Annotated in this window: 58 protein-coding genes and 2 tRNA genes (1 of these 60 cut by a window edge); 31 read left to right on the top strand and 29 right to left on the bottom strand. The window is 71.9% G+C overall.

All coding sequences use genetic code 11. The features are described from left to right. A protein-coding gene (locus DRV84_RS05735; protein ID WP_115978918.1) for an outer membrane protein assembly factor BamE crosses the window boundary here: on the bottom strand, nt 1–24 show its 5' end (the start). 429 nt of this gene lie to the left of the window's left edge; 24 of the gene's 453 nt are visible here — the first part of the coding sequence; the start codon lies at nt 22–24; the stop codon falls past the left edge of the window. 85 nt (nt 25–109) lie between these two features. On the opposite strand from DRV84_RS05735, the gene DRV84_RS05730 reads away from it, so the two are divergent. From DRV84_RS05730 to DRV84_RS05695, 8 genes are all read left to right on the top strand, one after another. Further along, a complete protein-coding gene (locus DRV84_RS05730) occupies nt 110–673 on the top strand; it encodes a YceD family protein (RefSeq protein ID WP_115978917.1) in 564 nt (187 codons plus the stop codon). Between the two features lie 160 nt (nt 674–833). Then, nucleotides 834–1,040: a 50S ribosomal protein L32 gene (gene rpmF / locus DRV84_RS05725; protein WP_115978916.1), complete on the top strand. Its 207-nt coding sequence runs from the start codon at nt 834–836 to the stop codon at nt 1,038–1,040. 25 nt (nt 1,041–1,065) lie between these two features. After that, on the top strand, nt 1,066–2,181 hold the full coding sequence (plsX, locus tag DRV84_RS05720; protein ID WP_115978915.1) for a phosphate acyltransferase PlsX: 1,116 nt from the start codon (nt 1,066–1,068) through the stop codon (nt 2,179–2,181). After that, entirely contained in the window at nt 2,178–3,149 is a 972-nt protein-coding gene (locus DRV84_RS05715) for a beta-ketoacyl-ACP synthase III (protein ID WP_115978914.1), read from the top strand. The genes plsX and DRV84_RS05715 overlap by 4 nt, the downstream gene beginning before the upstream one ends. A 101-nt stretch (nt 3,150–3,250) precedes the next feature. Then, nucleotides 3,251–3,550 carry an integration host factor subunit alpha gene (ihfA, locus tag DRV84_RS05710; protein ID WP_115978913.1) on the top strand — a complete coding sequence of 100 codons (300 nt, stop codon included), beginning with the start codon at nt 3,251–3,253 and terminating at the stop codon, nt 3,548–3,550. 14 nt (nt 3,551–3,564) lie between these two features. Beyond that, entirely contained in the window at nt 3,565–4,470 is a 906-nt protein-coding gene (locus DRV84_RS05705; RefSeq protein ID WP_115978912.1) for a MerR family transcriptional regulator, read from the top strand. Between the two features lie 67 nt (nt 4,471–4,537). After that, a tRNA-Pro gene (locus DRV84_RS05700) sits at nt 4,538–4,614 on the top strand. A 46-nt stretch (nt 4,615–4,660) separates the two neighbouring features. After that, nucleotides 4,661–5,737, top strand: a complete 1,077-nt coding sequence (locus DRV84_RS05695) for a 2'-deoxycytidine 5'-triphosphate deaminase (protein ID WP_115978911.1) — start codon at nt 4,661–4,663, stop codon at nt 5,735–5,737. Nucleotides 5,738–5,753: 16 nt separating this feature from the next. Here the strand turns inward: DRV84_RS05695 and DRV84_RS05690 are convergent, their stop codons facing one another. The 6 genes from DRV84_RS05690 to argS form a co-directional block, all read right to left on the bottom strand. Then, the gene (locus DRV84_RS05690; protein WP_115978910.1) at nt 5,754–5,957 is read right to left on the bottom strand and encodes a hypothetical protein; all 204 of its coding nucleotides are present in this window, start codon (nt 5,955–5,957) and stop codon (nt 5,754–5,756) included. Nucleotides 5,958–6,023: 66 nt separating this feature from the next. Beyond that, nucleotides 6,024–6,644, bottom strand: coding sequence for an SMC-Scp complex subunit ScpB (gene scpB / locus DRV84_RS05685; RefSeq protein ID WP_239994994.1), 621 nt, complete (start codon nt 6,642–6,644; stop codon nt 6,024–6,026). Nucleotides 6,645–6,762: 118 nt separating this feature from the next. Further along, nucleotides 6,763–7,560: a segregation and condensation protein A gene (locus tag DRV84_RS05680; RefSeq protein WP_115978908.1), complete on the bottom strand. Its 798-nt coding sequence runs from the start codon at nt 7,558–7,560 to the stop codon at nt 6,763–6,765. Then, nucleotides 7,553–8,560 carry a beta-N-acetylhexosaminidase gene (gene nagZ / locus DRV84_RS05675; protein WP_115978907.1) on the bottom strand — a complete coding sequence of 336 codons (1,008 nt, stop codon included), beginning with the start codon at nt 8,558–8,560 and terminating at the stop codon, nt 7,553–7,555. The genes DRV84_RS05680 and nagZ overlap by 8 nt, the downstream gene beginning before the upstream one ends. Then, nucleotides 8,557–9,558, bottom strand: coding sequence for an SPOR domain-containing protein (locus DRV84_RS05670; protein ID WP_115978906.1), 1,002 nt, complete (start codon nt 9,556–9,558; stop codon nt 8,557–8,559). The genes nagZ and DRV84_RS05670 overlap by 4 nt, the downstream gene beginning before the upstream one ends. A gap of 79 nt (nt 9,559–9,637) precedes the next feature. Continuing rightward, a complete protein-coding gene (gene argS / locus DRV84_RS05665) occupies nt 9,638–11,383 on the bottom strand; it encodes an arginine--tRNA ligase (RefSeq protein WP_115978905.1) in 1,746 nt (581 codons plus the stop codon). Between the two features lie 191 nt (nt 11,384–11,574). On the opposite strand from argS, the gene DRV84_RS05660 reads away from it, so the two are divergent. Then, nucleotides 11,575–12,273, top strand: a complete 699-nt coding sequence (locus DRV84_RS05660; protein ID WP_115978904.1) for an outer membrane protein — start codon at nt 11,575–11,577, stop codon at nt 12,271–12,273. A 69-nt stretch (nt 12,274–12,342) separates the two neighbouring features. On the opposite strand, the gene DRV84_RS05655 is transcribed toward DRV84_RS05660, so the two are convergent. The 3 genes from DRV84_RS05655 to DRV84_RS05645 form a co-directional block, all read right to left on the bottom strand. Further along, nucleotides 12,343–12,573: a hypothetical protein gene (locus DRV84_RS05655; RefSeq protein ID WP_158547752.1), complete on the bottom strand. Its 231-nt coding sequence runs from the start codon at nt 12,571–12,573 to the stop codon at nt 12,343–12,345. A gap of 42 nt (nt 12,574–12,615) precedes the next feature. Beyond that, nucleotides 12,616–13,902 carry a crotonyl-CoA carboxylase/reductase gene (ccrA, locus tag DRV84_RS05650; RefSeq protein WP_115978902.1) on the bottom strand — a complete coding sequence of 429 codons (1,287 nt, stop codon included), beginning with the start codon at nt 13,900–13,902 and terminating at the stop codon, nt 12,616–12,618. A gap of 135 nt (nt 13,903–14,037) precedes the next feature. Then, nucleotides 14,038–15,384 (bottom strand): 1-acyl-sn-glycerol-3-phosphate acyltransferase, encoded by a 1,347-nt coding sequence (locus tag DRV84_RS05645; RefSeq protein ID WP_115978901.1) that lies wholly within the window; start codon nt 15,382–15,384, stop codon nt 14,038–14,040. Between the two features lie 149 nt (nt 15,385–15,533). Here DRV84_RS05645 and DRV84_RS05640 point away from each other — a divergent pair, with 149 nt between their 5' ends. The 3 genes from DRV84_RS05640 to DRV84_RS05630 all read left to right on the top strand — a co-directional run bounded on the left by DRV84_RS05640 (nt 15,534) and on the right by DRV84_RS05630 (nt 18,265). Further along, nucleotides 15,534–17,501 (top strand): methylmalonyl-CoA mutase family protein, encoded by a 1,968-nt coding sequence (locus DRV84_RS05640; RefSeq protein ID WP_115978900.1) that lies wholly within the window; start codon nt 15,534–15,536, stop codon nt 17,499–17,501. Between the two features lie 166 nt (nt 17,502–17,667). Then, nucleotides 17,668–17,976: an H-NS histone family protein gene (locus DRV84_RS05635; RefSeq protein WP_115978899.1), complete on the top strand. Its 309-nt coding sequence runs from the start codon at nt 17,668–17,670 to the stop codon at nt 17,974–17,976. 10 nt (nt 17,977–17,986) lie between these two features. Beyond that, nucleotides 17,987–18,265, top strand: coding sequence for an acylphosphatase (locus DRV84_RS05630; RefSeq protein ID WP_115978898.1), 279 nt, complete (start codon nt 17,987–17,989; stop codon nt 18,263–18,265). A 104-nt stretch (nt 18,266–18,369) separates the two neighbouring features. Here DRV84_RS05630 and DRV84_RS05625 read toward each other — a convergent pair whose 3' ends face one another. The 12 genes from DRV84_RS05625 to DRV84_RS05575 form a co-directional block, all read right to left on the bottom strand. After that, nucleotides 18,370–19,221 (bottom strand): urea carboxylase-associated family protein, encoded by an 852-nt coding sequence (locus DRV84_RS05625; RefSeq protein WP_115978897.1) that lies wholly within the window; start codon nt 19,219–19,221, stop codon nt 18,370–18,372. A gap of 64 nt (nt 19,222–19,285) precedes the next feature. Beyond that, nucleotides 19,286–19,429, bottom strand: coding sequence for a hypothetical protein (locus tag DRV84_RS15570; RefSeq protein ID WP_158547750.1), 144 nt, complete (start codon nt 19,427–19,429; stop codon nt 19,286–19,288). A gap of 131 nt (nt 19,430–19,560) precedes the next feature. Next, nucleotides 19,561–20,283 (bottom strand): ZIP family metal transporter, encoded by a 723-nt coding sequence (locus DRV84_RS05620; RefSeq protein ID WP_115978896.1) that lies wholly within the window; start codon nt 20,281–20,283, stop codon nt 19,561–19,563. 1 nt (nt 20,284) lies between these two features. Continuing rightward, entirely contained in the window at nt 20,285–21,064 is a 780-nt protein-coding gene (locus DRV84_RS05615) for a succinate dehydrogenase iron-sulfur subunit (RefSeq protein WP_115978895.1), read from the bottom strand. Between the two features lie 13 nt (nt 21,065–21,077). Next, nucleotides 21,078–22,880, bottom strand: a complete 1,803-nt coding sequence (gene sdhA / locus DRV84_RS05610) for a succinate dehydrogenase flavoprotein subunit (protein WP_115978894.1) — start codon at nt 22,878–22,880, stop codon at nt 21,078–21,080. 16 nt (nt 22,881–22,896) lie between these two features. Next, a complete protein-coding gene (sdhD, locus tag DRV84_RS05605; RefSeq protein WP_115978893.1) occupies nt 22,897–23,268 on the bottom strand; it encodes a succinate dehydrogenase, hydrophobic membrane anchor protein in 372 nt (123 codons plus the stop codon). 11 nt (nt 23,269–23,279) lie between these two features. Continuing rightward, a complete protein-coding gene (gene sdhC / locus DRV84_RS05600; RefSeq protein ID WP_115978892.1) occupies nt 23,280–23,663 on the bottom strand; it encodes a succinate dehydrogenase, cytochrome b556 subunit in 384 nt (127 codons plus the stop codon). Between the two features lie 282 nt (nt 23,664–23,945). Further along, the gene (locus tag DRV84_RS05595) at nt 23,946–24,992 is read right to left on the bottom strand and encodes a MaoC family dehydratase (RefSeq protein WP_115978891.1); all 1,047 of its coding nucleotides are present in this window, start codon (nt 24,990–24,992) and stop codon (nt 23,946–23,948) included. 2 nt (nt 24,993–24,994) lie between these two features. Next, nucleotides 24,995–25,198 carry a DUF1737 domain-containing protein gene (locus DRV84_RS05590; RefSeq protein WP_115978890.1) on the bottom strand — a complete coding sequence of 68 codons (204 nt, stop codon included), beginning with the start codon at nt 25,196–25,198 and terminating at the stop codon, nt 24,995–24,997. Between the two features lie 4 nt (nt 25,199–25,202). Beyond that, nucleotides 25,203–25,754, bottom strand: coding sequence for an NnrU family protein (locus tag DRV84_RS05585; protein ID WP_115978889.1), 552 nt, complete (start codon nt 25,752–25,754; stop codon nt 25,203–25,205). Between the two features lie 38 nt (nt 25,755–25,792). Then, entirely contained in the window at nt 25,793–26,650 is an 858-nt protein-coding gene (locus DRV84_RS05580) for an HpcH/HpaI aldolase/citrate lyase family protein (protein WP_115978888.1), read from the bottom strand. Nucleotides 26,651–27,045: 395 nt separating this feature from the next. Then, on the bottom strand, nt 27,046–27,792 hold the full coding sequence (locus DRV84_RS05575; RefSeq protein ID WP_115978941.1) for a sulfite exporter TauE/SafE family protein: 747 nt from the start codon (nt 27,790–27,792) through the stop codon (nt 27,046–27,048). Between the two features lie 159 nt (nt 27,793–27,951). On the opposite strand from DRV84_RS05575, the gene mdh reads away from it, so the two are divergent. From mdh to lpdA, 8 genes are all read left to right on the top strand, one after another. Further along, nucleotides 27,952–28,914: a malate dehydrogenase gene (mdh, locus tag DRV84_RS05570; protein WP_115978887.1), complete on the top strand. Its 963-nt coding sequence runs from the start codon at nt 27,952–27,954 to the stop codon at nt 28,912–28,914. A gap of 243 nt (nt 28,915–29,157) precedes the next feature. After that, nucleotides 29,158–30,351 (top strand): ADP-forming succinate--CoA ligase subunit beta, encoded by a 1,194-nt coding sequence (gene sucC, locus DRV84_RS05565; RefSeq protein ID WP_115978886.1) that lies wholly within the window; start codon nt 29,158–29,160, stop codon nt 30,349–30,351. A 115-nt stretch (nt 30,352–30,466) separates the two neighbouring features. Further along, nucleotides 30,467–31,348 (top strand): succinate--CoA ligase subunit alpha, encoded by an 882-nt coding sequence (gene sucD, locus DRV84_RS05560; protein WP_115978885.1) that lies wholly within the window; start codon nt 30,467–30,469, stop codon nt 31,346–31,348. Between the two features lie 181 nt (nt 31,349–31,529). Further along, on the top strand, nt 31,530–32,051 hold the full coding sequence (locus DRV84_RS05555) for a DUF805 domain-containing protein (RefSeq protein WP_115978884.1): 522 nt from the start codon (nt 31,530–31,532) through the stop codon (nt 32,049–32,051). Between the two features lie 40 nt (nt 32,052–32,091). After that, nucleotides 32,092–35,052, top strand: a complete 2,961-nt coding sequence (locus tag DRV84_RS05550; protein WP_115978883.1) for a 2-oxoglutarate dehydrogenase E1 component — start codon at nt 32,092–32,094, stop codon at nt 35,050–35,052. Between the two features lie 4 nt (nt 35,053–35,056). Continuing rightward, nucleotides 35,057–36,616: a 2-oxoglutarate dehydrogenase complex dihydrolipoyllysine-residue succinyltransferase gene (odhB, locus tag DRV84_RS05545; RefSeq protein WP_115978882.1), complete on the top strand. Its 1,560-nt coding sequence runs from the start codon at nt 35,057–35,059 to the stop codon at nt 36,614–36,616. A gap of 95 nt (nt 36,617–36,711) precedes the next feature. Beyond that, nucleotides 36,712–37,101 carry an MAPEG family protein gene (locus tag DRV84_RS05540; protein ID WP_115978881.1) on the top strand — a complete coding sequence of 130 codons (390 nt, stop codon included), beginning with the start codon at nt 36,712–36,714 and terminating at the stop codon, nt 37,099–37,101. 94 nt (nt 37,102–37,195) lie between these two features. After that, a complete protein-coding gene (lpdA, locus tag DRV84_RS05535) occupies nt 37,196–38,584 on the top strand; it encodes a dihydrolipoyl dehydrogenase (protein WP_115978880.1) in 1,389 nt (462 codons plus the stop codon). A 94-nt stretch (nt 38,585–38,678) separates the two neighbouring features. Here the strand turns inward: lpdA and DRV84_RS05530 are convergent, their stop codons facing one another. The 3 genes from DRV84_RS05530 to DRV84_RS05520 are packed head-to-tail and all read right to left on the bottom strand — an operon-like array spanning nt 38,679 to nt 40,968. Beyond that, nucleotides 38,679–39,404, bottom strand: a complete 726-nt coding sequence (locus DRV84_RS05530; RefSeq protein ID WP_115978879.1) for a lysophospholipid acyltransferase family protein — start codon at nt 39,402–39,404, stop codon at nt 38,679–38,681. Beyond that, nucleotides 39,404–40,294: a cell division protein FtsX gene (locus DRV84_RS05525; protein ID WP_115978878.1), complete on the bottom strand. Its 891-nt coding sequence runs from the start codon at nt 40,292–40,294 to the stop codon at nt 39,404–39,406. The genes DRV84_RS05530 and DRV84_RS05525 overlap by 1 nt, the downstream gene beginning before the upstream one ends. Beyond that, on the bottom strand, nt 40,291–40,968 hold the full coding sequence (locus DRV84_RS05520; protein ID WP_115978877.1) for a cell division ATP-binding protein FtsE: 678 nt from the start codon (nt 40,966–40,968) through the stop codon (nt 40,291–40,293). The genes DRV84_RS05525 and DRV84_RS05520 overlap by 4 nt, the downstream gene beginning before the upstream one ends. A 149-nt stretch (nt 40,969–41,117) precedes the next feature. On the opposite strand from DRV84_RS05520, the gene DRV84_RS05515 reads away from it, so the two are divergent. Next, on the top strand, nt 41,118–42,041 hold the full coding sequence (locus tag DRV84_RS05515) for a zinc-ribbon domain-containing protein (RefSeq protein WP_115978876.1): 924 nt from the start codon (nt 41,118–41,120) through the stop codon (nt 42,039–42,041). 237 nt (nt 42,042–42,278) lie between these two features. Here DRV84_RS05515 and DRV84_RS05510 read toward each other — a convergent pair. Further along, nucleotides 42,279–42,368: transfer RNA gene (locus DRV84_RS05510), tRNA-Ser, on the bottom strand. A gap of 186 nt (nt 42,369–42,554) precedes the next feature. On the opposite strand from DRV84_RS05510, the gene DRV84_RS05505 reads away from it, so the two are divergent. The 7 genes from DRV84_RS05505 (at nt 42,555) to DRV84_RS05475 (ending at nt 48,637) form a co-directional block, all read left to right on the top strand. After that, nucleotides 42,555–43,382 carry a hypothetical protein gene (locus DRV84_RS05505; RefSeq protein WP_115978875.1) on the top strand — a complete coding sequence of 276 codons (828 nt, stop codon included), beginning with the start codon at nt 42,555–42,557 and terminating at the stop codon, nt 43,380–43,382. Between the two features lie 188 nt (nt 43,383–43,570). Continuing rightward, nucleotides 43,571–44,215, top strand: a complete 645-nt coding sequence (locus DRV84_RS05500; RefSeq protein ID WP_115978874.1) for a 50S ribosomal protein L21 — start codon at nt 43,571–43,573, stop codon at nt 44,213–44,215. A 6-nt stretch (nt 44,216–44,221) separates the two neighbouring features. Beyond that, nucleotides 44,222–44,491, top strand: coding sequence for a 50S ribosomal protein L27 (gene rpmA, locus DRV84_RS05495; RefSeq protein WP_115978873.1), 270 nt, complete (start codon nt 44,222–44,224; stop codon nt 44,489–44,491). A 117-nt stretch (nt 44,492–44,608) separates the two neighbouring features. Beyond that, entirely contained in the window at nt 44,609–45,148 is a 540-nt protein-coding gene (locus tag DRV84_RS05490) for a GNAT family N-acetyltransferase (RefSeq protein ID WP_115978872.1), read from the top strand. Between the two features lie 55 nt (nt 45,149–45,203). Then, nucleotides 45,204–46,241 (top strand): GTPase ObgE, encoded by a 1,038-nt coding sequence (gene obgE / locus DRV84_RS05485; RefSeq protein ID WP_115978871.1) that lies wholly within the window; start codon nt 45,204–45,206, stop codon nt 46,239–46,241. Beyond that, the gene (proB, locus tag DRV84_RS05480) at nt 46,229–47,335 is read left to right on the top strand and encodes a glutamate 5-kinase (protein WP_115978870.1); all 1,107 of its coding nucleotides are present in this window, start codon (nt 46,229–46,231) and stop codon (nt 47,333–47,335) included. Before obgE ends, proB begins: the two co-directional genes overlap by 13 nt. Nucleotides 47,336–47,371: 36 nt before the next feature. Further along, nucleotides 47,372–48,637 carry a glutamate-5-semialdehyde dehydrogenase gene (locus DRV84_RS05475; protein ID WP_115978869.1) on the top strand — a complete coding sequence of 422 codons (1,266 nt, stop codon included), beginning with the start codon at nt 47,372–47,374 and terminating at the stop codon, nt 48,635–48,637. Nucleotides 48,638–48,642: 5 nt separating this feature from the next. Here DRV84_RS05475 and DRV84_RS05470 read toward each other — a convergent pair whose 3' ends face one another. Further along, nucleotides 48,643–49,269 (bottom strand): histidine phosphotransferase family protein, encoded by a 627-nt coding sequence (locus DRV84_RS05470; protein ID WP_115978868.1) that lies wholly within the window; start codon nt 49,267–49,269, stop codon nt 48,643–48,645. Between DRV84_RS05470 and DRV84_RS05465 the strand changes: the two genes are divergently transcribed. The 3 genes from DRV84_RS05465 to olsA all read left to right on the top strand — a co-directional run bounded on the left by DRV84_RS05465 (nt 49,268) and on the right by olsA (nt 51,166). Then, entirely contained in the window at nt 49,268–49,450 is a 183-nt protein-coding gene (locus DRV84_RS05465) for a DUF3553 domain-containing protein (RefSeq protein ID WP_115978867.1), read from the top strand. The genes DRV84_RS05470 and DRV84_RS05465 overlap by 2 nt on opposite strands. Nucleotides 49,451–49,550: 100 nt before the next feature. Next, complete coding sequence (gene olsB / locus DRV84_RS05460) at nt 49,551–50,333, top strand: L-ornithine N(alpha)-acyltransferase (protein ID WP_239994992.1); 783 nt, start codon at nt 49,551–49,553, stop codon at nt 50,331–50,333. Beyond that, nucleotides 50,330–51,166, top strand: coding sequence for a lyso-ornithine lipid O-acyltransferase (gene olsA / locus DRV84_RS05455; protein ID WP_239994991.1), 837 nt, complete (start codon nt 50,330–50,332; stop codon nt 51,164–51,166). Before olsB ends, olsA begins: the two co-directional genes overlap by 4 nt. Here the strand turns inward: olsA and DRV84_RS05450 are convergent. Further along, nucleotides 51,147–51,767 (bottom strand): thiamine phosphate synthase, encoded by a 621-nt coding sequence (locus DRV84_RS05450; protein WP_115978865.1) that lies wholly within the window; start codon nt 51,765–51,767, stop codon nt 51,147–51,149. The two genes, olsA and DRV84_RS05450, sit on opposite strands and share 20 nt — an antisense overlap. A gap of 212 nt (nt 51,768–51,979) precedes the next feature. Beyond that, entirely contained in the window at nt 51,980–53,668 is a 1,689-nt protein-coding gene (locus DRV84_RS05445; protein WP_115978864.1) for an acyl-CoA dehydrogenase family protein, read from the bottom strand. Nucleotides 53,669–53,805 lie beyond the last annotated feature (137 nt).

Raw genomic sequence — 53,805 nt, 5'->3', positions numbered from 1 at the left:
CCGACCGCCTGTCGTCTTCCGCATCGCGATCCCCGCGCTCTGGTTTTCAAACCGGTGCGTCCCGCTTACATGGAGGCAACGCGCCGTTCAAGAAAGGACCCCGGCCCGCATGGCCCGCCAGAGCGACAGCCCCAACGCCCGGAGCGACCGGCTCCGGCTTTCCGTCCTGCCCGGCAGCGCGCCCACGGCCTTCGCGCTCCAGCCCGACGCGGAGACGCGGCACGCGCTCGCCGAGGAGCTCGGCCTCGCCAAGCTGCCCAAGCTGCGCTTCGAGGGGCGGCTGCACCCGGAGGGCCGGGGCGACTGGCGCCTCGAGGGCGAGCTCGGCGCGACCGTCGTGCAGCCCTGCGCGGTCACGCTCGAGCCGGTGACGACCCGCATCGACGTGCCGGTGATACGCCGCTACCTCGCCGACTGGCAGGAGCCCGCCCCCGGCACGGAAATCGAGATGCCCGAGGACGACACCGCCGAGCCCGCGCCCGAGGTGGTGGACCTCGCCGCGGTGATGGCCGAGGCGCTCTCGCTCGCGATCCCGGACTTCCCCCGCGCCGAGGGCGCCGCCCTCGGCGAACAGGCCGCGACGCCGCCGGGCGCTGCGCCGATCGCGGAGGAAGAGACCAAGCCCTTCGCCGGCCTCGCCGCGCTGCGCGCCCGGCTGGAGGACGACGACTGAGCCGAAAAGCGGTTGCGTCGCGACGGAATGGCTGTATTTTCCGCCGCTCATCCCAATTCGGGCTTGCCCTCGCGGGATCATCCCGCCTATGTGCCGCGCAACGCCGCACGCCCGCGCCGCGGCGCGGCGGGCCGCCCCCGAAACGAACCGAGGTCCGATCATGGCCGTTCAACAGAACAAAGTGTCCAAGGCGCGCCGCAACAAGCGGCGGGCGCATGACGCCCTCTCCGGCGCCAATGCCAACGAGTGCCCCAACTGCGGCGAACTCAAGCGCCCGCACCACGTCTGCGCGTCCTGCGGCCACTACGCCGAGCGCGATGTGGTGGAGATGGTCGAAGAGGTCGATCTGGACGAGGACGCCGCCTGAGGCACGCACGGCACGGGCCCCACGCATGACCATCCCTGAGGATCGCGATGCTGGGTCCGCCGTCCCTGCCCGTGCGGGCACGGTCATAAGCGTCGACGCGATGGGCGGCGACCTTGGCCCGGCCGCCGTCGTCGCCGGCCTCGACCGCTCGGCGCGCAAGAACCCCGATATCCGCTTCCTCCTGCACGGCCCGCAGGACGAGCTCGCGCGGCTCGTCGCCAAGAAGCGCGCACTCCGCGACCGGGTGGAGCTGCGCGACGCGAGCGGCGTCGTGCAGATGACCGACAAGCCGAGCCAGGTGATGCGCCACGGGCAGGGCACCTCCATGTGGTCGGCCCTCGAATCGGTGCGCGACGGCGAGGCGACGGTCTGCGTGAGCTGCGGCAACACGGGCGCGCTCATGGCGCTCTCGATGGTGCGGCTGCGCAAGCTGCCCGGCGTCAGCCGCCCCGCCATCGCCGTGCTCTGGCCCTCGCGCAACCCGCAGGGCTTCAACGTGATGCTGGACGTGGGCGCCGACATCCGCGCCGACGCGCAGGATCTCCTGCAATACGCGCTGATGGGCGCCTCCTACGCGCGCAACGGGCTCGACCTCGCCCGCCCGCGGATCGGCCTGCTGAACGTCGGCACCGAGGAGCACAAGGGCCGCGCCGAGCTTCACGCCGCGCACACGCTCATCGCCGCGCATGCCGGGGACGCGCACTACGATTTCGTCGGCTTCGTCGAGGGCGGCGACATCCCCGGCGACCGGGCCGACGTGATCGTGACCGACGGCTTCACCGGCAACATCGCGATCAAGACCGGCGAGGGCACCGCGAAGCTCGTGGGCGATCTCTTGCGGGAGGCCTTCGCCTACACGCCGCTGTCGCGGCTGGCCTCGCTCCTCGCCTACACCTCGCTCCGGCGCCTGCAGAAGCGGATCGATCCCCGGCGCGTCAACGGCGGCGTCTTTCTCGGGCTGAACGGCACGGTGGTGAAATCCCACGGCGCGGCGGATGCGACCGGCGTCTCGGCGGCGGTGAAGCTCGCCTTCCAGCTCGCGCAGTCGGGCTTTTCCGAGCGCCTCGCGCAGCGCATCGCGGGGGCGACGGAGACCGCGCCCGCGCCGCCGGCCGGGCCGAAGAACGGGACACACGCATGACACGCCGCGCCATCGTCACGGGCGTCGGGCACTACCTGCCCGACCGGGTCGTCGAGAACAGCCACTTCGAATCGTTCCTCGACACCTCGGACGAATGGATCCGCGCGCGCTCCGGCATCGAGCGGCGCCATTTCGCCACCGAGGGCGAGACGACCTCGACCATGGGCACGCAGGCCGCCCGCGCCGCGCTCGCCGCCGCCGGCCGCGCGCCCGACGAGGTGGACGCGATCATTCTCGCCACCTCCACCGCGGACCTGACCTTTCCCTCCGCGGCGACCATGGTGCAGGCCGAGCTCGGCATGACGCGCGGCTTCGCCTTCGACATTCAGGCGGTCTGCGCGGGCTTCGTCTTCGCGCTCGCCAACGCGTCGGCGCTGATCGCCTCGGGTCAGGCGGAGCGCATCCTCGTGATCGGCTCCGAGACCTTCTCGAAGCTGATGGACTGGTCGGACCGCGGGACCTGCGTCCTCTTCGGCGACGGGGCGGGCGCGCTCCTTCTCGAGGCGGGCGAGGGCGCCGGCACCGCAGCGGATCGCGGCATCCTCGCCACCGATCTGCACTCCGACGGGCGGCACAAGGACATCCTCTACGTCGACGGCGGCGTCTCGACGGAGCGGGTGGGCCACCTGCGCATGGAGGGGCGCGAGGTCTTCCGCCACGCCATCGACAAGCTCGCCGCCACCGCGCAGAGCGCGATGGACAAGGCCGGCATCACCAGCGCCGACGTGAACTGGATCGTCCCGCATCAGGCCAACATCCGCATCATTCAGGGCACCGCGAAGAAGATGCAGATGCCGATGGACAACGTGGTGGTCACCGTTCAGGACCACGGCAACACCTCGGCCGCCTCGATCCCGCTCGCGCTCTCGGTCGGCGTGGAGCGCGGGCAGATCCGGCCCGGCGATCTCGTCGTGACCGAGGCGATCGGCGGCGGCCTCGCCTGGGGCGCAGTGGTGCTCCGCTGGTGACGGCGCACCACCGCCGCCCCGGCGCGCTCTGCAACTCCCGGCGTTGACAGGGATTTTCCGCGCCCTCTAAAGTCCCGCGCAATGAACCGGGGGGGGAAGGCATGGGAAAGACGCTGACGCGCATGGACCTCAGCGAGGCGGTGTTCCGCGAAGTGGGCCTGTCGCGCAACGAATCCGCCGAGCTCGTCGAAAGCGTGCTCGAGCACATGTCCGACGCGCTGGTTGAGGATGAACAGGTGAAGATCTCGTCCTTCGGCACCTTCAGCGTCCGCCAGAAGGCCGCGCGCGTCGGGCGCAACCCCAAGACGGGCGAGGAGGTGCCGATCCACCCCCGCCGCGTGCTGACCTTCCGCCCCTCCCACCTGATGAAGGAGCGGGTGGCGGCAGGCAACCGGCGCTGAGCGCCGGCCCGCCCATGGCCGAGAAGTCGCCCGACGCCTTCCGCACGATCAGCGAGGTCGCCGCCTGGCTGGACACGCCGGCGCATGTGCTGCGCTTCTGGGAAAGCAAGTTTCCGCAGATCAAGCCGGTCAAGCGCGCCGGCGGACGTCGCTATTACCGGCCGTCGGACATGGCGCTCATCGGCGGCATCAAGCGGCTGCTGCACGACGAGGGCATGACCATCAAGGGCGTGCAGAAGATCCTGCGCGAGCAGGGCGTGCGCCACGTCGCCACCCTGTCGCCGCCGATCGACGGGGAGGAGGCGATCGAGGCCACGCCCGAGACCCCGGGCGCCGAGATCCTGCCCTTCGCCGCGCGCGGACCTGCGGAGGCCGCGTCGGCCTCTGCTGGTGCGGACGCGGACGAGGCAGAGGCGGTCGCGGCCGACAGCGAAACCGCGGACACCACGCCCGAGCAGGCGCCCGGCGCGCCGACCGCCGAGGCTCCCCCTCCGCCGGACGCGGCGCTCGACGGCACCGACGCACCAGCCTCCGCGGACGAAGCGCCCGAGACGACCGGCACCACGGCCCCCGCCACCGAGGCGCCTGCCGAGGCACCGGACGACCAACCGCCGCCGCCGGCCGCCGACGCGCCGCCGCAGCAGGCCGAGCTCTTCGCGGAGCCCGCCGATCCCCCTGCCGCCGCGCGCCCCGCGCCGCCGGCCGCGCCCGTGCATGCGCCGGCCCGCCCCACCGCCTTCGCGGCGGACGTGCCGCCCGACCCGGAGGACGACGCGGCGGAGGCCGCCCCCGGCCCGCTCGCCACGCTCGCGGCGCTGCGGCATCTGCATCCCGACGCGGCGCGGGCGCTGCAGCCGCATCTCGCCGCGCTCGCGGCGCTGCACGCCCGCCGGGCGCCCCCGGCGCAGCGCCACCCATGACACCCCGCGCGACAGCCGCGAATTCCTCCTTGCCCTCGCGCGCAAAACAGGTAGAACGCGCGGTGTTCGGGCTATGGCGCAGTCTGGTAGCGCGTCCGTCTGGGGGACGGAAGGTCGCAGGTTCAAGTCCTGCTAGCCCGACCATCTCCGCCGCCCCCCACCGCGTCACCCCCGTTTCGGACAACCGCCCATGACCGGTGCCCTGCCGTCACAGGAAATCGCGGCGCTGACCGAGGCCGGCGCCGTGCGCGCCGCCACCCCGCTCGCCGAGGGCCAGATCCAGCCGGCGAGCCTCGACCTGCGCCTCGGGCGCCGCGTCTGGCGGCTGCGCGCCTCCTTCCTCGCGGGCGCCGGGCACCGCGTGGCCGAGCGTCTCGACGATCTCGCCATGCACGAGATCGACCTCACCTCAGGCGCGGTGCTGGAGAAGGGCTGCGTCTACCTCGCCGAGATCGCGGAGGCCCTCGCCCTCCCCGACGACGTCGCGGCCGTGACCAACGCCAAGAGCTCGACGGGCCGGCTGGACCTCCTGACCCGGGTGGTCACCGACCACGGCACCGAGTTCGACCGCGTCGCGCCCGGCTACGCCGGCCCGCTCTACGCCGAGATCTGCCCGCGCTCCTTCTCCGTGCTGGTGCGCCCGGGCCAGCGGCTGAACCAGATCCGCTTCCGCCGCGGCGACGCGGTGCTGAGCGACGCCGAGCTCGCCGCGCTCCACGCGCGCGAGGGCCTCGTCGCCGGCGGCCCGGCGGTGATCGACGGCGGCCTCGGCTTCTCCGTGGACCTCGCGCCGCGCGACGGCGGCCTCGTCGGCTGGCGCGCGAAGCCGCACACCGGGCTCATCGACCTCGACCGGATCGGCCACTACGCCCCCGCCGACTTCTGGGAGCCGCTCACGGCGCGCGACGGGCGGCTTATCCTCGACCCCGGCGCCTTCTACATCCTCGTCAGCCGCGAGGCGGTGCACATCCCGCCCGACTACGCCGCCGAGATGGCGCCCTATCTCGCCATGGTGGGCGAGTTCCGCGTGCATTACGCCGGCTTCTTCGACCCGGGCTTCGGCCATGCGGCCGCGGGCGGCGCCGGCGCGCGCGGCGTCCTCGAGGTGCGCTGCCACGAGGCGCCCTTCGTGCTGGAGCACGGCCAGACCGTCGGCCGGCTCGTCTACGAGCGCATGGCGGCGCGCCCGGATCAGCTTTACGGCGCCGGCCTCGCCTCCAACTACCAGGGCCAGGGCCTGAAGCTCTCCAAGCACTTCCGCGCCTGAGCGCGCGCCGCGGCCCTCAGAAGCGCCCGAAACGCCGGGCGAGGCGCAGCGCCTTCTTCGTCTTGCGCGCGCGGTCGCGCCCGCCCGGCGGCGGCCCCTGCGCGGCGTTGTCCCCGCGCCGGCCGCGCGTCGCCCGGTCGATCCCGGCGTTTATGCCGCGCCCGATCAGCCGGCGCATCACCTGGCGGAGCACCATCTGCACGATGCGATTGGCGTTCATCCCGCGATCCCCCGAAGGTCACTCGTCAGTCAGAACCTAGGCGCCGAAAATGGAGATTTCAGGGCATCACCCCTCGAAAAGGTCCGACTGGTCGCCGCCCGCGTCTCCGTCCGCGTCGCCCTCCGCCGCGTCCTCGTCAGCCTCGCCCTGCCCCGGCGCCACGCCGGGCCGGCTGTCGAGAAGCCCCGCCGCCCGCAGCTCGGCGAGCCCCGGCAGGTCGCGCGCGCTCTCCAGTCCGAAGTGGTCGAGAAAGGCCTCCGTCACCACGAAGGTCACGGGCCGCCCCGGAGTCGCCCGCCGCCGCCCGAAGCGGATCCAGTCCAGATCCAGCAGCTGATCGATCGTGCCCCGGCTGAGCGAAACGCCGCGAATCTCCTCGATCTCGGCCCGGGTGACGGGCTGGTGATAGGCGATGATCGCCAGCGTCTCCGTCGCCGCGCGCGACAGCTTGCGCGTCTCCTCCACCTCCGTCTGCATCAGGAAGCCGAGATCCGGCGCCGTGCGGATCGCCCAGGCCTCGCCGACGCGCACCACCTGCACGCCGCGGCCCGCGTAGCGCCGGCGCAGATGCTGCACCGCCTCCGCCGGGTCCGAGCCCTGCGGCATGCGCGCGCCCATCGCCCGCGCCGTCAGCGGCTCGGCCGAGGCGAAGAGCATCGCCTCCACCATGCGCTCCTGCTCGGCCATCGGCGGCGCGCCGAACAGGCTGCCCTCCTCCTCCGCGGCGCTTCTTCTTGGCTCAAATATCCCGGGGGAGTCGCCCGGAACGGGCGACGGGGGCAGCGCCCCCTTTTCGTCCTCGCCCTCAGCCATCCGGGCGCTCCCGCCGGCGCACCTCGATCGGCGCGAAGGTCTCCGACTGCCGGATCTCGAGCCGGCCTTCCCGGGCGAGTTCCAGCGTCGCGGCGAAGGTCGCGGCGGTGGCCGAGCGGCGGCGCGCCGGGTCGGCGCGCCACTCCTCGGGCAGATAGGCGGCGATGTCGGTCCAGGTGCCGGCGAAGCCGATCATGCCGCGCATCCGCTCGAGCGCCTCCTCCATGGTGAAGACCGCCTGCCGGTCGAAGGCCCAGGGGCGGAACTCGTCGCGGGTGCGCACGCGGGCATAGGCGTGCATCAGGTCGAGAAGCGACGCGTCGTAGCGCAGGCGCCGGACGCGCTCGACCCGCTCGGGCAGGCCGCGCGCGAAGACGTCGCGCCCCAGCCGGTCGCGCGCCATGAGCCGCGCGGCGGCGTCGCGCATCGCCTGCAGGCGCTCGAGCTGAAAGGCGAGATAGGCCGCCATCTCGTCGCCCGAGGGCCCCTCCTCCTCCGGTTCCGGCGGCAACAGGAGGCGCGATTTCAGGAAAGCGAGCCAGGCCGCCATCACGAGGTAATCGGCGGCGAGCTCGATCCGGAGCGCGCGCGCCTCCTCGACGAAGGCGAGGTACTGTTCGGCGAGTTGCAGGATAGAGACCCGGCGCAGGTCCACCTTCTGGCTGCGCGAGAGCGTGAGCAGCACGTCGAGCGGCCCCTCGAAGCCGTCGACGTCCACGATCAGCGCCTCGGCGGCGAGGCGCGCGGCGACGCCGTCCGTCGCAGGGGTCTCGGCTCCCGTCTCAGTCATGGCCCGTCACGCTCAGAAGGGCGTCATGCTTGGCCTGAAGTGCGGCGATGTCAACCGCCTCGCCCGCGCCCCGGCGGGCGAGCGCGGCCGCCGCGCGCGCCGCCGCCGCCGACGTGAGCGACCCCGCCGCCGCGACGACGGCGGCCATCTCTTCCGCGTCGCCGTTGCAGTGCAGAACCACGTCGCAGCCCGCCGCGCGCGCCGCCGCGGCGCGCGCGGCCCCACCGCCCGAGAGGGCCTGCATCGAGATGTCGTCGGTCATCAGGAGCCCCGCGAATCCGAGTTCGTCGCGGATCAGGCGGATCATCGCGGGCGAGATCGTCACGGGGCGGTCGTCGAGCGCGGTATAGACCACATGCGCCGTCATCCCGAGCGGCAGGTCGGCGAGCGCCGCGAAGGGCGCGAAATCGGTGAGCCGCAGGTCGGCCGCCGCCGCCCCGACCCGCGGCAGGGCGCGGTGGCTGTCGGCGGTGGCGCGGCCGTGGCCGGGGATGTGCTTCAGGACGGGCAGCACCCCGCCCGCCAGCAGCCCCTCGGCCACCGCGCGGGCGCGCGCCGCCACCGCGCCCGGCGTCGCGCCATAGCAGCGGTCGCGCAGCACCGGATGCGTGGTCGGCGTGGCGATATCGGCGAGCGGCGCGCAGTTCACGTCGATGCCGAGCGCGGCGAGCTCGTGCGCGATGATCCGGGCGCGCAGGCGCAGCATCTCCGCGGCCCGGTCGCCGGCGCGCGCCACGGCCTCGAGCGGCGGCGCCCAGGCGCGGCCCGCGTCCCGCGGCAGCCGCGCCACGCGCCCGCCCTCCTGGTCGATCAGGACGGGCGCGTCGCGCCCCACCGCCGCGCGCAGCTCCGCGACGAGCGCGGTGATCTGCCCCGCGCTTTCGCAGTTGCGCGCGAAGAGGATGAAGCCCCACGGATCGGCCTCGCGGAAGAAGCGGCGCTCGCGCTCCGTCAGGCGCGGCCCGGCGCAGCCGAGGATCGCCGCCGCGGGTGCGCTCACCGGGTGACGACGGGGATGCAGTCCGCCCCCTCGGCGGTGAGCGCGGCGCAGAAGCGGCGCGCGTCGGCGAGGCCCTCGAAGCCCATCGCGCGCAGCCGCCAGAAGGTGCGCCCGCCGCTCTCGGCGCGCTGCACGACGCGCGTCTTGCCGCCGAGATAGGCCGCGAAGCGGCCGTCGAGGCGCTCCCATTCGCTGCGCGCGACCTCGGCGCTCTCGAAGGCGCCGAGCTGCACGAGGCGCGTGCCGGCGGGCAGGCTCTCGGGATCCGCCTCGGGGACGGGGCGCGCGGCTGGCGCCGGCACCTCGGCGCCGCGGGCGGCGACGCGCAGCACCGCGGGCCGCACCGTCGGGCGAAGCGACCGCGCGGGCACGCCGGAGCGCGCGGCGATCGTCTTGGCGCCGCCCGGCGCGGCGGCGCTCTCGGCGTCCATCGCCATGGCCTCGGCCAGTGCCGCGGTCGTGTCGGGCACCGCGGGCACGGAGGCGGCGGCCGTCCCGGCCTCGGTCCGCCCTGCCGGGGCCGAGACCTCCTCGATCGCGTCGAGCGACAGGGCGGGCGCGTCGGCCCCTGCGATCTGATCGGCGAGCGCGCGCAGCGCGCCGGCGGATGCGGGCGCCGCGTCGTCTGTCGCCGCCGGAGCCTCCTTCGCGCGCGCGGCGAGCGCGCCCTGCGGCAGGTCCTCCTCGGTCAGGGTGACCGGCGCGGCGGCGAGGCGCACCTGCGCGGGCGGCGGCGCGGCGGTGCCGGCGCCGGCGACCTCGTTCACCGCGAGGCCCTGATGCGCCGCCGGGCGCCCGCCGGGCGCCTCGGGCTGGATGCGCGCGGCGCCCTCGGCCGCCTGCACCACGGGCACGCCGTGCACGTCGCGCTCGATCAGCCGGTAGCCCCAGACCGAGATGCCCGCGATCAGCGCGAGCGACACGGTCGCCGCCGCGATCTGCGTCATGCGCGAAAGTGAGGGCCGCCGTGCGGCCGCGTCCGGGTCGATATCCGTCATGTCCCGCCTCGTTTCCGCCCGGCGCCCCATGGGGCCGGGTCCGACTGCTCTTGCCCGATCCGCCGGCGGGCGTGCGATCTCAGCGCATCTCTTCCGCCGGGGTGACGCCGAGGATACCAAGACCTGCGGAAATGACAACGGCGGAGGCGCGGGCGAGCGCGAGGCGCGCGGTGCTGCCCGCGGGGTCATCCTCCTGCAGGAAGCGCAGCGCCGGCTCGTCGTGGCCGCGGTTCCAGAGCGCGTGCAGCTCGCTCGCCAGGTCGTAGAGGTAGAAGGCGACGCGGTGCGGCTCGCAGCTTCGGCCCGCGATCTCGACGAGGCGCGGCCACTCGGCGATCTTCCGGGCGAGCGCGAGCTCCGCCTCGTGCCCGAGCGCCGAGAGATCGGCGCCCCGCAGCGCCGCGTCCGAGGCCGGCAGCCCCGCCGCCTCCGCCTTGCGCAGGAGCGAGCAGACGCGCGCATGGGCGTATTGCACGTAGAAGACGGGATTGTCCTTCGATTGCTCCAGCACCTTGTCGAAGTCGAAATCGAGCGGCGCGTCGTTCTTGCGGGTGAGCATGACGAAGCGGGTCACGTCCGGGCCCACCTCGTCGACCACGTCACGCAGCGTCACGAAGGTGCCCGCGCGCTTGGACATCTTGAAGGGTTCGCCGCCCTTGTAGAGCTTGACGAGCTGCATGAGCTTCACGTCGAGCGGCACCGCGTCCTGCGAGAGCGCGGCGACCGCGGCCTTCATCCGCTTGACGTAGCCGCCGTGGTCGGCGCCGAAGACGTCGATCAGCCAGTCGAAGCCGCGCTCCACCTTGTCGTAGTGATAGGCGATGTCGGGGGCGAAATAGGTCCAGCTTCCGTCCGATTTCATCACCGGGCGGTCCACGTCGTCGCCGTAGTCGGTCGAGCGGAAGAGCGTCTGCTCGCGCGGCTCCCAGTCCTCGGGGGTCTTGCCCTTGGGCGGCTCCAGCACGCCCTCGTAGAGGAGGCCCTTTTCGCGCAGGCTGTCGAGCGCCGCCTCGATCCGGCCGGTGCCGTAGAGCGACTTCTCGGAGAAGAAGACGTCCATCTCGACGCCGAGCGCCTTCAGGTCGTCGCGGATGAGCGCCATCATCGCGTCGGTGGCGAAGGCGCGCACCGGCGCGAGCCACTCGGCCTCGGGGCGGCCGACGTAGGCGTCGCCCACCTCGGCCTTCAGCGCCTCGCCCACGGGCACGAGGTAGTCGCCGGGATAGGTGCCGTCCTCGAAGGCGACCTCCTGCCCGTGCGCCTCAAGGTAGCGCAGGTAGACGGAGCGGGCGAGCACGTCGACCTGCGCGCCGCCGTCGTTGATGTAGTATTCGCGCGTGACGTCGTAGCCGGCGAAGTCCAGCAGGCGCGCCAGCGCGTCGCCGAAGACCGCGCCGCGGGTGTGGCCCACGTGCAGCGGCCCCGTCGGGTTGGCGGAGACGTATTCGACGTCCACCTTCAGCCCCTGCCCCAGCGCCGAGCGGCCGAAATCGCGCCCCTCGCCCAGCGCCGCGGCGAGCACGCCGTGCCAGGCGGACGGATCGAGGCGCAGGTTGATGAAGCCCGGCCCCGCCACCTCGGCCGTGGCCACGCGGGGATCGGCGGCGAGCCTGTCGGCGAGCGCCTCGGCGATCGCGCGCGGCTTCAGCCCCGCGGGCTTGGCGAGCACCATCGCCGCGTTGGTCGCCATGTCGCCGTGGGCGGGATCGCGCGGCGGCTCGACCGTGACGGCGGCGGTGTCGAGACCCGCCGGCAGCGTGCCGTCCGCGACCAGCGCGTCGAGCGCCGCGGCGACGGTTCCGTGCATCTCCGAAAAGAGGTTCATCGCGCTCCCCGCTGCAAGCTGCGCGGGGGTCTATCAGAGGCGGGCGGGTCGTCAAGACGCCCACCCCTGTTGCAGACAGGCGACGCATGCGCCGTCTTCGACACGCATGGTTGACGGCCTGCGGGGGTGACGCCCAATCTTTCAGCATCTTTTCACAGCTTTCGAGCTAAAAAAGAGCGAAAGGGGTCACCATGACCAGACAGCTCGCCCATATCCCGCTCACGCTCGCGACAGCCTGCCTGCTCGGCAGCACGGCGCTCGCCGGGTCGCCGAAGCCCGCGCCCGCTCCGGAGCCCGAGGTGATCGCGCCCGCGCCGCCCGCGACCCCCTGGGCCGGCCCGTTCCTCGGCGCGCAGATCGGCGCGGCGAGCGGGACCGCGGATCTGACGTTCGCCGCCGACGCGAGCGAGGATTTCGACATCGACGGCGGCTTCGCCGGGATCTACGGCGGCTACGACATCCAGAACGGCCCGATGGTCTTCGGCGTGGACGTCGCCTATAACGGCGCGGATATTTCCGGCGATACCGACGACATTGCCGGTTCAGATTTGCAGAGCGCCGAGGCCACGATCGAAACCTTCGGCGCCCTGCGCGGCCGGGTCGGCCGCACCTTCGACAACGTTCTGGTGTACGGCGCCGCCGGTTTCGCCTTCGGAACCGCGGAAGTCAGTGGCGTCAGCGGCTCCACCTCCTATGAAGACGACGACGTCTCCCTCAACGGCTGGACGGCCGGGATCGGCGCCCAGACCATGCTTAACGACAGCTGGGCCGTGCGGGGCGAGATCGCCTACACGGACTACGGCGAGGAGGACGTCGACTGGGCCGATTTCGCGCCGGAGGCCGACTTCGACATGACCACCGTCACGGTCGGGGTCGAACGCCGCTTCTGAGCCGGTCCGGCACGCGTCCGGCCCCGCCGCGTTCCAGCGCGGCGGGGCTTTCCGCGAGCATGCCCGAGGTCAGCGCGGCCCCCGGGTCTGATGACCGCCGGTGTCGGGCGGCGGCTCGAAGCGCGAAGCGATCTCGGCGAGGGCGAAGAGGCGGACGCTGTCGAGTTCCTCGGCGAGGCGCGGCAAACCGTTCTCGCGCGCGTAGGCCCTCAGGTCCTCCAGAACCTCGGGTATCCAGTCGTGCTGCATGGCGTCCCCCGGCGTGACTGCGGCGACGATCCTCGCCGGGGAGCCTATCACGTCGCCGCGCACCGGCATATCCGGTGCGCGGCCCGCGCACCGTCAGCCGCGGGCGTCGAGCGCGTCCTCGAAGGTGCGCAGCCCGGTGCGCGGCGCTTGCACGAGGACCGCCATGTTGCCGGGCTTGTGCTCGTTGCGCAGCATCTTCATGTGCGCCGCCGGCAGGTCGTCCCACGGAAAGACCTCGGACATGGTGGGGTCGAGCCGGCGCTCGAGCATCAGCTTGTTGGCCGCGCTCGCCTGCTTGAGGTTGGCGAAGTGGCTGCCCTGAAGCCGCTTCTGGTGGCTCCACATGTGGCGCACGTCGAAGGTGCAGTTGTAGCCGGTGGTGCCGGCGCAGATCACCACCATGCCGCCGCGCTTCACGACGAAGGTCGAGACCGGGAAGGTCGCCTCGCCCGGGTGCTCGAAGACCATGTCGACGTTCACGCCCTTGCCGGTGATCTCCCAGATCGCCTTGCCGAAGCGGCGCACCTCGGCGAACCATTCCTTGTACTCGGGGGTGTTCACCTCCGGCAGGCGGCCCCAGCAGTTGAAGTCCTTGCGGTTGAGGACGCCCTTCGCGCCGAGGCCCATGACGAAGTCGCGCTTGTCCTCGTCCGAGATCACGCCGATCGCGTTGGCGCCGGCGGTGTTGATGAGCTGGATCGCGAAGGAGCCGAGCCCGCCCGAGGCGCCCCAGACGAGCACGTTCTGCCCCGGCTTCAGCTCGTGCGGCTCGTGGCCGAAGAGCATGCGATAGGCCGTGGCGAGCGTCAGCGTGAAGCAGCCCGACTCCTCCCAGGTCAGGTGCTTCGGCCGCGGCATGAGCTGCTGCGCCTGCACGCGGGTGAACTGCGCGAAGGAGCCGTCGGGGCTCTCGTAGCCCCAGATGCGCTGGCTCGGTGAGAGCATCGGGTCGCCGCCGTTGCACTCCTCGTCGTCGCCGTCGTCCTGATTGCAGTGGACGACCACCTCGTCGCCGACCTTCCAGCGGGTGACCTTGTCCCCCACCTTCCAGACGATGCCCGCCGCGTCGGAGCCGATGATGGCGTAGGGCGCCTTGTGGCCGCGGAAGACGCTCGCCGGCTGGCCGAGGCAGGCCCACACGCCGTTGTAGTTGACGCCCGCGGCCATCACGAGGACAAGCACCTCGTTGCTGTCGATCTCGGGGGTGTCCACGACCTCCTTCTGCAGGGCCTGGTCGGGGTCGCCGTGGCGCTCCTCGCGCAGGACCCAGGCGTGCATCTTCGGCGGAACGTAGCCGAGGGGCGGCATCTCGCCCATCTCGTAGAGGTCCTTTTCCGGCGCCTCGTAGGGGGCGATGCCGGTGTCGGAATCAAGAGCCATGGGGGACCATCCTCGCCTTATCCTCGCGCCGCGCCGCGGAATCGCGCCCGGCGGGTCGGGCTTAGCGAGCGGCGCGCAACATTGCAACCGTCCGCGCGAGGGTGGTGAAACTTTATGACCGAGCACGCGCAGAAATCATTGCGCAGCCGCAGCATCCGGGGCGAGCCGATGCGCGAGCGAGCGCGCGTAATAGGCCAGGAGCGGCGCCTGCCCCGGCGCGGGGGCGAGGCGCCCCTCCCGCGCGACGACGATCCGGCGCGCGCGCAGCTGGCCCAGCGCCTGATCGAGCGCCGCCTCCCCGGCCGCCTCCTCCGCCCAGCCGGCGGCGAGCGCGCGGGCGCGCGCCCCGAGCTCGGCGCGCGTGAGCGGCCCCTCCGTGAGCAGGAGATGCGCGACGAGCGGCACGGGCACCGCCGGCACCGCGTCGGCGATCCGGCTCATCAGCGCCTCGGCCAGCGCCTCGGGCGCCGCGGAGCCCCCGGCCCGGACCCCGGCGAGCGAGACCGGCGTGCCGAAGCGCACCGCGGCCTCGCCGAAGCGGCGGTGCCGCCCACGCAACTTGAGCCAGAGCTGGCGCAGGATAAAGCCCGCGATCACATGCGGCCGCGCGCGGAAGCGCCGCGTTGCCGTCTCCGCCGCGCGTACGAGGAGGCGATCCTCCAACACCCGGTCGTAGTTCAGCCCCACGGGCACGAAGACGACGTCGCGCCCCCCGGTCTCCGCCTCGGCGATGTACTTCAGAAGGCCGACCTTCGGCGGGCGCAGCGCGCCGGTCAGGCTCAGCCCGCCCTCGGGGTAGATCGCCTGCGTCACGCCGCCCTCGGTGGCGAGGCGCACGTAGACCGCGAGCACCCGGCGATAGAGCATGTCGCCCTCCCGCCGGCGGATGAAGTAGCCGCCGAGCGCCCGGATCAGCCGCGAGACCGGCCAGATGCGCGCCCACTCCCCCACCGCGTAGGCGAGCGGCGTGGTCCCCGCGACGATATGCGTCAGCAGCACGTAGTCCATGTTGCTGCGGTGGTTCATCACGAAGACCACCGTCGCCTCCGGGTCGATCGCCGAGGTCACCTCCGCCCGCTCCACGCGCACGGCGTAGAGCGTCCCCGAGAGCCACCGCGCGAGGCGGATGGCGAGGCCGAAGTAGAGCGAGGCGGAGAAGGCCGGCACGATCTCGCGCGCGTAGCGCCGCGCCCGCTCGAAGGCGACGTTCTCCGGCACGCCCTCGGCCTCGGCGGTGGCGACGATGGCGCGGCTCACCTCCGGGTCGTAGATCAGCCGCTGGATCGTGTCGTGCCGCTCGGCGAGCTTGAAGGGGCGGATCGGCCGCTCCAGCCGTTCGTTGAGCTGCGCGACCGCGCGCTCCAGCCGGCGGCGGAAGAACCAGCGCACGGAGGGAAACAGGAAATGCGACGCGAAGGTCACCGCGGCGAAGGCGAGGATCAGCAGGAAAAGCCAGAGCGGCAGAGTGACCGAACCCGTCATGCGCGGACTGTCGCAATCGCCCGCGCCGCGGGCAAGCGAAAGACGCGCCCCGGGCACGCCGCGATGCAGCGAATTGACCGGGCAGATCGTTTCAAGTAGATGCCGGACAGCGCAACATTCTTGCCCACCCCGAGAGCGAGGCCCGAGAGATGACCGAGACGACGAAGGACCGCCCCTGGCTGATGCGGACGTATGCGGGCCATTCGACCGCCGAGGCGTCGAACGCCCTTTACCGGAAGAATCTCGCCAAGGGGCAGACCGGCCTTTCGGTGGCCTTCGACCTGCCCACGCAGACCGGCTACGACAGCGACCATGTCCTCGCCCGCGGCGAGGTCGGCAAGGTCGGCGTGCCGGTCGCGCATCTCGGCGACATGCGCACGCTCTTCGCCGAGATTCCGCTCGACCAGATGAACACCTCGATGACGATCAACGCGACGGCCCCCTGGCTGCTCGCGCTCTATGTCGCGGTTGCAGAAGAACAGGGCGCGGACACGTCCAAATTGCAGGGGACGGTGCAGAACGACATCATCAAGGAATACCTCTCGCGCGGGACGTACATGTGCCCGCCGAAACCCTCGCTCCGGCTCATCACCGACGTCGCCGCCTACTGCTACCGCGAGATTCCGAAATGGAATCCGATGAACGTCTGCTCCTACCACCTGCAGGAGGCCGGCGCGACGCCGGAACAGGAACTCGCCTTCGCGCTGGCCACGGCGACCGCGGTGCTCGACGATCTGCGCGGCAAGGTCCCGGAGGAGGATTTTCCCGTCCTCGTCGGGCGCATTTCCTTCTTCGTGAACGCGGGCATCCGCTTCGTCACCGAACTCTGCAAGATGCGCGCCTTCACCGAACTCTGGGACGAGATCTGCCGCGAGCGCTACGGCGTCGAGGATCCGAAGCTGCGCCGTTTCCGCTACGGCGTGCAGGTCAACTCCCTCGGCCTGACCGAACAGCAGCCCGAGAACAACGTCTACCGCATCCTGATCGAGATGCTCGCCGTGACGCTCTCCAAGAACGCGCGCGCGCGCGCGGTGCAATTGCCCGCCTGGAACGAGGCGCTCGGCCTGCCCCGGCCCTGGGATCAGCAGTGGTCGCTGCGGATGCAGCAGATCCTCGCCTACGAGACCGACCTTCTCGAATACGAGGATCTCTTCGACCGGAACCCCGCGGTCGAGACCAAGGTCGCCGAGCTCAAGGACGGCGCGCGCCACGAGCTCGCCACCATCGACGCGATGGGCGGCGCGGTCTCGGCGATCGAGCACATGAAGGCGCGCCTCGTGGACAGCAACGCCGAGCGCGTGGGCCGTATCGAGCGCGGCGAGACGGTAGTCGTCGGCGTCAACAAGTGGACGGAGGCCGAGCCCTCGCCGCTCATGGGCGAGGACGGCGGCATCATGGTCGTGGACGAGGCCGTCGAACAGGACCAGATCGACCGGCTGACCGCGTGGCGCGAAGCGCGCGACCCGGACGCCGTCCGGACTGCGCTGACGGAGCTGCGCGCCGCCGCCGCCGAGGGGCGCAACATCATGCCGCCCTCCATCGCCGCGGCGAAGGCCGGCGTGACCACCGGCGAATGGGCCGCCGAGATGCGCGCGGTCTTCGGCGAGTATCGCGCGCCGACCGGCGTCTCCTCCAGCCCGTCGAACCGCACCGAGGGCCTTGAGCCCATCCGCGACGCGGTGGACGCGGCGAGCGACCGGCTCGGCCGGCGACTGCGCTTCCTGATCGGCAAGCCGGGCCTCGACGGGCATTCCAACGGCGCGGAACAGATCGCCTTCCGCGCGCGCGATTGCGGGATGGAGATCGATTACGCGGGCATCCGCCTCACGCCGGAGGAAATCGTGCGCACCGCCCAAGAGGAGCGCCCACACGTCATCGGCCTTTCCATCCTGTCGGGGAGTCACATTCCGCTCGTCGAAGATGTGCTTCGTCGGATGCGCGCCGAGGGGATCGAGGACATTCCGGTCATCGTCGGCGGCATCATTCCCGAGGAAGACGCCAGCCGCCTGCGCGCGATGGGCGTGGCGCGGGTCTATACGCCGAAGGATTTCGAGCTGAACGCCATCATGATGGACGTGATCGAGCTCGCCGATCCGGGGGCGGTCGCCGCGCAATAATCCCGCCGATCGCCCGCGGCGGCGGCCGCCCCGCAATCATGACCCGACGGCATTGACCGCGCGCAATTCCGAATGAATTGCGCGCGGCTCTTGATATTTCCGCCGAAGACGCACATGACTGCGACAGGGAACGCAATAGTCGCGTCTATCCGGGAAAGGACAACACATGAAACCCGACCTCGAAAACATGTCCCGCGAGGAACTTCTGGAACTGCGCAGCGCCGTGGATCGCGCGCTCGAAAGCTGGGAAGCCCGGCGCAAGGCCGAGGCACTGAAAGCCGCCGAGGACGTCGCGCGCAATTACGGCTTTTCGCTGCATGAACTGAAAGACGTGGGCGGCAAGCGCACGAAAGGCGTGCCGCGCTACCGCAACCCGAACAACCCCAACCAGACCTGGACCGGCAAGGGCCGCAAGCCCCGCTGGGTGATCGAGGCGCTCGAGGCCGGCACGCCGCTCGAAAAGCTCGAGATCTGAGCGCGGCGCGATGGCGGAGACCGCACGCACCGTCCGCGTGACCGGCCGGGTGCAGGGCGTCTCCTTCCGCGCCTGGACGCAGGCCGAGGCGGAGGGGTTGGGTCTTTCCGGCTGGGTCCGCAACGCCGACGACGGCAGCGTGGAGGCCCACCTTCAGGGCGCGGCGGACGCGGTCGAGGCGATGCTGCGCCGTATCGGCGAGGGCCCGGCCGCCGCCCGCGTCGCGGACGTGCACGCCGCGCCGACGGAGCCGGACCCGGCCCTCTCCGGCTTCGCCATCCGGCGCTGAGAGGGGCCAACGCGCCCCGCAGGCCCCCAGAGCGGGCGCAGGGCGCACTCCCCTGCGAAGCCTGCCCTGCGCGGCCGAGCGCCGGCGCACGGCGCCCTTTCACCTCAGGCGCCGTGGCTCCGGTCGTAGGCGTTGCGCTCCGGCGGCGTCCAGCCGGCGAGCGCACCGTCGGCCGGTTCGAAGACCTGCACCACGAGCGGGTGACAGGCGGCGGCGTCGCTCGAATGCTCGGCCGAACAGTCGCCGCCCGGGCAGGCGCTGAGCGCGCCCAGCAGATCGATCTCGGCGAAGAAATCGAGGTGATCGCCCGGCCGCACCGGGCTCGCCTTCATGAAGTACTGCCCCGTCTCGCGGGTGAAGCCCGTGCACATGAAGACGTTGAGCACGTCGTGCACGTGGCCCTCCGCCTCCGCCGGCGAAAGCCCCGTCTCGGCGGCGAGCGCGCGCGTCAGGTTCGAGTGGCAGCAGTGGTGATAGGCGCCCCCTTCGGAGAGGAGGGCGTGCGTGTAGGGATCGCAGCGCGTGCCGATCACGTCGTGCACCCGCCCGCCGTAGGCATCCGTGCCGTACCAGTCGAGCGTGTCCTCCACGATGGTCGCCATCGGCCGGAGGTGGGGAAAGGCGCTCCACATCCGGTCGCCCGCCGTGAGATGCGTTCCGTGCAGCGCCCGCGTCTTGCCGGAGTAGAACCGCTCGGAGAGGTCGGCCGCGTTCCAGAGGTTCAGATCGCCCACCTGCGGCCCCTCGACGCTCAGGATGCGGAAGAGCTGGCCGCGCGGCACGCGGAAACACCGCCCCTCGCGCGGGGGGATGCGGACTTCGTCCACCTTGCGCGCCCCGGCCATGGCGGCGCGATAGAGAGGAAGGTCGGGGGCGGGCAAGCTGTCGTCGGGATAGGCGATCACGGGGGCGACGGCGCGGCGCACCTCGGCGTCGGCGGGGGCCGGTCGGGGCATGGGCGGGCTCCTTTCTCGGGCCCGCGCACCCTGCCCCGGCCGGCCGCCGGGGAAAAGCCCCGGATCAGGCCGCGTCCGGCAGGTCGTAGCCGCTGGGCACGGCGGGGGCGACGGGGCGCGGCGCGCTCTCGAAATAGGCCCAGGCCTCTTCCAGAAGCTGGAGCGCGCGGGCGGCGGTGTCGGCGTGGGCTTGGCGATGGTCGGTCATCAGGCTGCTCTTTCCGTTCGGGGGAGGTCCTCCCTGTCCCGGAAAATAGGCGCGCGCGTTCGGCATGGCATCGCATACGACTGCAGGGTCGGATTGCGCTGCGTGCAAGTTCCGCGACGGCAGCGCGGCGCTCAGGCGACGGCGAGGTGCCCGCCGAGGCCGAGCGCGACGCCCGCCACCGCGCCGAGCGGCGGCCGCCAGTGGCCCGGCGCGCGGGCCTGCGGCGCGATGTCCTGAAAGACGAGGTAGAGGATGCCGCCCGCCGCGGTCAGCATGATCGCGCCGAGCACCCCGGGCCAATCGGCGAGCACGAAGAGCCCGAGCGCCGCCGCCCCCGGCCCGACCGCCGCGAGCGCCGCGAAGATCGCGACCACCCGGTGCGGCGGTTGCCGGCGCGTCTCCTCGATCTCGTTGAAGGCGGCGTAGCCCTCGGGCAGGTTCTGCAGGAAGATGAGCCCGGCGAGCAGGATCGAGGTGCCCAGATCGACCGCCAGAAGCGCGCCCAGCGCCGCCGCCTCGGGCAGATAGTCGAGCAGCATCGCCATCAGCTGCGCGCCTGCGCCGCCCTGCGCCTCCACCGCGCGGTCGACGGCGAAGAAGATAAGCCCGCCGGCGAGGAAGCAGAGCACGGCGACCGCGCCCGGCAGCGCCTCCGCCCCGTCCGGCACGAGCACCAGCGCCACCGCCGAGAGGAGCGCGCCGCCCCCGAAGGCGGTGACGCCGTGGCGCAACTCCAGCGCGATCAGCGGGTCGTCGATGCGCTCGAGCCGCGCCGCCAGCGCGCCCAGCGGCATGGCGAGCCCGGCTCCGCCGGCGAGCAGGAGCGCGGGCCAGAGCGGCGCCGCGCCGTCCATCTCAGACGGCGCGCTCGACCATCATCTTCTTGATGTTGGCGATCGCCTTCGCCGGGTTCAGCCCCTTGGGGCAGGTCTTGGCGCAGTTCATGATCGTGTGGCAGCGGTAGAGCTTGAACGGGTCTTCCAGATCGTCCAGCCGCTCGCCCGTCGCCTCGTCTCGCGAATCGATGATCCAGCGGTAGGCGTGCAGGAGCGCCGCCGGCCCGAGATACTTGTCGCCGTTCCACCAGTAGGAGGGGCAGGCCGTCGAGCAGCAGGCGCACATGACGCATTCATAGAGCCCGTCGAGCTTCTCCCGGTCCTCGACCGACTGGCGCCACTCCTTGGCCGGCGTGTTGGTCTTGGTCTCGAGCCAGGGCATCACCGCTTCGTGCTGCGCGTAGAAGTGCGTCAGGTCGGGAATCAGGTCCTTGACCACCGGCATGTGCGGCAGGGGGTAGATCTTCACGTCGCCCTTGATCTCGTCCATGCCGTAGATGCAGGCGAGCGTGTTGATCCCGTCGATGTTCATCGCGCAGGAGCCGCAGATCCCCTCCCGGCAGGAGCGGCGGAAGGTCAGCGTCGGGTCGATCTCGTTCTTGATCTTGATGATCGCGTCGAGAACCATCGGCCCGCAGCTGTCCATGTCCACCCAGTAGGTGTCCACGCGCGGGTTCTCCCCGTCGTCCGGGTTCCAGCGGTAGATCTGGAACTTGCGGAGGTTCGTCGCGCCCTCCGGCTTCGGCCAGGTCTTGCCGGTGCGGATCTTCGAGTTCTTCGGGAGCGTGAATTGAACCATCTCGGTCGCCTCCTCAGTAGACCCGCGCCTTGGGCTTGATGCGCTCGAGGTCGATGCCGCCCTCGTTGTGGCCCATAAGCGGGTTCAGGTGCACGGGGCGGTAGTCGAGCTCGACCTTGCCGTTTACCCGGGCGAGAGTGTGCACGCGCCAGTTCTCGTCGTCGCGGTCGGGGTGATCCTCGTGCGCGTGGGCGCCGCGGCTCTCCTTGCGGGCCTCGGCGCCGGCGATGGTGGCGAGCGCGTTGGGCATCAGGTTGGTGAGCTCCAGCGTCTCCATCAGGTCCGAGTTCCAGATGAGCGAGCGGTCGGTGACCGAGAGGTCGTCGAGCTTGCCCGCGATGGAGTTCATCCGCTCGAGGCCCTTGGCGAGCGTCTCCTCCGTGCGGAAGACGGCCGCGTCCTCCTGCATGGTTTTCTGCATCTCGAGGCGCAGCTCGGCCGTCGGCGTGCCGCCCTTGGCGTGGCGGATGCTGTCGAAGCGGTCGAGCGCCTTCTCGATCGCGGCCTTCTTGGGCGTGGGCACCGGCGCGTCGCGGTCCACCACCTTGCCGGCGCGGATCGCGGCGGCGCGGCCGAAGACCACGAGGTCGATCAGCGAGTTGGAGCCGAGGCGGTTGGCGCCGTGCACGCTCGCGCAGCCGGCCTCGCCCACGGCCATGAGGCCCGGCGCGACGCGGTCCGGGTCGTCCTCCGTGGGGTTGAGCACCTCGCCCCAGTAGTTCGTGGGGATGCCGCCCATGTTGTAGTGCACTGTCGGCAGCACCGGGATCGGCTCCTTGGTGACGTCCACGCCGGCGAAGATGCGCGCGGATTCGGAGATCCCCGGCAGCCGTTCGGCCAGCGTCTCGGGCGGGAGGTGGTTGAGGTGCAGGTGGATGTGATCCTTGTTCGGGCCGACGCCGCGGCCCTCGCGGATCTCCACCGTCATGCAGCGCGAGACCACGTCGCGCGAGGCGAGGTCCTTGTAGGTGGGCGCGTAGCGCTCCATGAAGCGCTCGCCCTCGGAGTTGGTGAGGTAGCCCCCCTCGCCGCGCGCGCCCTCGGTGATGAGGCAGCCGGAGCCGTAGATGCCCGTCGGGTGGAACTGCACGAACTCCATGTCCTGCAGCGGCAGGCCCGCGCGCGCGATCATGCCGCCGCCGTCGCCGGTGCAGGTATGCGCCGAGGTCGCCGAGAAATAGGCGCGGCCGTAGCCACCGGTGGCGAGCACCACCATCTTGGCCGAGAAGACGTGCAGCGTGCCGTCGTCGAGCTTCCAGCAGAGGACGCCCTCGCAGCGGCCGTCGTCGCCCATCAGCAGGTCGATGGCGAAGTATTCGATGAAGAACTCCGCCTTCTGCTTGAGGCTCTGCCCGTAGAGCGTGTGCAGGATCGCGTGGCCCGTGCGGTCGGCGGCGGCGGCGGTGCGCTGCACCGGCGGGCCCTCGCCGAACTCGGTCGTGTGGCCGCCGAAGGGGCGCTGATAGATGCGCCCGTCCTCGGTGCGCGAGAAGGGCACGCCGTAGTGCTCGAGCTCGTAGACGGCCTGCGGCGCCTCGCGCGAGAGATACTCCATCGCGTCCACGTCGCCGAGCCAGTCGGAGCCCTTCACCGTGTCGTACATGTGCCACTGCCAGTGGTCGGGGCCCATGTTGCCGAGCGAGGCGGCGATGCCGCCCTGCGCGGCGACGGTGTGCGAGCGCGTCGGGAACACCTTGGTCACGCAGGCGGTGCGCAGCCCCTGCTCGGCCATGCCGAGCGTCGCGCGCAGGCCGGAGCCCCCGGCGCCGACAACCACCACGTCGTAGTCGTGCGTCTCGTATTCGTATGCGGCCATCTCGGTCTCCGGTCTCTCAGAGGGCGATCTTCGCCACGGCGAAGACGCCCGTCGCGGCGGCGGCGTAGCTCAGGCAGATCATTGCCACGATCAGCACCTTCTCGAGCAGGCCGTGGACATAATCCTCGATCATCGTCTGTACGCCGCCGCGGAAATGGATGAAGCCCACGAGGAACGTGAGGATCGCCACGATCGCCGGGAAGGGGCGCTGGTAGTAGGCGATCACCTCCTCGTGGGTGCCGCCCAGCGCCTGCCCGAAGGTGAAGACGAAGGCGGGGATCAGCACGATCAGTCCCACGGAGGTGACGATCATGCTCCAGTGATGCTCGGTCCCGGATTTCGCGGAGCCGAGACCCTGGGCGCGCTTGCGAGCGGTCAGGATGTTCATCGCGGCCTCCCTCAGATCACGAGAACGGTGAAGAGCGTCAGCAGCACCGAGCCGCCGATCATGATGTAACCCATGGTGTAGCTCGACTTCAGGTCGAGGCCACGGCCCGAGTCCCAGATCAGGTGCCGGATGCCGCCGAGCGTGTGATACCAGAGCGCCCAGAGCGACAGGAACAGCACCAGATCGCCGAACCAGCTGCGCAGCACGGCGTCGGCGGTGGCGAAATACTCCGGGCCCGTCGCGGCGGCGAGCAGCCACCACACCACGAGAAGCGCCGCCACGATCAGCGCGTTGCCGGTGATGCGCACGAGGATCGACGTCACCGAGGTCAGCTGCGGGCGGTATACCTGAAGATGGGGCGAGAGCGGGCGGTCGCCCCGGTTCACGTCGGCCATTGCAGGGTCCTTTCGGTCTCTCGGGACGTGATAGCGCATTTCGCGGCGCTGTCACCCCGTCGATTGCCACGTTCGGGGGCGATTCTGCGCCTGATGCGCGCTTTCGGCGTCATTTGTGATCACAGCTTTCGCAAATGCGATCACAAATCGGCATGGGCCGCGCGCGACGGCGGGCGGACTTCGCGGACGCGTCGGGCCGCTTTGCGATCCACGGCGCCGACCGGGCCGCCCTGGGACCGCGACGCGCCCCCGACGGCCTGTAATCACGAGAGTGGCCGCCGCTCACACCGGCATCAGCGCCCAGTAGTCGAGGTCGAGCAGCACGTGCGGCAGGTGCTTGCCGTCCTCGCCCTTGAGCGTGAAGGGCTCGCCCCCCTTGGTCGCCACGAGGCGCAGCCGGATCGCGCCGACGCCCGGCGCGGCCGTCTCGGCCTTGTCCAGCACCTCGGACCAGGCGCGCACCGTGTCGCCGGCAAAGCAGGGGTTGGCGTGCGCGCCCGCGTTGATGCCCGCGATCATCTGCGCGTTGGCGAGGCCGTTGAAGCTGAGCGCGCGGGCCATGCTGATGACGTGACCGCCGTAGATCAGCCGCTTGCCATCGGGGCGGGGAGTCGCGTCAAAATGCGTCTTGGAGGTATTCTGCCAGAGGCGCGTGGCCATCATGTGCTCGGCCTCTTCGAGCGTGACGCCATCCACGTGGTCGATCACCTCGCCCACCTCGTAGTCCGCGAGGCGGTGCGGCTCACCCGCGAGGCCGAAGTCGTACTGCGTGAAATCAAGCCCCGCGGGGATCACGAGATCCCCGGGCGCGACATGCGGCGCGAGATCGGGGACCACCGCCTCAGGCGCAGGGGCCTCCGGGTCGCGCTTGCGCACCATGACCCAGCGCTTGAACTCCATCACCGGCAGCCCGTGCTGGTTGAAGCCCGTGGTGCGCACGTAGACGACGCCCGTCTTGCCGGAGCTGTTCTGCTTGAGCCCGATCACCTCGGACGAGGCGCGCAGGGTATCGCCCGCGTAAACGGGGCGCAGCCAGCGCGCCTCGGCATAGCCGAGGTTCGCCACCGCGTTGAGGGAGACGTCGGGCACTGACTTCCCGAAGACCACGTGAAAGGCCATCAGATCGTCCACCGGGCTCGCCGGCAGGCCGCAGACCCGCGCGAACTCGTCCGAGGAATAGAGCGCGTGCCGCGCCGGGTAGAGCGCGTGATAGAGCGCCCGCTCCCCGCCCGAGATCGTGCGCGGCACGGCGTGCGGGATCACCTCCCCCACCGTGTAGTCCTCGAAGAAACGGCCGGGGTTGGTCTTGATCCGGGTGTCCCTGGGCATCGTCACAGCTCTCCAAGCTTCAGATCGGGGTGATACTCCCCCGCCACCTCCTTCACGACGGCCTGCCCGCAGCGCATCACGCCGTTGCCGGCGTCATAGGCATAGGTCGGATCGCCGTGGAGCTCCCAGCCCGCGTTCAGCGCTGCGGTCACCTTGTGGCAGAAGGCCGAGGTGTCGTCGGCCGAGAGGAAGCGATAAAGCCGCATGATCTCACCCGAAGGCCGGATAGCCGAACCAGTAGTGCACCCAGGCGATCAGCCCGTAGACGACCAGCGTGCCGACGACGGCGCCGATCTCCTTGCCCATGGAGGCGGGCGCCGGCGGCGCGGGGCGCGCGGTCTGGCGGTTGATGAGCACGACTTCCGCCACGGCCCAGGCCAGAAGCCCGCCGAAGAGCACGAAGGAGGCGAGATCGCCGTTCACGATCAGGTGCCCGATCGCCCAGGTCTTGACCGCGGTGAGCTGCGGATGCCGGATATAGGCGGTGATCCGCGTCTTCATGCCCGAGGCGGCGAAGAGATAGACCGCCAGCAGGTTGAAGAGGTTGTTGATCCCCACCGTCGCCGGGTGCCGCCCCCACCAGACCGGGCCATAGGCGTCGCGGTAGCCGAAATACATCAGCGCCACCGACGCGAGCACCAGCACCGCGACGAGGAGCTTGCCCCGGTCGCCCATGCCCGCCCGCGCCTCGGGCGCGACGCGCTTGAAAAGATGCGCCCCCGTCCAGAGGACGAGGCCCGCCACCAGAAGAACCCATCCCATCGCCTGTACTCCCTCGCGATTGCGCGCGTCAGCCTAGATCAATGGGCGAGCGCCGCAATGGCCTCCGCCTTGGCGAGCGTGCGGCGCGCGGTCTCCACGTGCAGGTTCTCGACGATCTGCCCGTCCACCACGGCGACCCCCTCGCCACGGGCCTCGGCGGCCTCGAAGGCCTCGATCTGGCGCCGGGCGAGTTCGATGTCCTCGGCCGCGGGGGCGAAGACGGCGTTGGCGGTCGCCACCTGCGCGGGGTGGATCAGCGTCTTGCCGTCGAAGCCGAGGTCGCGGCCCTGCTCGCACTCCGCGCGCAGCCCGTCCTCGTCGCGGAAGTGGTTGAAGACGCCGTCCACCGCGACCTTTCCTTCCGCGCGCGCGGCCATGAGCATCGTCTCGAGCGCATAGACCATCGGCAGGCGGTCGGCGCGCATGGCGCAGCCGAGCTCCTTGGCGAGGTCGTTGGTCCCCGCCACGAACCCCGCGAGGCGCGGATGCGCGGCGATGGCGGCGGCGTTCAGGATGCCGCGCGGCGTCTCCATCATCGCCCAGAGCGGCAGGTCGTCGCCCAGATGCCCCGCCGCCGCGTCGAGGTCCGCCGGCGCGTCCACCTTGGGCAGGAGCAGCCCGTGGAAATCCGCGCCCCGCATCGCCGCGATGTCGTCGGCGCCCCACTCGGTGTCGAGCGCGTTGACCCGCACGAGCCGCGCGGTCTGCCCGTAGCCGCCGGCGTCGAGCTCGGCGCGCAGCGTCTCGCGCGCCTCGGCCTTGGCGTCGGGCGCGACGGCGTCCTCGAGATCGAAGATGATCGCGTCCACCGGCAGCGTGCGCGCCTTCTCGAGCGCGCGCGCCTTCGATCCGGGGATGTAGAGCACCGACCTGTAAGGGCGCGATCGTTCGTCCATGGGCTCGCCTCCGCAACAATATTGCGCGTATGGGCCATGTTCCTGCGGCGGGTTCAACCCTTTTTTCGCAGTCGCAGCATTGCGTGCCGCAGGGCGGCGCACGGTGCCGACACCCGCCGTCAACCGGGCCCGGGCACGGTACGCCCCTGTATACAAGGGCGAAGAGAGGGACGCCATGAGGGAGCTCGTCATCCATGCAATGGGCCTCGGGCTGATCGCGCTCGCCGCGGCGACCTCGGCGGATATCGCCGAAGGGCGGGCGCGGGAGGCGGGTCCGGGCCTCTCCGCGGCCTGTGATTCGCCCGGGCCGGCCCCCCGCGGCGCGCGGCCGGCGCGCGCCCCGGCGCCGTAGGGGCGCGCGCGGCGCGCCCGTGGCAGACCCGCCGCCCGCGCGCTCACATCAGCGCGTCCCAGACCAGCTTCGCCCCCGTTGCGGTCAGGAGCGCATAGGTCACGAGGAAGAACGCCCGCTCCGGCACGAGGAAATGGGCCTTCACCCCGATCCACGCGCCGATGAGCGCGAAGGGCGCCAGCGCGAGGTTGGCGAGCAGCGTCTCGGCGGTGAAGAGGCCGAGGAGGGCGTAGGGCACCGCCTTGGCGAGGTTGACGACCCAGAAGATCAGCACCGTCGTCGCCTGGAAGGTCGTCTTGTCCGGCCGGCCCGACAGCAGATAGACGAAGGTCGGCGGCCCGCCCGCGTGGCTGACGAAGCTCGTGAAGCCCGCGGTCAGCCCGGCCGCCACGCCCCAGCCGGGCGGTAGCCGCCGGTCGGCGGGGCGGACGAGCCCCCGCGCCTGCGCCACCTGCCACGCCACGAAGCCGAGCGCGACCGCCCCGATCAGCAGCCGGATCGCGTCGTCGTCCACCATCCGCCAGAGCGCCGCGCCCAGCGCGACCCCCGGCAGCGCGCCGAGGATCAGGAGCCGCCCCGCGCGCCAGTCCCAGCGCCGCCAGTAGGGCCGGAGCGTCGCGGCGTCGATCATCATCAAGAGCGGCAGCATGATCGCCAGCGCCTGCCCCGGCGGCATGACGAGCGCCAGAATCGCCGAGGCCGCGAAGGCCGCGCCCGAGCCGAAGCCGCCCTTGGAGACGCCGGCGAAGACCGCCGCCACGGCGGCGAGGGCGAAGACCGGGGCCGACATCTCCATGCGCGCGAAACCTCCCTGCTCTCCGCGCCTTACCCGCCGCCGCGCCGCGGGGCCAGCGCCGCGCGCCCGCGTCCGCCCGCGCGGCGCACTTGCGCGGCGGGGTGCGAAGGACTAGGGCAAGCGCCGATCGCAACCGAGCGGAGTGAACATCTCATGGCCAGACCCAGGATCGCGCTGATCGGCGCGGGGCAGATCGGCGGCACGCTCGCCCATCTCGCGGCGATGAAGGAGCTCGGCGACGTCGTTCTCTTCGACATCGCCGAGGGCGTGCCGCAGGGCAAGGCGCTGGACATCGCCGAATCCGGCCCGGCGGAAGGGTTCGACGCCGCGCTCAAGGGCACGCAGGACTACGCCGACATCGCCGGCGCCGACGTCTGCATCGTCACCGCCGGCGTGCCGCGCAAGCCGGGCATGAGCCGCGACGACCTGATCGGCGTCAACCTCAAGGTCATGAAGGCCGTGGGCGAAGGCATCGCGGAGCACGCGCCCGACGCCTTCGTCATCTGCATCACCAACCCGCTCGACGCGATGGTCTGGGCGCTGCGCGAGTTCTCGGGCCTGCCGCACGAGAAGGTCTGCGGCATGGCGGGCGTGCTCGACTCGGCGCGCTTCCGTCATTTCCTGAGCCTCGAGTTCAACGTGTCGATGCGCGACGTGACGGCCTTCGTGCTCGGCGGGCACGGCGACACCATGGTGCCGCTCACCCGCTACTCGACCGTCGCGGGCATCCCGCTGCCCGATCTGGTCTCGATGGGCTGGACGACGCAGGACAAGCTCGACGCGATCGTGCAGCGCACGCGCGACGGCGGCGCCGAGATCGTGGGGCTCCTGAAGTCCGGCTCGGCCTTCTACGCGCCGGCGACGAGCGCCATCGAGATGGCCGAGGCCTACCTCAAGGACCAGAAGCGCCTCCTGCCCTGCGCTGCGTGGTGCGACGGGGAATACGGCCTCGACGGGCTCTACGTCGGCGTGCCGACGATCATCGGCGACGGCGGCATCGAACGCATCGTGGACATCAAGCTCAACAAGGACGAGCAGGCGATGTTCGACAAGTCGGTGGACGCGGTGCGCGGCCTCGTCGCCGCCTGCAAGAGCGTCGACGAAACGCTCGCCTGAGCGGCATGGCCGAGGGGACACGCGGGGCGCGCGCCGGGGATCCGGCGCGCGCCCCTTTCGTTTCAACGGGGGCGGCACATGGCATGCCCCTTTCGCCAGAACTTGTGATCACACGTTTTCAGGCTGTGATCACAAAACCCGGAAAAACGCCCTTGCAGCCGGGCTCGGGGCGGAAAACCCTTTGCCGGCGGCCGCGAAGGGGTTAGTCCGGATGCGACCGTGTACAGAACGGGACAGTGATCGATGAACATCCACGAATATCAGGCCAAGGCGCTCCTGCGCGACTACGGCGCGCCGGTGAGCGACGGGCGCGTCGTCATGCGCGCGGAGGAGGCCAAGACCGCCGCGGGCGAGCTCGAGGGGCCGCTCTGGGTCGTCAAGGCGCAGATCCACGCCGGCGGCCGCGGCAAGGGCCACTTCAAGGAGGCCGGCGCCGGCGAGAAGGGCGGCGTGCGCCTCGCCAAGTCGGTCGAGGAGGCCGACGAGGAAGCCCGCCGCATGCTCGGCCGCACGCTCGTCACTCATCAGACGGGCCCCGACGGCAAGGAAGTCGGCCGCATCTACATCGAGGAGGGATCGGGCATCGCGCGCGAGCTCTACCTCGCGCTGCTGGTGGACCGGCAGACGAGCCGCGTCTCCTTCGTCTGCTCGACCGAGGGCGGCATGGACATCGAGGAGGTCGCGGCCGAGACGCCGGAGAAGATCCTCTCGTTCTCCGTCGACCCGGTGACCGGCTATCAGCCGTTCCACGGCCGGCGCATCGCCTTCATGCTGGGCCTCGAGGGCAAGCAGGTGAAGCAGTGCGTGGCCCTTATGGGCACGCTCTACCGTCTCTTCGTCGAGAAGGACGTCGAGATGCTGGAGATCAACCCGCTCATCGTCACCGACGCGGGCGAGCTGAAATGCCTCGACGCCAAGATGGGCTTCGATTCGAACGCGCTCTACCGCCACGGCGACATCGCCGCCCTGCGCGACGAGAGCGAGGAGGACCCGAAGGAACTCGCCGCGTCGAAGTACGACCTGAACTACATCGCGCTCGACGGCGAGATCGGCTGCATGGTCAACGGCGCCGGCCTCGCCATGGCGACGATGGACATCATCAAGCTGCACGGCGCGGAGCCCGCCAACTTCCTCGACGTGGGCGGCGGCGCGACCAAGGAGAAGGTGACCGAGGCCTTCAAGATCATCACGTCGGACGCGAACGTGAAAGGCATTCTCGTCAACATCTTCGGCGGCATCATGCGCTGCGACATCATCGCCGAGGGCGTGATCGCCGCGGTCAAGGAGGTCGGCCTCGAGGTGCCGCTGGTCGTCCGGCTCGAGGGCACGAACGTCGAGCAGGGCAAGGCGATCATCGACCAGTCCGGCCTGAACGTGATCGCGGCCGACGACCTGAGCGATGCGGCGGCGAAGATCGTGAAGGCGGTCAAGGGCTGAGCCCGCGGGGGCGGGCGCGCCCTGCCCCCGGCACGACGGATCGGTGCGTGAGGCCACGCACCCTTTCAACGAACGATCGGTGCGTGCCCGCACGCACCCCACGAAGGAGGCCCCGATGGCCGTACTCGTCGACGAAACCACCAAGGTGATCTGCCAGGGCTTCACCGGCTCGCAGGGCACCTTCCACTCCGAGCAGGCGATCGCCTACGGCACGCAGATGGTCGGCGGCGTCACCCCCGGCAAGGGCGGGCAGGAGCATCTCGGCCTGCCGGTCTTCGATTCCTGCCACGAGGCGGTCGAGAGGACCGGCGCCGACGCCAGCGTGATCTACGTGCCGCCGCCGTTCGCGGCCGACTCGATCCTCGAGGCGGTGGACGCCGGGATCGGCCTCGTCGTCTGCATCACCGAGGGCATCCCGGTGCTCGACATGATGAAGGTCAAGCGCGCGCTCGAGGGCTCGGGCACCACGCTGATCGGCCCCAACTGCCCCGGCGTCATCACGCCCGACGCCTGCAAGATCGGCATCATGCCCGGCCACATCCACAAGCGCGGCAAGGTCGGCGTCGTCTCGCGTTCGGGCACGCTGACCTACGAGGCGGTCAAGCAGACCACCGACGTCGGGCTCGGGCAGTCCACCTGCGTCGGCATCGGCGGCGACCCGATCAAGGGGACGGAACACATCGACGTGCTCGAGTGGTTCCTCGACGACGACGAGACGGAGGCGATCATCATGATCGGCGAGATCGGCGGCTCGGCCGAGGAGGACGCGGCGGCGTTCCTCGCGTCCGAGAAGAAGAAGGGCCGCTGGAAGCCCACCGCCGGCTTCATCGCGGGCCGCACGGCGCCGCCGGGGCGCCGCATGGGCCACGCGGGCGCGATCGTCGCCGGCGGCAAGGGCGGCGCCGACGACAAGATCGAGGCGATGAAATCCGCCGGCATCACCGTGGCCGACAGCCCGGCCGGGCTGGGCGAGGCGGTGCTCAAGGCCATCGGCTGAGAGGGGTCATGGACGACGGCAGCGGCGTCGCGCATGCGCAGGCGGGCCGGCTGGCCCCGCCCGCGCGGTGCGCGCGCCAGCCTGCGCGGCGCCGCATCCCCTGCGCCGGGGCCGTCCGCCCGGGCCGGGGCCACGCCGCCCGCTCCGCGCGGGCGCGGCGGCCGGGCGGGGAGGCGCGCGCATGAGCTTCGGCGACGCGGTGAGGACCTGCCTGCGCAAATACGTCACCTTCTCGGGGCGGGCCTCGCGGCCGGAATACTGGTGGTTCGCCCTCTTCGTGGTGCTGGGCGACCTCGTCCTCGGCGCGGTGGACGACGCGCTCTTCGGCACGCCCCGCGTCGCCGGCGCGGGGGCGCCGCGCGCGCCCTCCGTTCTCTCCGGGCTCTTCTCGCTCGCCATGATCCCGCCGCTTCTCGCCGCCGGCTGGCGGCGGATGCACGATAGCGGGCGGTCGGGGCTGCACCTCGTCTATCCGCTGATCGTGATGGCGGGCATCGCCAGCTTCGCTGCCTTCGCGCGCGGCCTCGATCCGCTCTTCTCCGGCGCGCCGGAGGCGGTCTTCACCGATCTCGCGGGGCTCGTCCTCGGGGTGGCGGCGATCGTGTTCGTGCTGTCGCCCTTCCTCGTGATCTGGTGGCTCACCCGCCCGTCCGAGCCCGGCCCCAACCGCTTCGGCCCCGCCCCGGCGGAGGCCCGCGCATGACATTCCCCGAAAGCCCCTTCGCTCCGCACGAGAGGACGCCATGACCGATCAATCCTCGAACGACAGCTTCAAGGCCTCGAGCTTCATGCAGGGGCACAACGCCGCCTACCTCGAACAGCTCTACGCGCGCTACGCCGAGGATCCGGCGGCGGTGGACGAGGGCTGGAAAGCCTTCTTCGACGAGCTCGGCGACCCCGAGCGCGACGTCCGGCAGGAGGCGCACGGCCCCTCCTGGGCGCGGCGCGACTGGCCCCCGCAGCCGACCGACGAGGTGACCCACGCGCTCGACTTCCAGTGGCCCGAGGTCGCGAAGGAGGCGCAGGCCGCGGGCGACAAGATCCGCGACAAGGCCGAGGCGCACGGCGTCAAAGTGACCGACGAGCAGGTCAAGCGCGCGGTGCTCGACTCGGTGCGCGCGCTCATGCTGATCCGCGCCTACCGCATCCGCGGCCACCTCGCCGCCGATCTCGACCCGCTCGGCCTGCGCGAAGAGACCGAGCACCCCGAGCTCGACCCGAAGTCCTACGGCTTCACCGAGGCCGACATGGACCGGCCCATCTTCATCGACAACGTGCTCGGGCTCGAGTTCGCGTCGATGCGCCAGATCGTCGATCTGGTGAAGCGCACCTACTGCGGCACCTTCGCGCTGCAGTTCATGCACATCTCGGACCCGGAGCAGTCCGCCTGGCTCAAGGAGCGGATCGAGGGCTACGGCAAGGAGGTGAAATTCACCCGCGAGGGCCGGCGCGCGATCCTCAACAAGCTCGTGGAGGCCGAGGGCTTCGAGAAGTTCCTCCACGTGAAGTACATGGGCACCAAGCGCTTCGGCCTCGACGGCGGCGAGAGCCTGATCCCCGCGATGGAGCAGATCATCAAGCGCGGCGGCGCGCTGGGGCTGAAGGAGATCGTGATCGGCATGCCCCACCGCGGGCGGCTCTCGGTGCTCGCCAACGTGATGGGCAAGCCCTATCGCGCGATCTTCCACGAGTTCCAGGGCGGCAGCTTCAAGCCCGAGGACGTGGACGGCTCGGGCGACGTGAAATACCACCTCGGCGCCTCCTCCGACCGGGAGTTCGACGGCAATTCGGTGCACCTGTCGCTGACGGCGAACCCCTCGCACCTCGAGGCGGTGAACCCGGTGGTCCTCGGCAAGGCGCGCGCCAAGCAGGACCAGCGCAACGACGCCGATCGCAAGGAAGTGCTCTCGGTCCTCCTGCACGGCGACGCGGCCTTCGCCGGGCAGGGCGTCGTGGCCGAGGGCTTCGGGCTCTCGGGCCTCAAGGGCCACCGCACCGGCGGCACGATCCACCTCGTGGTGAACAACCAGATCGGCTTCACCACGGCGCCGCATTTCTCGCGCTCCTCGCCCTACCCCACCGACATCGCGCTGATGGTCGAGGCGCCGATCTTCCACGTGAACGGCGACGACCCGGAGGCGGTGACGCACGCCGCCAAGGTCGCCATCGAGTTCCGCCAGAAGTTCGGCAAGGACGTGGTCATCGACATGTTCTGCTACCGTCGCTTCGGCCACAACGAGGGCGACGAGCCGATGTTCACCAACCCGCTGATGTACAAGGCGGTCAAGAGCCACAAGACGACGCTCAGCCTCTACACCGAGCGGCTGGTCCGCGACGACCTGATCCCCGAGGGCGAGGTCGAGGACATGAAGGCCAAGTTCCAGGCCTTCCTCAACGACGAATTCGAAGCCGGCAAGACCTACAAGCCGAAAAAGGCCGACTGGCTCGACGGGCGGTGGAGCCACCTCGACCCCAAGGGCGAGACCTACCAGCGCGGCGAGACGGCGATCTCGGAGGAGACGATGCGCCGCGTGGGCACGGCGCTCACCCGGGTGCCTGAGGGCTTCAACCTGCACCGCACCGTGGGCCGGCTGATCGACGCGCGATCGAAGATGTTCGAGACGGGCGAGGGCTTCGACTGGGCGACCGCCGAGGCGCTCGCCTTCGGCTCGCTCCTGCTCGAGGGCTACCCGGTGCGCCTCTCGGGGCAGGATTCGATCCGCGGCACCTTCTCGCAGCGCCACTCCGCCCTCGTCGATCAGAACACGGAGGAGCGGTATTTCCCGCTCAACCACATCGCCGAGACACAGGCGCGCTTCGAGGCGATCGACTCGATGCTCTCGGAATACGCGGTGCTCGGCTTCGAATACGGCTTCTCGCTCGCCGAGCCCAATGCGCTGGTGATGTGGGAAGCGCAGTTCGGCGATTTCGCGAACGGCGGGCAGATCATGTTCGACCAGTTCATCAGCTCGGGCGAGTCGAAGTGGCTGCGCATGTCGGGCCTCGTCTGCCTGCTGCCGCACGGCTTCGAGGGCCAGGGCCCCGAGCACTCCTCCGCCCGACTGGAGCGGTTCCTGCAACAATGCGGGCAGGACAACTGGATCGTCGCCAACTGCACGACGCCGGCCAACTACTTCCACATCCTGCGCCGGCAGCTCCACCGCAGCTTCCGCAAGCCGCTCATCCTGATGACGCCGAAGTCGCTCCTGCGCCACAAGCTCGCGATCTCAGACAAGGAGGATTTCCTGACCGGCGCCTCCTTCCACCGCGTGCTCTGGGACGACGCCGAGAAGGGCCACTCCGACACCGAGCTCAAGCCCGACGGCGAGATCCGGCGCGTGGTGATGTGCGCGGGCAAGGTCTACTTCGACCTTCTGGAAGAGCGCGACCGCCGCGGCATCGACGACGTCTATCTCCTGCGCGTCGAGCAGTTCTATCCCTTCCCGGCGCATTCCGTCGTCAAGGAGCTCGAGCGCTTCAAGGGCGCCGAGATGATCTGGTGTCAGGAGGAGCCCAAGAACCAAGGCGCCTGGACCTTCATGGAGCCCAACCTCGAATGGGTGCTCGGCCGCATCGGCGCGACGCACGCGCGCCCGCGCTACGTCGGCCGGCCCGCCTCCGCCTCGCCGGCGACCGGCCTCGCCTCGCAGCACAAGAAACAGCAGGACGCGCTTGTCGATCAGGCGCTCACGATCGAAGGGTAAGAGAATGACGACAGAAGTCCGCGTGCCCAGCCTCGGCGAAAGCGTCACCGAGGCCACCGTCGCCACCTGGTTCAAGAAACCGGGCGACAGCGTCGCCGAGGACGAGATGCTCTGCGAACTCGAGACCGACAAGGTCACCGTCGAGGTGCCCGCCCCGGCGGCCGGCGTGCTCGCCGACATCGTCGCCGAGGAGGGCCAGACCGTCGGCGTGGACGCGCTCCTCGCCAATATCGCCGAGGCCGGCGAGGCGGGCTCGACCACGCCGGAACCCCGCCCCTCGGCCGAGGCCGGCAGCGGCAAGGCCCCCTCCGAGGGCGGCGCGCCCGCCGGCGCGGGCGACGGCGAGGCGGTGGACGTCATGGTCCCCGCGCTCGGCGAGAGCGTGTCCGAGGCGACGGTCTCCACCTGGTTCAAGGCGGTCGGCGACGCGGTCGAGGCCGACGAGATGCTCTGCGAGCTCGAGACCGACAAGGTCTCGGTCGAGGTGCCCGCCCCCGCGGCCGGCGTGCTCTCCGAGATCCTCGCCGCGGAGGGCGCGACCGTCGAGGCCGGCGGCAGGCTCGCCGTGCTGAAGAGCGGCGAAGGCGCCGCCGCGAAGTCCGCCGAGACGCGCGAGGCGGCCTCGGCCCCCGCGCCCTCCGGCGGCGGCGGGGCCGACGTCGAGGACGCGCCCGCCGCGAAGAAAGCGATGGCCGAGGCCGGCCTCTCCCGTGATCAGGTGGCGGGCTCCGGCCGCGACGGCCGCGTGATGAAGGAGGACGTCGCCAAGGCCGCGCAGGGCGCCGGCGCCGCCTCCGCCAAGGCCCCCGCGCCCGCGTCCGAACCCGCGCAGGCCCCGCGCGCGCCCGTCCCGGCCGAGGACGCGAGCCGCGAGGAACGGGTCAAGATGACCCGCCTGCGCCAGACCATCGCGCGCCGCCTCAAGGACGCGCAGAACACCGCCGCCATGCTGACCACCTACAACGAGGTGGACATGAAGGCGGTCATGGACCTGCGCTCCGAGTACAAGGACCTCTTCGAGAAGAAGCACGGCGTGCGCCTCGGCTTCATGTCCTTCTTCGCCAAGGCCTGCGCCCACGCGCTCGCGGAGGTGCCCGAGGTCAACGCCGAGATCGACGGCACCGACATCGTCTACAAGAACTTCGTGCACATGGGCGTCGCCACCGGCACGCCGCAGGGACTCGTCGTGCCGGTGATCCGCGACGCGCACGCCAAGTCCTTCGCCGAGCTCGAAAAGGAAATGGCCGAGAAGGCGAAGCGCGCCCGCGACGGCAAGCTCTCCATGGCCGAGATGCAGGGCGGCACCTTCACCATCTCCAACGGCGGCGTCTACGGCTCGCTCATGTCCTCGCCGATCCTGAACCCGCCGCAGTCGGGCATCCTCGGCATGCACAAGATTCAGGACCGCCCCGTGGTGGTGAAGGGCGAGATCACGATCCGCCCGATGATGTACCTCGCGCTCAGCTACGACCACCGCATCGTCGACGGCAAGGGCGCGGTCACCTTCCTCGTGCGCGTGAAAGAGGCGCTCGAGGACCCGCGGCGCCTGCTGATGGATCTGTAACGGCGCCCCGGCGGTGCGCCGGAAACGGCGCACCCGACGCGGCGGCGCGTACCGGCGCGCCGCCCGCTCCACAGGAAAAGACCCGCGATCGCCCCATGACCCCCGAACTCACCGCCCTCGCCCTCGCCGTGCTCCTGCAGGCCGCGCAGCTCGCGCTCTACTCCGTGCTCGGCCAGAAGGCCGCCGGCACGCGCGCCGCGCTGGAGCCGCGCGACGCGCCCATCCCGCTGCCGGGCCGCGCGGGCCGCACCAAGCGCGCGCTGGACAACCACTTCGAGGGGCTGATCCTCTTCACCGCCGCCGTGGTGATCGTCACCGCCGCCGGCGCCACCACCCCGTTCACCGCCGCCTGCGCCTGGATCTACCTCGCCGCGCGCGTCCTCTACGTGCCCGCCTATCTCTTCGGCTGGGTCCCGGGCCGCTCGCTCGTCTGGGCGGCGGGCTTCCTGGCCACCCTCGCCATGGTGCTCGCGGCGCTCCTGTGACGTCTTCTTGGCTGAAATATCCCGGGGGGTGAGGCCCGCGAGGGCCGAGGGGGGCAGCGCCCCCCTCCCCCGCCCAACAGAAAGGACTGACCGAATGGCCTCCTACGACGTGATCGTGATCGGCTCCGGCCCCGGCGGCTACGTGGCCGCCATCCGCTGCGCGCAGCTCGGGCTCAAGACCGCCTGCGTGGAAGGGCGCGAGACGCTCGGCGGCACCTGCCTCAACGTGGGTTGCATCCCCTCCAAGGCGCTCCTGCACGCCACGCATCAGCTCCACGAGGCCGAGCACAACTTCGGGAAGATGGGCCTCAAGGTCGGCGCGCCCAAGGTCGACTGGTCCGCGATGCGCGCCTACAAGGACGACACCATCGCGCAGAACACCAAGGGCGTGGAGTTCCTCTTCAAGAAGAACAAGATCGACTGGCTGAAGGGCTGGGGCTCGGTCCCCGCGCCGGGCAAGGTCCGGGTCGGCGACGAGACCCACGAGGCGAAGAACATCATCCTCGCCACCGGCTCGGAGGCGAGCACCCTGCCCGGCGTCGAGATCGACGAAAAGACCGTCGTCACCTCCACCGGCGCGCTGGAGCTGCCGAAGATCCCGAAGAAGATGGTCGTCATCGGCGGCGGCGTGATCGGCCTCGAGATGGGCTCGGTCTATTCCCGCCTCGGCACGGAGGTCACGGTGGTCGAGTATCTCGACACCATCGTCCCCGGCATGGACGCCGAGGTGCAGAAGGGCTTCCAGCGCCTCCTGAAGAAGCAGGGGCTCACCTTCGTCACCGGCGCCGCGGTGCAGTCCGTCGAGACCCTCAAGACCAAGGCGAAGGTGCACTACAAGCTGCGCAAGGACGACAGCGACGCCACCCTCGACGCCGACGTGGTGCTCGTCGCCACGGGCCGGAAGCCCTACACCGACGGCCTCGGGCTCGACGCGCTCGGCGTCGAGATGACCGCGCGCGGGCAGATCGCGACCGACGCGCAGTGGCGCACCAACGTGGACGGCCTCTACGCCATCGGCGACTGCGTCGAGGGGCCGATGCTCGCCCACAAGGCCGAGGACGAGGGCATGGCCGCGGCCGAGGTGATCGCCGGCAAGCACGGCCACGTGAACTACGGCGTGATCCCCAACGTGATCTATACCCACCCCGAGGTCGCCGCCGTGGGCGAGACCGAGGAGAGCCTGAAGGAACAGGGCCGCGCCTACAAGGCGGGCAAGTTTAACTTCATGGGCAACGGCCGCGCGAAGGCCAACTTCGCCGCCGACGGCTTCGTGAAGATCCTCGCCGACGCGGAGACCGACCGCATCCTCGGCGCGCATATCATCGGGCCGATGGCGGGCGACCTGATCCACGAGATCTGCGTGGCGATGGAATTCGGCGCCTCGGCCGAGGATCTCGCCCTCACCTGCCACGCGCATCCGACCTATTCCGAAGCGGTGCGCGAGGCCGCGCTCGCCTGCGGCGACGGGCCGATCCACGCCTGAGGCCACGGGCGGGCGCCGGCCGCCTGCGGCGGCCATGGGAATTTCAATTCCCATGGCAAGACCCTTGCAAGGGTCTTGCCCGGCGGCCGCCGTCTCAGCGCCCGTCAGGCGCGGCGCCGGCCTCCGCCATCAGCGCGTCGGACCGCGCCTCCACCTCGCGCTCGAGGCGGGCGGTGAACGCCGCGGCCGGAAGCCCCGGCGCGATGGGCTCCAGAAACTCCACCACCGCGAGGCCGGGCTCCCGCCGGATGCCCCGGCGTGGCCAGAAGAGGCCCACGTTCGTCGCCGCCGGCACGCAGGGCAGGCCGGTCGTCTGGTAGAGCACCGCGCTCCCCATCTTGTAGGGCGCCTTCGCCCCCGGCGCGATGCGCGTGCCCTGCGGATAGATGATGAGCTGTCCGGGCGGCGCCGCGCCCTCGGTCACGCCGCGCATCATCTGGCGCATGGCCTCCGCCCGGCGGCCGCGATCGACGGGCACGCAGCCGATGCGCAGCGCGTACCAGCCGACGATCGGCGCCCACTTGAGCTCGCGCTTCATGATGAACTTCGGCCGGGGCACCGCGCTGACGATGAGGATCACGTCGAGGAAGCTCTGGTGCTTCGCGGCGATCAGCACCTCGCCCTCGGGCACCGGGCCGCGCACCTCCGTCCGGAGCCCCAGCATCCGGCGCGCCGACCAGCGCACCCAGCCGCACCAGGCATGCACCGCCGCATAGGCGCCGCGCCGGTCCACGAGCGCCCAGGGCGTGAAGACCACCGCCATCAGCGCCATGACCACGTAGATCTGCACGTTGAAGACGAGGGAGACGACCCAGCGCATCAGTCGAGCCCCCGGAGCGTGCGCCGCGCCGCCGTCCGCGTCGCGGCCCACGCCACCACCGCGGCGAGCGCCGGCACGGCGAGCGGCGTGGCCCATTCGACGCCGGCGAAGCCGAGCGCGGTGAGAAAGCCCTCCGCCCCCTCCCGCGGCAGGGCCGCCACCGCGCCGGTGCCCGCCGCCGCGCCCAGCGCCGCGCCCCCGAGCGCGCGCAGGGTGAAGCGCCGCGTGAAGGCGCGCGCGATATAGGCGTCGCGCGCGCCGACCAGCCGCAGCACCTGGATCACCTGCGCGTTCGCGGCGAGCGCCGCCTGCGCGGCCAGCGTGACCATCGCCGCCATCGCGCCGCCGATCAGCGCGATCGCCGCCCAGCCGAGGGCGCGCAGCCGGTCGGCGGCCTGCACGAGCGGCCGGCGCCAGCGCGTGTGATCGTCGAGCACCGCGGCCGGCACCTCGGCCGCGAGGCGCAGCCGCAGGCCCTGCGGGTCGAAACCCTCGCCCTCCTCGGTAATCTCGATCAGCTGCGGGATCGGCAGCCGCTCCACCGGCAGATCGGGGCCGAACCACGGCGCGAGCAGCGCGCGGCGCTCGGCGTCGGTGAGCGCGCGCGTCGCGGCCACGCCCGGCGTCTGCTCAAGGATGCGCAGCGCCGCCTCGGTCTGCGCGGCGACCTGCCCCTCCGGCGCGGCGATGCGCAGCGTCGCGGTGCGCGCCAGCGCCTCGCCCCAGCGGTCGGCGAGGCGCCCGGCCGAGAACGAGAGCGCCAGCGCGAAGACCGCGAGGAAGGCCATCGCCGCCGCGGTGAAGACGGTGAGCCACGCGGTGAACCCCGTGGGCGGCACGACGCGCGCCGCCTGCCCGTCCCCCGTGAGAGCGCCGGTCAGCCGCCTCACAGGTCGGCCCCCGCCGCGGTCAGCCGCCGGTCGGCGATGCGCAGGACGCGCGCCTGCACCTGGCTCTTGGCCGCGCGGATCAGCATCAGGTCGTGCGTCGCGATCAGCACCGCCTTGCCCAGCCGGTTGAGCTCGATCAGCAGGTGCAGCAGGCGCTGCGACATCTCCCAGTCGACGTTGCCCGTGGGCTCGTCGGCGAGGATCACCTCCGGCGACATGATGACGGCGCGCGCGAGCGCGGCGCGCTGGCGTTCGCCACCCGAGAGCTCCGGCGGCCGGGCATCGGCCCGCGCGCCGAGCCCGACCCAGGCGAGAAGCTCGGAGAGGTTCCCGGGGTCGGCCGTCTGCCCGGTCTCGGACACGGCCACCGGCAGCGCGACGTTCTCGGCCACGGGCAGATGGTCGAGGAACTGGCAGTCCTGATGCACGACGCCGATACGCCGCCGCGCCTGCGCCACCCCGTCGCGGTCGAGCGCCGAAAGCTCGCGCCCGAAGACCGTGACCCGCCCAGCCGTCGGGCGGAGCGCCCCGTAGCAGAGCCGCAGCAGCGTGGTCTTGCCGGCGCCCGACGGTCCGGTCAGGAAATGGAAGCTGCCCGGCGCCAGGGTCAGCTCCACCCCCTGCAGGAGGTCGCCGCCCCCGTAGCTGTAGCTCACGCCCTCGAGCTCGATCACGCCGACGCCCCCCTTGCCGGCGCTTGTTGTGCCTCAGCACCGCTCGCCTTGCAATCCGCGCCCGGCTCGGGGCAAGACCCTATCGTGAGCGGCGGGCGCCGTATAACCTGCGGCGCGCGACGAGAGGCCCCGACCGGGCGAGAGGCATCATGCGCTTGACCTGCCCCAACTGCGGCGCGCAGTACGAAGTCCCCGACGGGGTGATCCCCGCGGCGGGCCGCGACGTGCAGTGCTCGAACTGCGGCCACACCTGGCTGCAAACGCCCGAGGGCGCGGGCGGACCGGCGCCCCGGGCGGACACAGAGCCGCAGCCGACGCCGGCCGAGGAAAGCGCGCCCGAGCCCGCTCCGCAAGCCGCCGCTGCGCCACCGCAGGAGCCAGAGCACGGCACGCCGGCCACCCTGGCCGCCAAGGACGCCACGCCGCGTGCCGCCGCGCCCGCCGCGTCCGGCGGCGACGCCCCGGCGGAGACGGCGCCCGACAGCGGCACGCAGGCCGCATCCGCGCCCGACGCAGGTCCGGCGGACGGCCCGGCCCCGCACGAGGGCGACGGCCACGCCCATGAGCCGGAGCCCGAGGCCGCACCGCAACGGCGCCGCCTCGACCCGGAGGTGGCCGACATCCTGCGCTCGGAAGCGGAGCGCGAGCAGCGGGCGCGCTCGGCCGACGCGCAGCCGCTCGAGACGCAGCCCGATCTCGGTCTCGACGGCGCGGCGGCGCCGGAGCCGGACGCCGCGCGCGACACGGCCGAGCGCGCCGCGCGCCGCGACAGGCTGCCCGACATCGAGGACATCAAGTCGAACCTGCGCGGGGAGGACGAGCCCCGCGAAGAGGCGGCGCCCGCCCCTCCGCCCGGCGCCGGGGGCAACTTCGCGCGCGGCGTCGCGCTGGCGCTTCTGCTCGGGAGCCTGCTGATCGCGCTCTACGCCTATGCCGGCGCCCTCGCCGAGGAGATCCCCGCCCTCGCCCCCGCGCTGGCCGCCTACGTCGCCGCCGTGGAGGCAGCGCGCCTCTGGGCCCATGACATGGTGACGGAGGCGCTGCTCTGGCTCGAGCGCCTCGGCGCGCCCTGACCGGCGCACGCCCTCGGCGGTCGCACCCTCAGTGACGCGGCGTCTTCGGTCCGGACCGTGCTCGAGGTGGGCGTCACGAGGCACCTGCGCCATCAGGACACGCAGACCGCGCCTGCGACACAGCCGGGATACCATGCCGTGCGTAACGTCTGTCGGGTGACGCACGATCCGCCACACGCAGGAGCCCTTGCTACGAGAGCGCCTGCCGAACCAACAACGTGAGCTTGGGGCCGGGAATGGCGGACAGGGTGGGATTCGAACCCACGAGACGCTTGCACGCCTACCGGTTTTCGAAACCGGCGCCTTCGACCACTCGGCCACCTGTCCTGTGCCGCACGGCGCGGGGGCGCCGGTGGGCGGTGCGGCGGGGCGCTTGCAATCCGACCGCATGCGGGCCGTCTAGCGAAGGGGGCGCGCGCGCGCAACCCGGATTTCGGGGCGCGGACGCCGGCGCGGGCTTGGAAAGCGGCGGCGCGGGGCCTAGGCTCGGGGCATCATCCGTCGGAGGCCTCCATGATCCTGCGCGTCTGCGTCACGGTTCTCGCCCTCGCCGCCGCGGCGCTGCCGGGCGCGCGCGCCTCGGCGGAGGCGCCGGGCGCGGCGCGGCTCCTCGATCTGCTCCGCCTGCCCGAGGTCGTCGCGGTCATGCGGGAGGAGGGGCGCGCCTACGGCGCCGAGCTGGCCGAGGAGATGCTCGCGGACGGCCCCTCCGCCGGCTGGGACGCGACCGTCGCGCGCATCTACGACGCGGATCGCATGGCCGCGACGGTGCGGGAGCGCTTTCTCGAAAAGATGGCGGGGGTCGATCCGGCGCCGCTCGTCGCCTTCTTCGAGATGGAGGCGGCGCAGCGCCTCGTGGCGAACGAGGTGGCGGCGCGCCGCGCCATGATCGACGACGCGGTGGAGGGGGCGGCGCGCGAGGCCTATCTCGACCGCGCGCAGGACCCGGACGCGACCTTCCGGCTGGTGCGGGCCTTCGTGCGGGTCAACGATCTCTTGGAGTCGAACGTCGCGGGGGCGCTCAACTCCAACTTCGCCTTCTACCGCGGGCTCGCCGACGGCGGCGCGCTCGAGATGGGCGAGAGCGATATGCTCGCCGAGGTCTGGTCGCAGGAGGAGGCGACGCGCGCCGACACGCGCGACTGGCTCTACGGCTTCCTGCTGACGGCCTACGACCCGGTGCCGGAGGCGGTGCTGGAGCGCTACGTCGAGCTTTCGGGGACCGAGGCGGGCCGGGCGATGAACAGCGCGCTCTTCGCGGGCTTCGACCGGATGTATGCCGAGATTTCCTACGCGCTCGGCCTCGCGCTCGCGCGGGAGATGCAGGCGACCGAGCTCTGAGCCGGGCTTGACATGCGCCGCCGCGCCGCCGATAAGCGCGCACTCCGGGCGGGCCGTCGTGGCCGGCCCACGGATTCGTAACCGACGCCCCTTGCGGGGCGCGCTGTCCGAGGCGGCCGGACCAGGCCGAGAGCAACGCCCGGGGCGACCGGGGGCCGAAGGACGCGGCAGACAAGAGGACGACGCGCATGTTCGCGGTCATGAAGACCGGCGGGAAGCAGTACCGGGTCGAACCGGGCGACACGCTGGAGATCGAGAAGCTCGCCGCCGAGGCGGGCGAAACCGTTCAGTTCAACGACGTGCTGATGGTGGGCGGTGATGCGCCCAAGGTCGGCGCGCCGCATGTCGAGGGCGCCGCGGTGCAGGCCGAGGTGCTCGGGCAGGTTAAGGGGCCGAAGGTCGTCAACTTCGTCCGCCGCCGCCGCAAGCACTCCTCGAAGCGCACGAAGGGCCACCGCCAGCAGCTCACCATGATCAAGGTGACCGAGATCCTCGAGACCGGCGCCGACGCGTCGGGCGTCAAGGCGGCGATCGGGGCCGGGTCGGCGCCGCGCGGCGACGCGCCCGCGCCGAAGGCCGAGGCGCCCGCGCCGAAAGCGGCGCCCAAGGCGGCCGCGGCACCGGCCGGGAGCGACGACCTGACGAAGCTCTCGGGCGTCGGGCCGAAGCTCGCCGAGAAGCTGCAGGGCGCGGGCGTGACGAGCTTCGCGCAGATCGCGGCCTGGACCGAGGACGACATCGCGGCGCTGGACGAGCAGCTCTCGATCCGGGGCCGCATCGAGCGCGAGGGCTGGATCGACCAGGCCAAGGCGCTCGTGGCAGAGAAGGAGTAACGGCAGATGGCACACAAGAAAGCAGGCGGTTCCTCGCGCAACGGACGCGATTCCGCCGGCCGCCGCCTTGGCGTGAAGCTCTTCGGCGGGCAGGCAGCGCGCCCGGGCAACATCATCCTGCGCCAGCGCGGCAACAAGTGGTGGCCGGGCGACGGCGTCGGCCAGGGCAAGGATCACACGATCTTCGCCACGGTCGAGGGCCGCGTGACCTTCCGCAAGGGCTTCAAGGGCCGCACCTTCGTCTCCGTCGAACCGGTAGCCGAGGCCGCGGAGTAGGCCGGTCCCGACAATGTGACATGTTTTCATGGGGGATCGGCGCGGCCGGTCCCCCATGTTCGTCGCAGGGGTCCCGGTCGGGACAGCACGCGGGCCGATCCCCCGGGGAGGAGCGACATGACGGTTCAGACGATCCGCACGCAGTCCGTCATCGAGACCGCGCGTCTCGACCTGCGGCCGCTGCGCCGCTCGGACGAGGGGCTGATCGAGTTCTACGCCGGCGACGCGCGGGTGGCGCGCATGACGCGCGGCATCCCGCATCCCATGCCGCCCGGCGCCGTCGCGGCGTTCATCGCGCGTGCGCTCGCCGACGACCGCGAGGAGGACGTCTGGGCGATGGACGCCACGCGCCACGGCGGCCCCGAGCTGATGGGCGTCGTCGGCCTCGACCGGGTGGGGCGCGGGCAGTGCGAGCTCGGCTTCTGGGTGGGGCCCGCCTTCTGGAACACCGGCATCGCGCAGGAGGCGGTGGGCACGCTCGTCGCCGCCAACCCGATGGGCCACACCACGGCCTTCGCCTCGGTCTTTCAGGACAACCCCGCCTCGGCGCGGGTGCTCACGCAATGCGGCTTCGCCTACCTCGGCGACGCGGAGGCCTACTCGGTCGCCCGCGCTGCGAAGGTGCCGACCTGGACCTACGCGCGCAAACTGGATTGAGCCCGTCCGCGCGCCGCGCTAAGGCCCGCGCCACCGGCTGGGAGGCCGCACGCCCATGAAGTTCCTCGATCTCGCGAAGGTCAACATCCGCTCCGGCGCCGGCGGCGCGGGCTCCGTCAGCTTCCGCCGCGAGAAATACGTGGAATACGGCGGCCCGGACGGCGGCGACGGCGGCCGGGGCGGCGACGTCTGGGCGGAGGCCGTGGACGGGCTCAACACCCTGATCGACTTCCGCTATCAGCAGCACTTCTTCGCCAAGAACGGCCGCCACGGCATGGGCAAGGCGCGCACCGGCGCCGACGGCGCGGACGTCACCCTGCGCGTCCCCGTGGGCACCGAGATCCTCGACGAGGATCAGGAGACGGTGATCGCGGATCTCACGCAGGTGGGCGAGCGCGTGCTGCTCGCCCGCGGCGGCAACGGCGGCTGGGGGAACCTGCATTTCAAGACCTCCACCAACCAGGCCCCGCGCCACGCCAACCCGGGACAGGAGGGGGTGGAGCGCACGCTCTGGCTCCGGCTGAAGCTCATCGCGGACGCCGGGCTTCTCGGGCTGCCCAACGCGGGGAAATCCACCTTCCTCGCCGCGACCTCGAACGCGCGGCCGAAGATCGCCGACTACCCCTTCACCACGCTGCACCCCAACCTCGGGGTCGTCGGCGTGGACGGGGCGGAGTTCGTCGTCGCCGACATCCCCGGCCTGATCGAGGGCGCGCACGAGGGCCGCGGCATCGGCGACCGTTTCCTCGGCCACGTCGAGCGCTGCGCGGTGCTGCTGCACCTTGTGGACGGCACCTCCGCCACCATCGCCGAGGACTGGCGCGCGGTCATCCGTGAGCTCGAGCGCTACGGCGGGCACCTGAACGACAAGCCGCGCGTCACCGCGCTCAACAAGGTGGACGCGCTCGAACCGGAGGCGCGCGCCGCGGCGGTCGAGGCGCTCCGCGCGGTCGCGGGCGCGGAGGTGCACGAGATCTCAGGCGTGAGCGGCGAGGGGCTGGAGGGAGTGCTGCGCGCGCTCCGGGCCGAGATCGCCGCGACCCGCGCCGCCGAGGCCGCGGAGGAGACGGAGGAGGCGCCGTGGCGACCCTGAGCGGTGCGGCCCGCGTCGTCGTCAAGATCGGCTCGGCGCTGCTCGTCGACGCCGCGCACGGCGGCCTGCGCGCCGACTGGCTGGCGAGCCTCGCGGCGGACGTCGCGGCGCTGAAGGCGCAGGGCGCGGAGGTGGTGCTCGTCTCCTCGGGCTCCATCGCGCTCGGGCGCGGCGCGCTCGCGCTCGGGCCCGGGCCCCTGCCGCTGGAGCAGGCGCAGGCGGCGGCCGCCGTCGGCCAGATCCGCCTCGCGCGCGCCTACGAGGAGGCGCTGGCGCCGCACGGGCTGACCGCGGCGCAGGTTCTGGTGACGCTCGAGGACAGCGCGAACCGGCGCCGCTACCTCAATTCCCGCGCGACGCTCGGCACGCTGCTTTCGCTCGGTGCGGTGCCCATCGTGAACGAGAACGACACCGTCGCCACCGACGAGATCCGCTACGGCGACAACGACCGCCTCGCCGCGCAGGTGGCGGTGACGGTGGGGGCCGATCGCCTCGTGCTGCTCTCGGACGTGGACGGGCTCTACACCGCGAACCCGGCGCAGGACCCGGCCGCGCGTCGCCTCGACACGGTCGAGGAGATCACGCCGGAGATCGAAGCGATGGCCGGCGACGCGGGCAGCGGGCTCGCCAAGGGCGGCATGCGCACGAAGCTCATGGCCGCGCGCACGGCGATGGCGGCGGGCTGCGCACTCGCGATCACGCGCGGCGCGCGGGACAACCCGCTGCGCGCGCTCGACGCGGGCGCCCCGGCGACGTGGTTCCTGCCCGACCTCGACCCGGCCTCGGCGCGCAAGCGCTGGATCGCGGCGATGAAACCGCGCGGCGAGCTGCGCGTGGACGCCGGCGCCGCCGCCGCGCTGGAGGGCGGCAAGAGCCTGCTGCCGGCGGGCGTGACGGCCGCGACCGGCGCCTTCGGCCGGGGCGACCCGGTGGCGATCCTCGACGCGGCGGGCCGCAAGCTGGGCCAGGGGCTCACGCGCTACACGGGCGAGGAGGCGCGCGCCATCGCCGGGCACCGCTCCTCGGAGATCGAGACGCTGCTCGGCTATCCCGGCCGCGCGGCGCTCATCCACCGCGACGACATGGCGCTCTGAGCCCGCGCCCGGAGACACGAGAGAGGAGGCCGCGCGATGACGGACGAGGCGCAGATCGACACCCTCATGGAGGATATGGGCTGGCGCGCCCGCGCGGCGGCGGCCGAACTCGCCTGTGCCCCGGCGGAGGCCAAGCGCCACGCGCTCGAGGCGGCAGCCGGGGCGCTCCGGGCCGGGCGCGCCGATCTGATGGCGGAGAACGCGAAGGATCTGGCGTTCGGCCGGGAAAAGGGCCTCTCGCCCGCGATGATGGACCGCCTCGCGCTCGACGACGCGCGGATCGAGGGGATCGCCGCGGGGCTCGAGGCCGTCGCGGCGCAGCCCGACCCGGTGGGCGCGGTCATGGCCGCGTGGGAGCGCCCCTCGGGCCTGCGCATCCGGCGCGTGCGCACGCCGCTCGGCGTGATCGGCGTGATCTACGAATCGCGCCCGAACGTCACCGCCGACGCGGGCGCGCTCTGCCTCAAGGCCGGCAACGCGGTGATCCTGCGCGGCGGCTCGGAAAGCCTGCATTCCTCGGGCGCGATCCATGCCGCCCTGCAGGAGGGGCTCGCCGCCGCCGGGCTGCCGCGCGACGCGATCCAGCGCGTGCCGGTGCGCGACCGCGCCGCCGTCACCGCCATGCTGGGCATGACCGAGCATATCGACGTGATCGTGCCGCGCGGCGGCAAGGGGCTCGTCGGGCTCGTCCAGCGCGAGGCGCGGGTGCCCGTCTTCGCCCATCTCGAGGGGATCGTGCACGTCTACGTCGACGCCGCCGCCGACCCGGAGAAGACGCGCGAGGTCGTGCTGAACGCCAAGACCCGGCGCACCGGCATCTGCGGCGCGGCCGAGTGCCTGCTGATCCACGCCGATGTCGCCGGGACGCTCGGCCGCGCGACCGTCGAGGCGCTGATCGCGGCGGGCGTGCGCGTCCACGCCGAGGGCGCGCTCGCCGCGATCCCGGGCACGGTGCCGGCCACGGCCGAGGACTGGGGCCGCGAGTACCTCGACATGGACATCGCCGCGAAGGTCGTGCCCGACATCGACGCCGCGATCGCCCATATCCGCGGCTTCGGCTCGCAGCACACCGACGCCATCCTGACCGAGGACGACGCGGCCGCCGCGCGCTTCTTCGAGCGGCTCGACAGCGCGATCCTGATGCGCAACGCCTCGACCCAGTTCGCCGACGGCGGCGAGTTCGGCATGGGCGCCGAGATCGGCATCGCCACCGGCAAGCTCCACGCCCGCGGCCCTGTCGGCGCCGAGCAGCTGACGAGCTTCAAGTATCTGGTGGAGGGCGACGGGACAGTGCGGCCCTGACCCCCTCAGACGGTGAGCGCAAGGTCGCGCTCGCCGAGCCGGGTTTCGGGCCTGCGCCCTGCGGCGGCGGCGCGCAGCCCCAGAAAGAGGAACTCCACCTGCGACGGCGCGAGGCCCTCGGCCGGGCCGGGCGCGGACAGCTGCGCCCAGACGGCCGGGTCCGCGGCGAGCCGCGGCCCCTCGGCCGCCACGTGCCAGCGCCCGCCCGCGCGCGTGACCTGCACCGCGCCGCCGCGCGGCAGCGCCGCGTCCGCGCACATCAGCGCGAGAAAGCCGAGCTGCACCTCGCCGCGCGGCAGCGCCTCGTCCGCCCGCCAGTCGAGCGCGAGCCGCGTGTCGGCGAGATACCCCGCCGCGAGGCGCGCGATCTCCCCCGCCGCGATGACCTCCGCCGAGCTCGGCGTGCCGAAGGCGAGGCGGTAGAACCTGAGCCGCGCCTCCGCGCTCGCGCAGCTTTCGGAGACCAGCGACAGCTCGGGCCCGGAGGGCGCCGCGCCGGCCAGCGACAGGAGCTCCACCCCGTTGGAGATGGCGCCCACCGGGCTCACCAGGTCGTGACAGATGCGCGCCCCTATCAGCGCGGCGAGATCCGCACTAGGCTCGGTCGCGACGGCATCGGCGGAGACGGACATGGACGACCTCAACGCACTTCTCGAACCGGGCATGCTGGTGCGCCACCCCGAGCGCCCGGAGTGGGGCGTGGGGCAGGTGCAGTCCAACGTCGGCGGGCGGATCACCGTGAACTTCCGCGAGGAAGGCAAGGTGGTGATCGACGGCGCCCGCGTCACCCTGACGCCGGTCATGGAGCCCTGATTCGGGTTAGCGAAAGGTAAACGCCGCCACCGCCCCCCCCAGCTTGCCAACCGGGCGGGCCTTGCCTATGACGCGGGCCTGCACAGCGCCCCGGTTCCGCATGACGATGCCCGCCCCCCGGCCCGAGCCCGCGTTCCGCGTCCGCCTCGCCACGGACGAGCGCGACCGGCTGGCCGCCGAACGCCTCCGCTACGCGGTCTTCGTCGAGGAGCTCGGCGGGGACGGCCCCGGCGTCGACCACGCCGAGCGGCTGGAGCGCGACGGCTTCGATCCCTTCGCCGATCACCTCGTGCTGGTGGACCCGGCGCGCGACGCCGCGGCGCTCGACCATGTGGTGGGCGTCTATCGCCTCATGCGGGCGGAGCACGCCGCCGCGGCGGGCGATTTCTACAGCGCGGGGGAGTACGACCTCGCGCCGCTGCGGGCCACGGGGCGGAGGCTGATGGAGCTCGGGCGCTCCTGCGTGCATCCCGACTACCGTGGCGGCACGGCGCTGTTCCACCTCTGGACCGCGCTCGCCGACTACGTCTCCGAGAACGGGATCGAGATCCTCTTCGGCGTGGCGAGCTTTCACGGCACGGACCCGCAGGCGCTCGCCGCGCCGCTCTCGCTCCTGCATCACCGCCACCTCGCGCCGCCCGAGTTGCGCGTGCGGGCGCGCGCGTTCCAGCCGATGGATCTCATGCCCGAGGCCGCGATCGACCGGCGCCGCGCGATGCTGCAGGTGCCCGCGCTGATCAAGGCCTACCTGCGCCTCGGCGGGGTCGTGGGCGACGGCGCCTTCGTGGATCACGCCTTCAACACCACCGACGTCTGCCTCGTCATGGACACCGCCCGCCTCAACGCCCGGCAGGCGGCGCTCTACCGGGGCGCGCGCGGGTGAGCCGGACCTGGCGCGGCGCCCCCACGCCGGAGCTCGCGCCGGTCGGCGCGCTGGGGTGGCTGCGCGCCGTGCTGACGGGGGCGCCGCTCGCGCTCGTCACCTTCGGCGGACTCGGCCTGATGCTGGCGCTGCGCCCGGTCGAGCGCGCGCTCTGGGGCGCACAGCGCCCGGTCACGCCCTGGATCACCGTCGGCGTCTGCCGCGTCGCGCTGCCGCTCCTGGGGCTGCGGCTGGAGCGGCGGGGCCGGCCCATGCGGGCGCAGGGTGCGATGGTGGCCAACCATGCCTCCTGGGCGGACATCTTCGCGCTCAACGCCTGCGCGCCGCTCTATTTCGTCGCCAAGGCGGAGGTCGCGGGCATGCCCGGCATCGGCTGGCTGGCGCGCGCCACGGGGACGGAGTTCATCTTGCGCGAGCGGCGCACGGCGCGCGCGCAGCGCGCGGCGCTCGCCGCGCGGCTGCGGCTCGGGCACCGGCTCATGTTCTTTCCCGAGGGCACCTCGACCGACGGGCGCCGCGTGCTGCCCTTCGTGCCGACGCTCTTCGACGCGCTCTTCGACGACGGGCTCGAGGGGCTGCACATCCAGCCCGTCACCCTCGCTTGGCACGCACCGGAGGGACAGCCGGACAGCTTCTACGGCTGGTGGGGCGAGATGGACTTCGGCCCCCATCTCCTGCGCGTGCTCGCTGCGCCCGGGCGCGGCCGGGTCGAGGTGATCTGGCACCCGCCCGTCCCGGTGGAGGAGCACGCCGATCGCAAGGCGCTCGCCCGCCGGCTCGAGGGGGAGGTGCGCGCGGGCCTCGAAGCGGCGCTCAGCCCATCGCCGCGATGAGCGCGCCGAGCGCGGCGGCGGGATCCGCGTCGCGCCAGATCTCCTCGCCCACGGCGAAGAAATCCGCCACCGGCGCCAGATCGGCGATGCGCGCGGCGTCGAGCGCGCCCTCGGCCACCACCGGCAGCTCGATCATCTCCGACCACCACGCGAAAAGGTCGCGCGGCGCCACCGTCCCGTCGCCGAGGCCCGTGTCGACAACCGGCCCGAAGGCGATGTAGTCGGCGCCCGCCTCGCCGGCGGACATCCCCTGATGCCGCGAGGTGCCGCAGAAGGCGCCCACGATCGCCTCCGCGCCGAGCATCTCGCGCGCCTTGCGCACCGAGCGCGCCCCGTCCGTCAGATGCACCCCGTCGAGGCCCAGCCGCTCCACGAGCGCCAGATGCTCTGCGACCACCAGCGGCACGTCGCGGGCGTGCGCGATCTCGCGCAGGCCGTCGGCCACCCGCGCCACCGCGTCCGCGTCGCGCGTGGCGAACTCGAGGCGCAGGCAGGCGACCGGATGCGCGTCGAGCACCGCCTCGAGCCGCGGCGCGAACTCCGCGAGCGCGACCTCCGGCGGCGTGACGAGATAGATCTGCGGCTGCTCTTCGTCTGCCATGCGCGCCTCCCGTGACTGCGGGGCGCAGTCATAGTCCCCTCGGCGCGCGTTGACCATGGCCTCCCGTCCGCGGTGACGCGAAGGGGGCCGCCCTCCCCGCCCCGCGGCGAGAGCACGGGGCCGGGGGCCGCGACCGCCCTTCTTCTTGGCGGAAATATCCCCGCCGGAGGCCGCCTGCGCCGGGCCCCTCGCGGGCGCGGCGCAGGCGTGGCTCAGCCGAGCAGGCGGCGCGCGATGACCTGCGCCTGGATCTCCGCCGCGCCCTCGAAGATGTTGAGGATGCGCGCATCGCAGAGGATGCGGCTGATGTCGTACTCCAGCGCGAAGCCGTTGCCGCCGTGGATCTGCAGGCCGTTGTCGGCCGCCGCCCAGGCGACGCGCGCGCCGAGGAGCTTGGCCATCCCCGCCTCGAGGTCGCAGCGCCGGCCGCCGTCCTTCTCGAAGGCCGAGAAATAGGTGAGCTGGCGGGCGATCATCGTCTCCACCGCCATCATGGCGAGCTTGCCGGAGACGCGCGGGAAGGCGATCAGCGGCTTGCCGAATTGCTTGCGGTCCTGCGCGTAGCGCATCGAGACGTCGAGCGCGGACTGCGCGACGCCCACGGCGCGGGCCGCGGTCTGGATGCGCGCGCTCTCGAATGTGGCCATGAGCTGCTTGAAGCCCTGCCCCTCCTCGCCGCCGAGCAGGTTGTCGCCGGCCACGCGGAAGTCGTCGAAGGCAATCTCGTATTCCTTCATGCCGCGGTAGCCAAGCACCTCAATCTCGCCGCCGGAGATGCCCTCGTCGGGGAAGGGGTGGTCGTCGGTGCCCGGCGTCTTCTCGGCGAGGAACATCGAGAGGCCGCGGTAGTCGGTCGTCTCGGGGTCCGTGCGCGCCAGAAGCGTCATCACCTGCGTGCGCGAGGCGTGGGTGATCCACGTCTTGTTGCCGGTGATCCGCCAGTCGCCCGCGTCGTCCTTCACCGCGCGCGTGCGCAGGCTTCCGAGGTCGGAGCCGGTGTTGGGCTCCGTGAAGACCGCCGTCGGCAGCACCTCGGCCGAGGCGAGACCGGGGAGCCATTTCTCCTTCTGCGCCTCGGTGCCGCCGCCGATGATCAGCTCGGCCGCGATCTCGGACCGGGTGCCGAGGGAGCCGACGCCGATGTAGCCGCGCGAGAGCTCCTCCGAGACGACGCACATCGACGCCTTCGAAAGGCCGAGGCCGCCGTATTCCTCCGGGATGGTCAGGCCGAAGACGCCCATCTCGGCGAGCTCGGTGATGACCTCCATCGGGATGAGCTCGTCCTTCAGGTGCCACTCGTGGGCGTGGGGCTGCACCTTGTCCACGACGAAGCGGCGGAACTGCTCGCGGATCATCTCGAGCTCGTCGTCGAGGCCCGAGGCGCCGACCGTGACCTCCGCCGCGCGCTCCTGCATCAGCTCCACGAGGCGCGTGCGCGCGCCCTGCGTGTTGCCCTGCTGCGTGAGCGTCATCACCTCGGGCGCGGTTAGCGCGCGGGTCTCCTCCTCGCCGAGGCCGAGGTCCTGAAGGCGCAGGATCTCGCCCTGGCTCATCTGCAGGCCGCCGCGCAGCTGCCAGAGGTATTCGCCGAAGGCGATCTGCAGGATCAGCTGCTCGACCTCGGTGAAGCGCCCCTCGCCGTCGAGCCGCTCGGCCCAGCGGTGCATCTGGCGCAGCGATTCGACGTAGGTCGCGAGCCAGGCGAGGCCGTGCGCCGCGGTCTGGTTCGCCTCCACCAGCCGGCCGGAGACGCGGCCGTCGGCGGTGACCTCGGCGCGCAGGCGCTCGGTCGCTTTTTCCAGCACCGTCTCGGCGGGCGCGACCGCGGCGCCGGTCAGCCGCAGAAGGTCGGGAAGCACCACGCCCTGCGCGGCGCTCAGATCCTGTCCGTCGTGAGCCATCTATGAATCCCTCCTGAACCTGAGCGCCGACTTAGTGCCTTTGCAGGTGCAGCGCAACGAAAATACCCCAAGATGCGGCGTTTCGACCGAATGTTGCGCGATTGTTTCCGGGCTGCACGCGCCGTCGCGCGGTGCTA

This window comes from Rhodosalinus sediminis (genome assembly GCF_003385555.1).
Taxonomy (GTDB): Bacteria; Pseudomonadota; Alphaproteobacteria; order Rhodobacterales; family Rhodobacteraceae; genus Rhodosalinus; species Rhodosalinus sediminis.
Note: the sequence above shows the minus strand (reverse complement) of the source record. Positions and strands in the feature narration are given on the sequence as shown.

What these genes read in the sequence shown, in the direction of transcription:
- DRV84_RS05490 (WP_115978872.1), top strand. Translation starts at nt 44,609, where the DNA reads ATGACGGTTCAGACGATCCGCACGCAGTCCGTCATCGAGACCGCGCGT.
- DRV84_RS05470 (WP_115978868.1), bottom strand. Translation starts at nt 49,269, where the DNA reads ATGTCCGTCTCCGCCGATGCCGTCGCGACCGAGCCTAGTGCGGATCTC.
- DRV84_RS05660 (WP_115978904.1), top strand. Translation starts at nt 11,575, where the DNA reads ATGACCAGACAGCTCGCCCATATCCCGCTCACGCTCGCGACAGCCTGC.
- DRV84_RS05620 (WP_115978896.1), bottom strand. Translation starts at nt 20,283, where the DNA reads ATGGACGGCGCGGCGCCGCTCTGGCCCGCGCTCCTGCTCGCCGGCGGA.
- DRV84_RS05625 (WP_115978897.1), bottom strand. Translation starts at nt 19,221, where the DNA reads ATGCCCCGACCGGCCCCCGCCGACGCCGAGGTGCGCCGCGCCGTCGCC.
- DRV84_RS05630 (WP_115978898.1), top strand. Translation starts at nt 17,987, where the DNA reads ATGGCGGAGACCGCACGCACCGTCCGCGTGACCGGCCGGGTGCAGGGC.
- DRV84_RS05530 (WP_115978879.1), bottom strand. Translation starts at nt 39,404, where the DNA reads ATGCGCTGGGTCGTCTCCCTCGTCTTCAACGTGCAGATCTACGTGGTC.
- olsB (WP_239994992.1), top strand. Translation starts at nt 49,551, where the DNA reads ATGACGATGCCCGCCCCCCGGCCCGAGCCCGCGTTCCGCGTCCGCCTC.
- scpB (WP_239994994.1), bottom strand. Translation starts at nt 6,644, where the DNA reads ATGGCCGAGCAGGAGCGCATGGTGGAGGCGATGCTCTTCGCCTCGGCC.
- DRV84_RS05465 (WP_115978867.1), top strand. Translation starts at nt 49,268, where the DNA reads ATGGACGACCTCAACGCACTTCTCGAACCGGGCATGCTGGTGCGCCAC.
- DRV84_RS05505 (WP_115978875.1), top strand. Translation starts at nt 42,555, where the DNA reads ATGATCCTGCGCGTCTGCGTCACGGTTCTCGCCCTCGCCGCCGCGGCG.
- DRV84_RS05515 (WP_115978876.1), top strand. Translation starts at nt 41,118, where the DNA reads ATGCGCTTGACCTGCCCCAACTGCGGCGCGCAGTACGAAGTCCCCGAC.
- DRV84_RS05670 (WP_115978906.1), bottom strand. Translation starts at nt 9,558, where the DNA reads ATGACGGATATCGACCCGGACGCGGCCGCACGGCGGCCCTCACTTTCG.
- DRV84_RS05595 (WP_115978891.1), bottom strand. Translation starts at nt 24,992, where the DNA reads ATGCCCAGGGACACCCGGATCAAGACCAACCCCGGCCGTTTCTTCGAG.
- sdhC (WP_115978892.1), bottom strand. Translation starts at nt 23,663, where the DNA reads ATGGCCGACGTGAACCGGGGCGACCGCCCGCTCTCGCCCCATCTTCAG.
- DRV84_RS05550 (WP_115978883.1), top strand. Translation starts at nt 32,092, where the DNA reads ATGACCGATCAATCCTCGAACGACAGCTTCAAGGCCTCGAGCTTCATG.
- DRV84_RS05450 (WP_115978865.1), bottom strand. Translation starts at nt 51,767, where the DNA reads ATGGCAGACGAAGAGCAGCCGCAGATCTATCTCGTCACGCCGCCGGAG.
- DRV84_RS05695 (WP_115978911.1), top strand. Translation starts at nt 4,661, where the DNA reads ATGACCGGTGCCCTGCCGTCACAGGAAATCGCGGCGCTGACCGAGGCC.
- ihfA (WP_115978913.1), top strand. Translation starts at nt 3,251, where the DNA reads ATGGGAAAGACGCTGACGCGCATGGACCTCAGCGAGGCGGTGTTCCGC.
- DRV84_RS05500 (WP_115978874.1), top strand. Translation starts at nt 43,571, where the DNA reads ATGTTCGCGGTCATGAAGACCGGCGGGAAGCAGTACCGGGTCGAACCG.
- DRV84_RS05475 (WP_115978869.1), top strand. Translation starts at nt 47,372, where the DNA reads ATGACGGACGAGGCGCAGATCGACACCCTCATGGAGGATATGGGCTGG.
- plsX (WP_115978915.1), top strand. Translation starts at nt 1,066, where the DNA reads ATGACCATCCCTGAGGATCGCGATGCTGGGTCCGCCGTCCCTGCCCGT.
- rpmA (WP_115978873.1), top strand. Translation starts at nt 44,222, where the DNA reads ATGGCACACAAGAAAGCAGGCGGTTCCTCGCGCAACGGACGCGATTCC.
- DRV84_RS15570 (WP_158547750.1), bottom strand. Translation starts at nt 19,429, where the DNA reads ATGACCGACCATCGCCAAGCCCACGCCGACACCGCCGCCCGCGCGCTC.
- DRV84_RS05615 (WP_115978895.1), bottom strand. Translation starts at nt 21,064, where the DNA reads ATGGTTCAATTCACGCTCCCGAAGAACTCGAAGATCCGCACCGGCAAG.
- DRV84_RS05645 (WP_115978901.1), bottom strand. Translation starts at nt 15,384, where the DNA reads ATGACGGGTTCGGTCACTCTGCCGCTCTGGCTTTTCCTGCTGATCCTC.
- DRV84_RS05680 (WP_115978908.1), bottom strand. Translation starts at nt 7,560, where the DNA reads ATGACTGAGACGGGAGCCGAGACCCCTGCGACGGACGGCGTCGCCGCG.
- sucC (WP_115978886.1), top strand. Translation starts at nt 29,158, where the DNA reads ATGAACATCCACGAATATCAGGCCAAGGCGCTCCTGCGCGACTACGGC.
- DRV84_RS05575 (WP_115978941.1), bottom strand. Translation starts at nt 27,792, where the DNA reads ATGTCGGCCCCGGTCTTCGCCCTCGCCGCCGTGGCGGCGGTCTTCGCC.
- DRV84_RS05590 (WP_115978890.1), bottom strand. Translation starts at nt 25,198, where the DNA reads ATGCGGCTTTATCGCTTCCTCTCGGCCGACGACACCTCGGCCTTCTGC.
- DRV84_RS05690 (WP_115978910.1), bottom strand. Translation starts at nt 5,957, where the DNA reads ATGAACGCCAATCGCATCGTGCAGATGGTGCTCCGCCAGGTGATGCGC.
- ccrA (WP_115978902.1), bottom strand. Translation starts at nt 13,902, where the DNA reads ATGGCTCTTGATTCCGACACCGGCATCGCCCCCTACGAGGCGCCGGAA.
- sucD (WP_115978885.1), top strand. Translation starts at nt 30,467, where the DNA reads ATGGCCGTACTCGTCGACGAAACCACCAAGGTGATCTGCCAGGGCTTC.
- DRV84_RS05635 (WP_115978899.1), top strand. Translation starts at nt 17,668, where the DNA reads ATGAAACCCGACCTCGAAAACATGTCCCGCGAGGAACTTCTGGAACTG.
- argS (WP_115978905.1), bottom strand. Translation starts at nt 11,383, where the DNA reads ATGAACCTCTTTTCGGAGATGCACGGAACCGTCGCCGCGGCGCTCGAC.
- mdh (WP_115978887.1), top strand. Translation starts at nt 27,952, where the DNA reads ATGGCCAGACCCAGGATCGCGCTGATCGGCGCGGGGCAGATCGGCGGC.
- odhB (WP_115978882.1), top strand. Translation starts at nt 35,057, where the DNA reads ATGACGACAGAAGTCCGCGTGCCCAGCCTCGGCGAAAGCGTCACCGAG.
- DRV84_RS05715 (WP_115978914.1), top strand. Translation starts at nt 2,178, where the DNA reads ATGACACGCCGCGCCATCGTCACGGGCGTCGGGCACTACCTGCCCGAC.
- sdhD (WP_115978893.1), bottom strand. Translation starts at nt 23,268, where the DNA reads ATGAACATCCTGACCGCTCGCAAGCGCGCCCAGGGTCTCGGCTCCGCG.
- DRV84_RS05445 (WP_115978864.1), bottom strand. Translation starts at nt 53,668, where the DNA reads ATGGCTCACGACGGACAGGATCTGAGCGCCGCGCAGGGCGTGGTGCTT.
- DRV84_RS05540 (WP_115978881.1), top strand. Translation starts at nt 36,712, where the DNA reads ATGACCCCCGAACTCACCGCCCTCGCCCTCGCCGTGCTCCTGCAGGCC.
- DRV84_RS05585 (WP_115978889.1), bottom strand. Translation starts at nt 25,754, where the DNA reads ATGGGATGGGTTCTTCTGGTGGCGGGCCTCGTCCTCTGGACGGGGGCG.
- sdhA (WP_115978894.1), bottom strand. Translation starts at nt 22,880, where the DNA reads ATGGCCGCATACGAATACGAGACGCACGACTACGACGTGGTGGTTGTC.
- DRV84_RS05555 (WP_115978884.1), top strand. Translation starts at nt 31,530, where the DNA reads ATGAGCTTCGGCGACGCGGTGAGGACCTGCCTGCGCAAATACGTCACC.
- DRV84_RS05730 (WP_115978917.1), top strand. Translation starts at nt 110, where the DNA reads ATGGCCCGCCAGAGCGACAGCCCCAACGCCCGGAGCGACCGGCTCCGG.
- lpdA (WP_115978880.1), top strand. Translation starts at nt 37,196, where the DNA reads ATGGCCTCCTACGACGTGATCGTGATCGGCTCCGGCCCCGGCGGCTAC.
- DRV84_RS05640 (WP_115978900.1), top strand. Translation starts at nt 15,534, where the DNA reads ATGACCGAGACGACGAAGGACCGCCCCTGGCTGATGCGGACGTATGCG.
- DRV84_RS05580 (WP_115978888.1), bottom strand. Translation starts at nt 26,650, where the DNA reads ATGGACGAACGATCGCGCCCTTACAGGTCGGTGCTCTACATCCCCGGA.
- obgE (WP_115978871.1), top strand. Translation starts at nt 45,204, where the DNA reads ATGAAGTTCCTCGATCTCGCGAAGGTCAACATCCGCTCCGGCGCCGGC.
- rpmF (WP_115978916.1), top strand. Translation starts at nt 834, where the DNA reads ATGGCCGTTCAACAGAACAAAGTGTCCAAGGCGCGCCGCAACAAGCGG.
- DRV84_RS05705 (WP_115978912.1), top strand. Translation starts at nt 3,565, where the DNA reads ATGGCCGAGAAGTCGCCCGACGCCTTCCGCACGATCAGCGAGGTCGCC.